Here is a 57,671-nt window from a genome sequence, read left to right as displayed (position 1 = left end):
GCGTTCGCAGGCTGAAGCGATCCTGGCGATGGAGTCGTCCACGAGTACCACCGCGTCGCTCAACCAGCACGGATGCGGTTTTCGGCACCCACAACGCCGTTCGATCGTCACGTTAAGCGATTTGGGGAAAGCGGTGTCGCGGGCGCCAATCGGCGGCCGGGCCGTTCTCTGAAGATACACATTTCCGGATCGCGCGGATTTCTGGGCCAACGGCGCACCGTCGGCGGGTGAGCAAGTCAGTCCTGTGTGGCTTCGGTGAAGAAATCCGGCCCCAGTCGCTCCGCGACCTCGTCCATCGGCGTCACTGCTCCACCGCAGCAAGGGCTCGGCTCACCCACTACACTATGCGACTGATCGGTCACGGTGGGACACCGATACCGCTGCGGTACGGGCGCATACGGGGGTGGCGGCATAGGAAACGCGACGGACTGGGTCCTTCGCTCAGGAGACCCGCGGCTGGTGACCTATGCGCGGACCGGCGACGAGCGGGAGCTGCCCTCATTTTCGGACCTTCAAAATTACGCGGTGGGGACCGTCTGGGTCGCCTTGTGGCACTGGTACCGCTATCTGCACCGACCTGGGGTCGGCGGGCTGCCGGAACTGCGCTCCGCGCTGTCGACCGCCGACCACATCGGCACGATGCTGGCGGGCCGCTCGGCGCTCGACAACGCCTCGGTCCTGGCCGGACTTCCGGTCCTGTTGCGGGAACGGGCCCAAGCTGCGGCGGCCCGCAACGGAATACTGCGACGCCTGGGGTCCACGTTTCTTCCCCGCCTGCGCAAGGCCGCACGGCCGTCCACAGCAGAGGACGGAGCTCTCGCCCCGGACGTCATCGACCAGATGGTTCGGCTTCTGGAACGGTTTGACCGGGACAGGGAAGTCGGAGTGCTGGAAACAATCCTCGAGAACCAGGGTCGGTGGCTGGATTCGGGCTTGTTGTCGGTACGGGAGACTGCTGCGGTCCTCACCGACCACGCAAAGCTGGCGCTGAGGCTGGGCGAGCTGGGACTGGGCCAGGAGTACTTCGCAGAAGCCGAGGCCATCGCCCGGAAGGCGGTGCTGAGCACCCGAACCGAGGAGCACGATCCGCATCTGGCGAACCGCCTGCGGATTGCAGCACGCAGCGCCGCGAACCAGCACGACGGGACTCCAGGCGCACCTGCCTTCATCCGGGCCGCCGACGACCTGCGCCGAGCCGTGGAGGCGGCGCGGAGCCGCACTCCCGTGCTGTTGGAACCGGCCCGTGAGCTGATCGAGGTCCTGATGCTGTTGCACGAGGCGACCGGGACGACCGGAGCTCTGTCCGAAGCTTGGACCGTCGCGCGTGACCTGGTCCGTGCCACGGTGCCCGAGCACCGGGAGCACTCGGCGCACCGCAGGCTTGAAGTTGCCTTGCGCCGGATGGCCGTCGACCAACTCGGAGACGCCTCTGCAAACGCTGTCGGCTCTTCCGCGCCAGGTTCGGCAGGCCCGGACGCGGTCAAGGAGCTGTGGAGCGTCGCTGACAACTTCGACGCGACGTCGGCAACTCGGTGGCGGGCCGCCATCGACCTGCTGGACACGGTGCCAGGCGGACACCAAGACCGGCCGCTCGCACTGGTCATGGCCGCAGAGGCGGAGCTGCGGCATTGGCAGACAGGTGCCGACGAGGTCACACCCCAGACTGCCCGCAATCGGGCGATGCGGGCAGTGGACGCGGCCCCGCCCGGCCACCCGCTGGCGGGCCGGGCGCTCGTCGCCCTCGCTGAGACGACCATCCATGCGGCGAGCCACACAGCCGCCGATGTAACGCCCGCAGCCATCGCTCAGGCGCCCGGCGGCGGGGGGCGGTGGACGGCCGAGACTCTGGGCGACGCCGCAGTCGCGACCGTGCGACAGGCCGTACCGCTGTTGCCGCGCAACGTTCCGGACACTGCCTCAGCTCTCATCCGGCTCGCGAACGTCCTGAACAACGCGGCCATCGTGCTCTCAGACAACACGCTGGTGCCCGAATCCGTGACGCTGCGCAGGGAAGCGATGGAGCTGACCCCGGCCGATGACCCGTCCCGGCCGTTCCGGCTGTCGGACCTCGCCCACGCACTGCAGACGCTGGCCGAGATGACGAACGACTTCGCTCTGTCCGACGAGTCCGTCACCTGCGCCAGGGAAGCTGCGGACACTCTGCCGGAGGACCATCCAGCGAAGCACGAACTGCTGTTCAACTTGGGTGTGCGGCTGTCATCCGATCCGATACGGGACCAGGACGCCATACGCCGGCTGACCGAAGCGGAGCACGTCTACCGGCTGGGTCTGACCCGGCTGCCGGCCGACCACCCCGACCTACCCCAATTTCTCAACGCAATCGGGCGCGTGAAGCGCCTGCAGTACGAGGAGACCGGGGACCGCCGGACACTGGAAGACGCCGTGGCGGTGTCCCGTGAAGCCGTCGCCCGGACCTCGCGCGACGACACGTTGTGGGGCGAGAGCAACGAGCGCCTGGCGCGTGCGTGCACCGCTCTCGATGAGTTGAACGACCCCGCCGACCCAGTTCTGCGTGCAGAGGCGATGGCCGCCTGGAAGGCCGCCGCCACCGACTCGGCCATGGCCCTCCACCGGCGGGTCGACGCGCAGGAGCAGCGGGCCGCCCTTGCCCTGGCCGCGGGCGACCCAGCAATCGCGTTGCAGGCCCTGGAAGCGGCGCTCGACGTGATCCCTGTCCTCTTCCGCCGCTCACTGACCGGTCCGTCGCGCAAGGGCAGTGCGATGCACTCCTCGCGGCTTGCCGCACGGGCGGCGGAGGCGGCACTCGGCTGCGGACGGCCCGACCGAGCGGTCGAACTGCTGGAGCACAGCCGTGCCGTGCTGTACGGACAGATGATCGCTACCCGCCGCTACTGGGCACCGTTGCAAGCAATCGACCCGGAGGCGGCCCAGCGACTGACGGAGATCGACTCCCAGCTCGGCTCGGCGGACGTCTGGGCCAATGTGATCAAGGTCAACGTGGTCGAGGTCGAGCAGAACGTGTTCGGCCGGAAGAACGAGAAGAACGTGGGCTCGATCGACCCGCGTCCGGACTGGGCGGCAAGGACACGGCAGCTGGCTGCGGAGCGTTGCGCGCTTGTCGAACGGCTCGCGCGGCACCCTGACTTCGACGAGCTGATGCGCCCCGAGCCGCTGCACCAGCTACGCGCCCGTCTCGCTGGCTCCCCGGTCGTCCTCGTGATGACCCATCGAGAGTGCGGCGACGCTCTGCTGGTGCCGGCCGACCCGGAAGGGCCCGTCATACGCGTCCCGTTGCCAGGGTTGACCGAGGCAGCGGTGCAGAAGCAGGTTCACCGACTGGAGACGGCGGTCGCCGACGCCGGTGACGTGACGGTCGGGTTCGACCGGCGCGAGTCCGCCCAGGCGCAGGTGCACGAAGTCCTCGAGTGGCTGTGGGACGAGGTCACCGGGCCCATCCTGGAGCGGCTTCCCCAACACAACCCAGGACTCGGTGACCTACCGCGGCTTTGGTGGTGTCCGGTCGGTCCGGTGGCACGGCTCCCACTACACGCGGCGGGCCACCATCGCGCGCCGCGCACCGGAAAGGCAGCTGGCGATCAGGCGCCGCGCTCGGTTGTCGACCGTGTGATCCCCTCGTACACGCCGACCCTCGGCGCGCTGGCACACGCACTGCGCAACACGCCGCCGGAGCCGGCTCGCCGCCGCTCCGGCGCCCTGGTCGTAGCGGTGCCCGAAACTCCAGGGCTGCCTCCGCTGCCACTGGCGGAGCGGGAAGCCGACGTCGTCATGGAGGCGGTTCACAGGTCACGGCTGCTGCTCGGTGCGGAAGCCTCCTTGTCCGCCGTGGAGGCAGCGCTACGCGACTACCAGATCATCCACTTCGCGTGCCACGGCGACAGCGACGCAAGGCTGGCGATACTGCGCGGTGGCGGTCTTCACCTCGCCTCGGGCGAGACCCTGACCGCCGTGGACATCCACCACATGCGCCTGGAACACGGGGCACTGGCTTTCCTGTCCGCCTGCGACACCGGTAAGGGGCACCCAGACCTGCCGGACGAGCCGTTGCACCTGGCCGCGGCGTTCCAACTGGCGGGCTTCCGCAGCGTGATCGGCACGTTGTGGCTTTCCCCCGACAACGCCGCCGTGGCCCGCGCGGTGTACGCCAGCCTCACCGCCCAGGGCACCCGCCCACCGGACACCACCGTCTCCGCCGAGGCACTCAACACCGCGCTGCGCATGGTCCGCGACACCTACCCGGCGGCCGCGACTCGCTGGGTGGCGTACGTGCACATCGGCGCATGACGAAGAGGCTTGTCGCGCGGATGTCCACCATCAAGCGCGTCACCACGTACGGATCAGCGAGTGCGTTCGGACGAGGTCCTCGATGTATCCCTCGACCTGCCAAGGGAAACGGACCGAGGCGCCGCGGTTGGACTCATACACGTCGTCCTTCCGGGTTGAAGGCTCGCCTGCCCTTGTTTGAGGGCGGCAGCGTTGTCAGGGGAGGTCGCCCGGGACACCGCCGAATGACGGATCCGCCCCCTACAGCATCCTCATGCTTTACCGGCCGCACATCGGCACTGCGTCAGCTCGTACTCCAGGCGCGCCCGGTACCGGGTGGTCGCCCGGATGCTCGGCTCTCCGAACACGCGAACGTGGATTGGGCAAGGTCACCCGCTCATGCCTGTTTCCGCAGCATCTCGGTCACCTGATTGCCGATCTCCGGGGTCAACTTGCCCGTCAGCTCGAACCCGAGCTGGTTGGCGACGTCGCGGGCGTGCAGGTCAGTCGAAGACTCCACGAGGTCCGCGTACACGCCCACTGCTCGGCGGATGCGGCGACGAGACAACAGCACCAGCCACAGCCCTGGCACGAGCGCGGGCCACCAGTACGCGCCGACGAGCAGACAAGCCACCCCCCAGACCGGAGTGCGGGCGGCGGAGGCGCAGCGGTCTTGGACAGCCGCTACCTCGGTCCTGACCGGCTCCGGCAGCACCAGCCACAGCCGCGGCCACAGCGTGGTCAGGTCAAGGCCGGCGCCGCGCCGGATCCGGTCGTCCACGGCACGCAACCGGTCGCCCGCCCACGTCGGGCATTCGGGTTCGAGCTGCGAGATCGCCTCGCGTCGCAGCACGGCGCGCCGTGCCTCGCGCTTGGCGCGTCGATCGGACCGATCGGCCAGTACCACCTTGATCGCGGCGTCCGCCTTCGCCGAGGCGCGACGCCAACGCCGGTGGCGCAGCGCGACGAACGGCCTGCCAACGCCCACACCTGTCGTGCCCCAGGCGGCGATCACGACGCTGCCGAGCGCGGTCACCGCCAAACCCATGGCACCGGTCGCGACCAGGAACGCCACCACGACCCACAGCAGTGCGGGCCCAGTGGACACCGCGGTGGCGCGCGAGCGCAGCAGTGCGAGGTCGAGCGCGTGCGAGTGGCCCAGCACGATCGCGGCGGCGGCGAGTGCGACGAACGCCGCCGCGGGCAGTGCCAGTGTCGCGGCCCAGCGGGGGGCCAGGCTCTTGCCGAGTTCGGTGAGAAACGCGTTCACAGTTCGACTGTGGTTTCGGCGAACGGCTGCTCGGTGAGCTGGCAGGACGGCCGCTTGTCCGTCGAGGCACGGGTGCACGCGCCCGTGGGGCACACCCACGCCCTGACAGTCACGCCTCGTGCTCCCCGCCATGGTTCGAAACCGCGGTGTGCCCGGGTCAGGCCGTCAATGCCGTGCCGGGCGAAGGTACCGTCCAGGTGGTCGAGGTCTGCCTCGGACACCTCGCCCCGTTTGGCCGCCGCGACGATCCTGGCCAGCACGTCGGCCACTCCGTAGCGGCCGGCGCGTTCCGTCAACGCCTCTCCGGCCTGCGTGCACAAGAGCTCGACCCGTGAACCGGTCTGTGATGCCATTCCGACCTCCGCTTTTCTGCGACCTGATCACGTTATCGGTAACGTAGCGCGCACAAGCGGAGGCTGTACGTGTTCAACAACGGTGTTCGGCGGGTCGTCGCGGACTTCGAACGCGGCGGCGATGTCGACGAACTTCTCGCCGCCACGCGCCGCCGCCCAGCCGGCATTGCCGGAACGCCCGGTGTGGAGCCACATCGGGCCCGAACTGACGCAGTACGAGTTCGACTCCTGCACAAACGGAGCGGCGCCGACCTACCGCGCGGGCATCGATCCGGCACCGCGGCGATGCGGCCCGACCTGGCGGGAGTTTCTAACCGCGCAGGCTGAAGGCACCATCGCGGCGGACTTCTTCCACATCGACCCGTGCTCGGCAAGCGCCTGTACGCGCTGGCGTTTCTCGAACACAGCACCAGGCGTCTGCACATCACCGGCGTCACCGCCCACCCGACAGGGGACTGGACGGTGCAGCAGGCGAGGAATCTGGTCGGCGATCTCGGAGCGCGTATGGAGTTTCTCCGCTTCCTGCTGCGTGACCGCGACGGCAAATACGGCGCCGCGTTCGACGCCGTATTCAAGGCCGAGGAACTTCGCGTGATTCAACTGCACCGCAAGCTCATCGGATGAACGCGCACTGCGAACGGATCATCGGCAGCATACGGCGCGAGGTTCTCGACCACGTCCTCATCATGAGAGAAGGTCACGCATGTCAAGTACTCGCGGCCTGCCAAGCGCACTACAACGGGCACCGGCCTCACCAGGCCCGTGCCCAGCGACCGCCAGACATGCAAGAACCCCCGCATCGGCGCATGATCTCGATGGCCGTGGCTGCCGGCCACTTCGTACGCGGATGCTCGGTAAAGTGATCAACGAGTAGCCATACGCCGTTTGAGCTGCAGCGATGACTTTTCGAGCGGCGCAGGGTCAGCCGCCCGCTTGGGCGTGGTCCGACCGAGCTCATGCTGCGTCGTTGCGATACGGTCGGTTGATGCGTTGCCTCTTGATCGCACCCATCGACGTAGATGTTCGGGTGCTGTCTGATGTGTTGACGGATCAGGGGGTGGAGGTTCTCGTTGCGTCGGAGTTGGGTGCAGGGGTCACCCTGGCCCAAGCGGTAATCGATGAAGTCGATTGCGCCGTGGCTGTCTTGCCATCACGGCCGACCCGCAGTTTAGAGGGGCTGACCGCGGTCTTCATCGAGATCGGCGTGGTCGCTGGTCGAAGGATCCCGATCTTGGTGATCGTCGAGCCCCCTGAAGTGCCTTCGCCAGCATTGGCTGGCGCGACCATCGTCAGAGCGCCGGTTACTCATGCGGACGCACTTCGGCTGCACGTCCGGATGTTCATGCTGTCGCTGACTTACGGCGGTGCTCGCCAGGAACCCCATCGCCCGCTTGTGTTGGATACAGCACTGCTCGCCGGATTCAAGACGCGCTTGGAAGTCATCCGTAATCGACCGCAGAGTCGGGGGGAATCGGGTGAGAAGAGTTCCGTAGATCGAGGCTTCCAGCTTGAGCGTCTCGTTTATGACGTCTTGTCGGGCGCTGGAGCGGCTATCACGACGAACGTGCAATGGGCGACGTCCAAAGGCCAGCGAGAAGCGGATGCGGTGGCCTTCGTGCCGGGGACGGAGAGTGTCCTCGGTGCGATCATCGTGGAGCTCAAGCTGCGACGGCTCACGGAAGACGACCTGCAGCGAGCTGAACAGCAGCTACTGACGAACATGAATGCTGGTCGCGTTGGATTTGGTCTCTTGGTCTACGACGAGCTGGCCACGGTCGCGTTCGAGGTTCGGACATCCCCGTTCATGCTGGCGCTGTCCGTCGATGAGCTGATTGCTGAGCTCGAGCACGTACCGCTGGGCGAGCTGTTGATGCGAGCCCGCAACCGGGCTGTGCACGGGGTCTGACATGACACTCGATCCTGGAGTCGTCCGTGGCCACTTGGACTCAGCCGCATCGGCGATGGATACCGATGCGCAGGGCAAAGCATACGAAAAGCTGATCGTTTACCTGTTTGAATCCACGCCAGGGTGTCTGGTGGAGCCGAATATCATAAGTCCTTTCGGTAGTGAACAGGTAGACGTCGCAGTAGGGAATTTGCGATTCACAGATGGTCCGGCTCTGCTGCCGGCGACCTTTCTTGTCGAGTGCAAGGATTGGAGCAGGCCGGTCGACAGTGGCACGCTCGGATACTTCATCAACACACTCGCAAACCGCAGCGTCGAGGTCGGATTGATGGTCGCCGCTCAGGGAATCACCGGTGATCCGCACGACCTCTCCTACGCACACTCGCTGCTCATCCAGGCCTCAGCACGCCGCATCAGGGTTCTCGTCATCACTACTGACGAGGTTGCAGCACTGACTAGCACCGCTGATTTTGTTGAGCTGTTAAACAGACGTCATCTTCGAGCCGTTGCGAGTGGAGTAGGTGTTCCTGTGTGACGCTGGTCTGCACCGCGCCGCCAGACAACGTCGTTCGTTCGGGAACGGTCTGTGAACATACGCAGCCGAACCCGCCACCCGTGAAGCGTGTTCATGCTGTCGAACTGCTCCGATGCGGCAGCCGAGGAAGAGACACCCGCACGTCGCGCAGGTGGTACTCCCATTCCTACCGAAAACCCTTCCCTGGCAGGCACATCCGGGCCGGACGACTATCGGTCACATGACCACCATCTTCATCACCGGCGCCAACAAGGGCCTCGGCCGCGAGGCCGCCCGGCGTCTCGTCGAACTCGGCCACACCGTGCTGGCCGGTGCACGTGATCCCGAGCGGGGCGAGGATGCGGCTACCGCCATCGGGGCGAGGTTCGTCCAGATCGACGTGACCGACGACGCGTCCGTCGCGGCCGCGGCGGCGAACGTCGCCGGGCACGAGGGCCACATCGACGTCCTGATCAACAATGCCGGCGTGAGCGGCACGCACGGCGCGTCCGCCGAAACCTTCACCGGAGGCGACGTGCTGGACGTCTTCGACGTCAACGTCGCCGGTGTCGTCCGCACGACCACCGCCTTCCTGCCGCTGCTGCGCAAGTCGGCGGACCCCGCCATCGTCAACGTCAGCAGCGGAATGGGTTCGTTCACCCACACGCACGACCCGGAGCGCGCGGAGGGGAAGGTCGTCGCGCCGATCTACACCGCGTCCAAGGCAGCGCTGACGATGCTCACCACCCAGTACGCCAAGGCGTTCCCGGACATCCGCATCAACGCGGCCGACCCCGGCTACACGGCGACCGACCTCAACGGTCACAGCGGCCCGCAAACGGTCTCCGAGGGAACGGACGCCATCGTCCAGCTCGCCACCGAGCAACGCGGCGCCGGAACCGGACGCGTCATCGACCGGTACGGCTCCGTCGCCTGGTGATCGCCGGGGCGGCCCTCCCGAACGGGACGGGCCGCCCCAGCCGATCATCGCGACACGTCGTGCGCCGGTCGGACCTGCCCGTTGCCCGCGACGACCGCGAGTCGCAGCCGGGTCTCGTCCTCGCTGCCCGGCGCGGCGGACAACACGACGATCTTCAGCTCCAGATCCCCGTCGGTCAGCACGTCGCAGGTCACGTCGACCGGCCCGACGGAGGGATGGTCGATCGTCTTGCTGTCCTCACGATGGGTTCCGACGGTGCCCTGCGCCCACAGCTCAGCGAACCTCCGATTCCCCTTGAGCAGGTCCGCGATCAAGGCGCTCAACCTGAGATCCGCGGGAAAGCGGCCGGTGGCACGCCTGAGGTCGGACGCGACCGCCACCTCGGTCGCGGCGGTGTCCGAAGTGGCCACAGGCCACCCGCGAAGCAGTGGAGCGTCCGGCCGCACCGGAAAGGTGTCGCGGGCGAAGTTGCGCTGCCCCACCGGTATGGGCGTCGGGTCGCCGACCAGCGCGGCCCAGCCCCGGTTCCACCAGAGCAGTTGCCAGTCTGCCGCGAACACCGCGGCGGCCGTGTGCTCCAGACCGGCTAGGACGCGCTGCACTCCTGGCGGGATGTGGTCGGAGATCGCGTTGTGCGCCGGGACGGCCAGTCGTGCCAGTCGGTACAGGTGGTCGCGTTCGGCCACGCTGAGCTGCAGCGCCCTCGCCAGTGAGGCGACCACCTGCTCCGACGGACTCGTCGACCGTCCCTGCTCCATGCGGGTCAGGTAGTCGACGGAGATTCCCGCCAGCTCGGCGAGCTCCTCGCGGCGCAGGCCGGCCGCTCGCCGCGACCGCCGGGCGGGCAGACCGGCCGCTTCCGGTCGCAGCCGGTCCCGCCACGCGCGGATCGTCGAACCCAGCGAAGCGTCGTCGTTGCTCACCACTTCAGTCTCGCGTTCCCGGCGCTCTTCAAGGTGGTACTGGTTGTCCTACTGTCGAGTGACTCCGAAGCAGTTCGCCGCAGCCTCGTGGATCCGTGAGAAGCAGGACGGTCTGAACGAGATCTCCTGCTCGCGGGGGGAATCCCAGTCGCGACGTTCGTTGGTTCATTGCTTGGCAGCCTTCGGCCCCTTCCCGGTTCCGCGCGGGTTGGGAAGGCCGACGCCCACCCGCAGAGGTGAGTCGGTGGAGGTGTCAAGTGACCGACGAGAACCACGCGACGGCTGATGACCCCGGGCGCGTGGGGGAACGACGGCCCAGCCGGAGAGTCAGATCCGAGCGGGCCGCCGTCGTCCTCAGCCTCCTGATACAGGTCGTCACATTGATCGGCAGATCAGCGACCTGTTCAGATAACCGGCAGGGTGGCGTGCCCACGTGGTGAGCGCGTCACCCGCTCCGGCAGGTTGGACAGACAGCCGTCTGTCCAACCCCTCCAGCCGTACTAACCGCACCAATTGTGCAGCCGCAAGTTCATGGGTACATCGGGTCCATGTCTCCCGGCGCCTACCCCTTGGACTTGCTCATCTAGGCGTTCTTCCAGGGCCTGCAGCCCTCCGTTTCCTCGCAGACTCGGAACCGGGTGACGCTGGAGAAGTCGTAGACGACCTCGCTGTTGCACGCGTTGCCGCTGCCGTTCCAGTCACCGACGTGGTCAGAGCCGCCGTTGCTGGTCTGGTACTCGGTCCGAACGCCGTGTCCGTCGGCTTCGTTGTCGCAGACACCGATCGTCCAGTGACTGGCGTCCACCCAGCCGCGGTCACCGCCGTGTTTGTCCTCCTGGTAGTGCGCGTGCGCAGAGGTCGCGGTGAGCACCATCGTCAGTGGAATCGCCACGAGTGCGGCGATCCGGCTCATGCGCCTGGTCTTCGTCAGCTGCTGTTTCATTTCTCCCCCTACTTCGCAAAATGGCCGGCCGAACTTGCCGGTTCTCCCTTTCGCTGTTGGTCTCGTCGGCTGATGCCAACGCATGCACACGGTGGACTCCTGATTCGCCGTGACTTCACCGCGTTCTGGCAATCGGCTGGTCAGCGGTCGTGAGTCGGTGTGCGGGCGGGGTAGGAAAGGGGCCGGGGAGGTGGGCATCGTGGGGACAGAGCTGCGTGTGCTCGGGCAGGTTGAGCTACGGGTCGATGGCCGGTTGGTGGAGGTTGGTCACGCGCGGCAGCGGTGCGTGTTGGCGGTCCTGCTGATGGAGGCGAACCGGGTCGTCACGATGGAGCAGCTACTGGACCGTGTGTGGGCGGATCGGTTGCCCTACAAGGCACGGCAGGTGGCAAGCAACTACGTGTCGCGGCTGCGGCAGGTGCTGGCGGGCGACGTCGCGATCGCGCGGCGAGGCGGCGGATACGCGTTGGAGGTGGATCCGGAGGCGGTGGACCTGCATCGGTTCCACCGGCTCGTGCAGCAGGCACGCGGGCAAGAAGACGCACAGGCGCTGGCGCTACTGGAGGAAGCGGCAGGGTTGTGGCGGGGTGAGCCGTTCGCCGGCCTGGACAGCCCGTGGCTGGCTGCGGTGCGCACCGGGCTGGAGCGGGAACGCGTCGCGGCCCGGCTCGACCGTGTCGACGTAGCGTTGCGCTGCGGTAGGCACACCGAGGTGCTGCCCGAGCTGTCCGCGCTGGCAGATCAAGATGCCTTGGACGAACGCGTCGCCGCCCAGTTCATGCTTGCCCTGCATCGCGCTGGACGCACCGCCGACGCGCTGGCCCACTACCGGCATCTGCACACCCGGCTGATCGATCAACTGGGCACCGAGCCCGGCACCGCACTGCAGGACCTGCACCAGCGCATCCTCGACACCGACCCCGCCCTCACCCCGGCCTCGGCAGCGATCACCCGCGGGACCGCCGCGAGGGCGGATCAGCCGGTGCCCCGGCAGTTGCCCGCGCCACCACGGTGCTTCACGGGCCGCGGCACCGAACTGGCCCGCCTGAGCAAGGCGCTGACCACCGAACCGGAGCAGAACCCGCCGCCGTCCGGGACCGGTTCGGCGACGCGAGCCGCCGCAGCGGTGGTGATCTCGGCGATCGGCGGGGCCGGCGGGATCGGCAAGACCTGGCTGGCCCTGGCATGGGCGCACCAGCACGCCGAGCGGTTCCCCGACGGGCAGCTGTTCGTGGACCTGCACGGGTTCAGCTCCACACAAGAGCCGATGGCCACCGAGGTGGCGGTGCGCGGGTTCCTCGACGCCCTCGGAGTCGACCCCGGCAGCATCCCGACCGACCTGGACGCGCAAGCCGCGCTGTACCGGAGCCTGGTCGCTGATCGGCGGATGCTGATAGTGCTGGACAACGCCGCCACCGCCGATCAGGTCGTCCCGCTGCTGCCGGGCAGCGCGACCTGCGCCGTGCTGGTCACCGGTCGCACCAGGCTGGCTTCGTTGATCGACCGGCACGGTGCCCGCCACCTGCAACTGGACGTGCTCTCGCGGCAGGAGGCTCACGCCCTGCTGTCCGCACGTCTGGGCGTCGGCCGCGTCGCGGCCGAGCCCGGCGCCATCGACGAGCTGGTCGAGCTGTGCGGGGGCCATCCGCTGGCGCTGTCGATCACCGCCCGAAACGCCGCCACCCGCCCCGGCCTCCCGCTGGCCGAGATCGCCGCAGAGTTGCGCGAGCTGGGGCTGGAGATGCTCGACCACGACACCGACCCAGCCGCCAGCCTGCCCGCCGTCCTGTCCTGGTCGCTGCACTGGCTCACGGACCAACAGCGCACCGTGTTCGGGTTACTGGGCATCGCGCCCGGTCCCGACACCACTCTGCCCGCCGTGGCCGCTCTCACCGATCTACCCCCGGCCGGCGCACGCAAAGCGTTGTCGGCGCTGGAGGAGGCGTCCCTTCTCGAACGGCGACCGGGCGGCCGGTACACGATGCACGACCTGGTCCGCGCCTACGCCACCACCACCGCCCACGACCTGCCCGACGACGTGCGAGAGAGAGCCCTGGTGCGGGTGATGGACTTCCACCTGCACACCGCTTTCGCCGCCGACCGCCTCCTGGACCCCCACCGTGAACTCCTGCAGCCCGACCCGCCCACGCCCGGCGTTCACCCGCACCCGCTGCCTGACATCACGGCCGCGCTGGCCTGGCTGCAGGCCGAACACGCCACCCTCCTGGCCACCCAGCACGCCGCCGTCGCTCTGGGACGCCATCACGTCGCCTGGCACCTCGCCTGGGTGCTGGGATCCTTCCACCACAGGCGGGGGCACTTGCGCGACAAGCTCGCCACATGGCGTGCCGCGCTGGACGCCGCCGAACACCTGCCCAACCCCGCCACCCGCAGCCGCACCCACCGGCACCTCGGCAACGCCTATTCCCGGCTGGGCCAGCACGAGGAGGCCACCCGTCACCTGACCCAGGCCCTCGACGTGGCCGTGCGCCACCGCGACCCCACCGAACAGGCACACACCCACCAGCAGCTCGCAATCACCTGGGCACGACGGAAGGACGACCGGCGGGCCCTGGACCACGCCCGACGCGCCCTCGATCTCTACCGCACCCTCGACCGGCCAGCGCGGGAAGCTGACGCGCTCAACCAGGTCGGCTGGTACGCCGCATGCCTGGGCGACTTCAGCATGGCCCGCGAACACTGCCACGAGGCCCTCACCCTGTGCCGACACCGCCAAGACTCCGAAGGTGAGGCAGGCGCCCTGGACAGCCTAGGATTCATCGCCCATCGCGCCGGCGAGCACCGGCAGGCCGCCGACCACTACCACCAGGCCCTCACCCTGTTCCGCACCCTCGGCCACACCTACCTGGTCGCGACCACCCTCGACAACCTCGGCCACCCCCACGCTGCCCTCGGACAACACGACCAGGCCCGGGCGGTATGGCAGGAGGCACTGGAGTTGTACCGGGAACAAGGCCGCGACGAGGACGCCGTGCGGATACAACAACAACTCGCAGACCTCGCCGTGCTAGTAGATCGTCGCTTCTGACCTTTGAGCTAGAGGTGGCGGAGTCGTGTGCGGGCGTCGGAACCTGAGGCCGCTGACCATCGCGCGTGCGGGTCTGGACTGAGCTGCAGGAGGCGGAAACCGATGCGATCGCGCGGTTGAGGGTCGCCGCGCACTGATCGTCGAAACGCATGACGGGGTGGCGGGACGAGCGCACTCGTCCTGCGCCGGTGATCGACGCGGTTGTGTCCCGCGCCGCGGGGACATAGCGTGACGCCGGGTTCGGGGAAGCACAGCAAGTCATCATGTGAGGTCGTCTCGCGGTTGGCCGATGGGAGCGGGACAGATGAGTCAGCAGTCCGGAGGATCGGCCGCCGTGCTGACCGCCCACACCGAGGTCCACGACGGGATCGAGGTCGTGGTCGTCGCCGGTGAGATCGACCGGATGACCGACGAACCCCTCGGCGTGGCGCTCGACGTGCTGGGACGTGGCCCCGCGGGCCTCGTCATCGACCTGGGAGCGGTGACCTTCTTCGGATCCGCCGGGGTCAACATGCTGGTGACCGTCCTGCGCGCGGCGAAGGCGGGCGAGGTCCCGTTCGCCGTGATCGCCCAGAAGCCGACGGTGCTGCGTCCGCTGGCCATCACCGGCGTGGACGCCGTGCTGCCCCTGCACCCGGACCTGGCCGGCGCTCTGGCCGCGCTTCGTTCGGTGCCACCGCAACGGCGGCGATGACATTCGCCGATGTCGGCCTTCTCACTGTTCGGTTCCCGCGTGTGCGGGTAGCCGGAAAGGTCGCCGCCGCCTGATGCGGCCATCGACGTGTGGACGGCTACTGTCTGCACGATCATCGACCGCCTGAGGAGGCTTTGAGTGACCGCAGACGCAGGGCACACCCACCGCTTGACCGAGTTGTTGCGGGCCAACGCGGAACCCCTGATCGACAAGTGGGTGGGAGCGGTCTCGGCGCTGCTGCGCGGACGGTCGACCAGGTCGGAACTGGAATCCGACTTCAGAGAGCTCTTCTCGACGCTGCTGCCTCTCGTCGGCAACGACGGCAGGAACGTCAGCGGGGCGGAGTTCGGCGACGTCCGGTCGTTCCTCGAGGAGTACTCGCGCTCCAGGGTGCGGGCGGGCTTCACGCCGACGGAGACCGCGTCGAGCGTGTTCTCCCTCAAGCGCGAGGTGTTCGACCTCACCGAGAACGACAACGACCCGGAGCTGTTCCGGCAGATCCTGGGATTCTCCGGGCTGCTGGACGCGCTCGGCCTGCTGACGTTCGACTTCTACGCGCGGGCCCGCGAGGAGATCATCCGGGAGCAGTCGGAGCAGCTGCTCGAGCTCACCACCCCGGTCGTGAAGATCTGGGAGGGCGTGCTGGCGGTGCCGCTGGTGGGCACGCTCGACTCCGCGCGCACCCAGGTCGTCATGGAGAAACTGCTCGAAGCACTGGTGGAGACCGGTTCCGAGCACGCGATCATCGACATCACCGGTGTCTTCGCCGTGGACACGCAGGTCGCCCAGCACCTGCTCAAGACCGTGGTCGCGGCACGGCTGATGGGCGCCGAGTGCATCGTCTCCGGCATCCGCCCGCAGATCGCGCAGACGATCGTGGCGCTCGGCATCGAGTTCGGCGACATCGTCACCAAGGCCTCCCTCGCCGACGCACTGCGGCACACGTTGCGCCGCGAAGGCGTCGACGTGGTGCGCAACGAGGTCCGCTGATGGAACGCGTCCCGATTCTGAAGATCGGTGGCGTCCTGCTCGTCTCCATCCAGATCGACCTGCAGGACCAGAGCGTGCTGGCACTGCAGGAGGACCTGGCGGAGAAGATCAGCGCGACCGGCGCCCACGGCGTGGTCATCGACATCTCGGCGGTCGAGATCGTCGACTCGTTCATCGGGCGGATGTTCGCCACGATCGCGTCGATCTCCCGGCTGTTCGACGCAGACACGGTCGTGGTGGGGATGCGTCCGGCCGTGGCCATCACGTTGGTGGAGCTGGGGCTCACGCTCGGTGGCGTGCGCACAGCGCTCGACCTCGAACGCGGGATGAAGATCCTGGGACAGCTCGGTCGCGGACGGGACGCCTGATGCCACCCCGGTCTGAAGGACCGGAAGAGGTTCCCATCAGGGGAGACGACGACGTGGTCCGCGTGCGCCAGCTCGTGCGCACGTACGCCCAGCAGACCAAGCTCTCGCTGGTCGACCAGACGAAACTGGTCACGGCGGCCAGCGAACTCGCCCGCAACACGCTGATCTACGGCGGCGGAGGCTTCGCGCGCGTCGAGGAGGTCAGCGACGGACGGCGGGCAGGGGTGCGCGCGTCGTTCCACGACGAGGGCCCCGGAATTCCGGACCTCACGCTCGCGCTCGCCGACGGCTGGAGCAGCGGGAGCGGCCTCGGTCTCGGGCTGAGCGGCGCCCGCCGCCTGGTGGACCAGTTCGACCTCGACACCGAGGTCGGCCGCGGCACCGTCGTGACGGTGGTCAAGTGGAAGAGATGACCGCGACGACCTGCCTGCCCCTGGTGCGCGACGAGGCATGGCTGCCGGTCGAAGAAGCCGCGCAGGTGGGCAGGGTCCGGCGCGCGGCCACGGCACTCGCCGAGCGCCTGGGCTTCAGTCCTACGCGCACGGCCGAGATCGGGCTTGCGGCCACCGAGATCAGCACCAACCTGTACAAGCACGCCCGGCAGGGTGTCGTCGTGGTCCGGTCGCTGCGCGGCCTGCGGGACGCGGCGGTGGAGATCGTCGCCGTGGACCGTGGTCCCGGCATCGGTGACCTGGCACTGGCGTGGGAGGACGGGCAGTCCACGACCGGCACCCTCGGCGTCGGCCTCGGCGCGGTGGCAAGGCTCGCGACCTCGTGTTCCATGACCTCGCGCCTGGACGTGGGGACCGCGCTCGTGGCTCGGTTCGAGCTCCTGCGGGACCGCGAACCCGAATGGGGCCAGGAGAGCGCGGCCGGGATCACCAGGCCGATCAACGGTGAGGACGTGTGCGGGGACGCCTACGCCGTCTGCCGGCGCGCGGATCGCCTCACACTGATGATGTGCGACGGATCCGGGCACGGACCCCTGGCAGCGGCCGCGTCCGACGCGGCCGTGCGACTGTTCCGCGACCTGCCGCCCCTGCCGCCGGACCAGGTCGTCGCGCGCCTGCACGCGGAGCTGCGCGGCACCCGTGGCGGAGCGGTGGCGGTCGCCGACATCGACCTCGTCGACAGGACCGTCCGGTACTGCGGCCTGGGCAACATCGCCGCCGCCGTCCTGGCGGACGGCCGCAAGCAGGGCATGATCTCGGTACCCGGCGTGGCAGGACATCAGGCGCGCACGATCCGTGCGTACGACTACCAGCTGCCGGACAAGGCGGTGGTCGTCATGCACTCCGACGGCCTGACCGAACGCTGGGGCGCCGATCAGGTCAGCGACCTGGTCCTCGACCCGCCGGTGCTGATCGCGACGACGTTGCTCAGGGACGCCGGAGTGCGCAACGACGACGCCTGCGTGCTCGTGGCCAGACCGGCATGACCGCCGTCGAGCTGCTGCGCCTGGTGATCAGCGACGAACGGGACGTTTTCCTGCTTCGTCAGCGCGGGCGCCAGATCGCGGTCGCGGCCGGGCTCGACGGGCAGAACCAGATCCGGGTGGCGACGGCGCTCAGCGACGTCGGCCGGGAGCTGGTGCGGCAGGACGTCAGCACGAGCGCCGTTTTCCTGCTCCGGCGCGGACCGGTTCCGGCGCTGCTCGTCGAACTGACCTGGCAGGCCCAGGCGGTGACCTGCGCCGGTCCCGGCTGGGACACCGCGCGCAGGCTGATGGACGAGCTGCTCATCACCGAGACCGGCGTGACTCTGACGAAGAAAGTGCAGAGCGTCGTCGCGCTCGACGAAGGGCTGCTTCGCGAACTGCGCGAGAGCGCGGGCGCCAACGCGCTGGACGAGCTGCGCGCGCAGAACCAGGAGCTCCTGGAGACGCTCGAGAACCTGGAGGCGAAGAGCGCGGAGCTGGAGCGTGTCAACGCCGAGCTGGAGGAGACCAACCGCGGCGTCGTCGCTCTCTACCAGGAGCTGTCCGACGAGCTGGAACAGACGAACCAGGGCGTGGTCGCCCTGTACGCGGAGCTGGAGGCGAAGTCCGCGGAGCTGCGCGCCGCGGCCGCCGCGCGCATCCGGTTCTGGTCCAACATCAGCCACGAGCTGCGCGCGCCGATCAACTCGGTGGTCGGCCTGACCCGGCTGCTCGGCGCACCGGGCGGTGACCCCATGACCGACGACCAGCGCCACCACGTGGACCTGATCAACGAGTCGGCGGCGACGTTGCTCGCGCTGGTCAACGAGCTGCTCGACACCGCCAAGGCCGAGTCCGGCAGCCTGCAGCCGCGGATGGCTCCCGTCGCGCTCGACTACGTGATCACGCAGCTGAGGTCCGTGGTGCGGCCGACGTTGCGCTCCGGCGACGTGCGGCTGGTGGTCGATCCGCTCCGGGACCTGCCGTCGTTGGTCACCGACGAGACGATGCTCGTGCGCATCCTGCGCAACGTCCTGTCGAACGCGGTGAAGTTCACCAGGCAGGGCGAGATCCACTTCACCGCCCAGCAGGGGCCGGCACCGGACGAGATCCGGTTCGTCGTCACCGACACCGGGATCGGCATCCCGCCCGGCGAGCAGGACCGGGTGTTCGAGGAGTTCTACCAGGTGCCGAACGCGCTGCAGGTCGGCGCGAGCGGCACTGGCCTGGGCCTGTCCTACGCGCGCAAGCTCGCCGAGATCCTCGGCGGCACGCTGACGCTGACCAGCACGCCCGGTACGGGCACGGAGGTCGTGCTGACCCTGCCCAGCGCCTCGGACGAGTTCGCGCGACCCGCACCGGTCGCGTGCGCGCTGATCGCCGACGGCGACGAGAAGGGCCGCAAGCAGCTGCGTGACGCGTTGGAGGGCCTCGCGGCCGAGATCATCGAGACCGCGGACGGCCGCAGCGCCCTCAACCTCGCGAAACAACGGCAGCCCGACCTCGTCCTGGTGAGCGCGAGCGCGCCCCTGATGAGCGGCAGCGCGGTCCTGTCCGTGGTCAGGCTTGATCCGGACCTGAAACGGGTACCGGTGGTCATCGTGTGCGGCGACGACCCCGGCGGTCTCGCCCGCAGCGTGCACAGCCTCGGTGCCGCGATGCTGCACGAGGCGAGGATCTCCCCGGAGACGGTGAACCGTGCGATCAGGGACGCCCAGCTCACCGCGCGCAGAACGGACGGCCGATGAACCCGACAGCCATGGGCGGCGGACCGGCCAGGGTCCTCGTGGTGGACGACCTGGACGCGAGCCGGTTCATCGCATGCAGCTGGCTGCGTCGCAGCGGCCACACGGTCGTCGAGGCGACGACGGCCGCGGAAGCGCTCATCGCCCTGGAGACCGAGTCGTTCGATCTCGTGCTGCTCGACGTGCACCTGCCCGACATGAGCGGATACGACGTCACCGAGCGGATCAAGGCTGATCCCCGCACCAGCTCCGTCCCCGTCGTGATGCTGTCCGCGACCTACATCGAGCCCGACGACAAGGTCATCGGGCTGACCAGGGGAGCGGACGCGTACCTCACCGAACCCGTCGACCCCGGTGAGCTGCTGGCCAACGTCGAGGCGGCGCTGCGCTACCACCGGGCCCGCGCCCTCGCCGAACACCTCGCCGCCAAGCTCACGCGGCTGACCACCTCGACGTTCGCCATCAACGCGGCGATGACGTTCGACGCGCTGGCCGAAGCCGCCGCGATCGGGGCCGCCGACGTGCTGGACGGGGAGGCGACCGCTGTCGTCACCAGTCCGTCCGGCGTCGTCCGCGTCGCGACGGCGGGCGCCAGGCGGCCCGATGCCCGGTTCCGCCTGGACAACGCCGACGTCGAGAACTGGATGGCGGCGCTCAACCCCGGTGTGGGCGTCACGATGATCGAGGCCGATGCCGCCCCGTGGCACCCGGAATCGCCGGTGACGGCCGCACTCGCACGCACGAAACCGCGCAGGGCGCCCATCGGCATCGCGGTCCTGCCTTCGGCCGTGGCAGGCGACGACGACCGCAACCTGCTGCGCCAGCTCGCCCAAGCGACGGCGCTGGCAGCGGAAGGGCTGCACACCTTCGCCGAGGAGCACTCGCTCGCGCTCACCCTGCAGCGCAGCCTGCTGCCCCGCACGTTGCCGCACCACCCCGAGCTGCCGATGACGGCCAGGTACGTGCCCGCGTCGAGCAACGCCGAGATCGGTGGCGACTTCTACGACGTGATCGAGCTGGACGGCCGCATGCTGATCGCCATCGGCGACGTGTGCGGCCACTCGATCGAGGCCGCGACGGTGATGGCCGAGGTGCGCCACACCCTGCGCGCCTACGCCGTCGAGGGGCATCGGCCGGCGGAGATCCTGCGCCGGACCGACCTGCTGCTGGAGCGGTTCCACCCGACCGGCGGCCTCACGACCATGTGCCTGCTGCTGGTGGATCTGCGGGCGGGCACGATGGAGGTCGCGAACGCGGGCCACGTGCCACCGCTGATCGCCGACGACCAGGGTGCCCGGTACCTCCCGGTCAAGGGACCGCTTCTCGGTATCGGGCTGGCCCGGCCGGAGGCCACCGAGCTGCCGCTGCCGCGCGGCACCACCGTGCTGCTGACGACCGACGGCCTCATCGAACGGCCCGGCATGGACCTGGACGAGGGCATGGAGAAGCTGCGCGCCGCCGTGTCGCACCTGGACGACATGGACGAGCTCGCCGACCGCCTGCTGACCGAGCTCGGCCAGGGCAAGCAGGACGACATCGCCCTGTTCCTGTTGCGGCGGCTCGCATGACGGCCCTCGCGATGGACGTGCCGGTCCGGCCCGGCACGACGATGTCCTCGCTGCGCCGGGAACTCACGACCGCGTTGCGAGACCTCGACGAGGACCACCTCTACGACGTGCAGCTCGTGGTGACCGAACTGGTGTCGAACGTCCTGGACCACACCCCGGCCGGTGCCGGCCGGCTGCGCATCATGCGCAGCCAGGAGCCGTGCCTGGTGACGGTCGAGGTGGACGACGAGTCGGCGGTCGAACCGGTGTACGGACGCTCCCGCCTGGGCGAGTACCGGGGCAGGGGAATCGTTGTGGTGGACAACATCTCGCGCGAGTGGGGCTTCCGTCAGCGCGAGGAAGGCGGCAAGACCGTGTACGCCCTGGTGGACTGCACCGGCTGAACCCGGCTCACCGCCGGGTGGTGTGGGCCTGAGGGGTGCCAGACTCCGCACTCTCCTGCTGAACTGCGGTGATGGTGTGTGGCGCAACCGGTGGGCGACACACCCGACCAAGTTCGGTCACATCTCGCACACTGGCCGCCCGGGCAATGACAGCACCCCGGCCAACGTCCGGCTCGCACTGGAGGGATCGCTGCGCCGCCTCGGCATCGACCACGTGGACCTCTTCTACCAGCATCGGGGCGACCAGGACACGCCGATCGAGGAGACCGTCGGGGCGCTGGCGGAGTTGGTGGCCGAGGGCAAGATCCGTTACATCGGACTGTCGGAGGCGGGGCCGGCGACGATCCGGCGGGCGCATGCTGTTCATCCGATCGCCGCGGTGCAGTCCGAGTACTCGTTGTGGGTCCGTGACCCCGAGGCCGAGGTGCTGCCGACCCTGCGGGAGCTGGGCGTGGGCCTCGTTCCGTACTCCCCGCTGGGCCGCGGGTTCCTCACCGGCGGCATCCGCACGCTGGACGATCTCGACGCCGACGACTGGCGCCGTACCAACCCGCGTTTCGCCGGAGGCAACCTCGAACGCAACATGCGCATCGTCGACGAGGTCCGCGCCGTCGCCGCCGAGGCCGAGGCCACGCCCGCGCAGGTCGCCCTGGCCTGGTTGCTCGCCCAGGGCGACGACATCGTCCCCATCCCCGGCACCACGCGCGTCGACCGGCTGGAGGAGAACGCCGCCGCCGACCGCGTCAGCCTCGCCGACGGCCAGATCGCCCGACTGGACAACCTGACGCCGGCCACCGGCGACCGCTACGACGAAGCCAACATGGCCGCCCTCGACCACTGAGCGGAGTGCGGACCACCCGGCATGCCAGACGCGACCGCACTGAGGCTGGCAAGAGTGCCCGACCGGCTGTCACCAGTAGGCCGTGAGTCCGGTCAGACGTAACGCCCTCGACCAGCTCCTGAAGGGGAGCCTTGCTCTCCGGGCGTGAACTTGCAGTCACGCGTCACCTCTCCCCGAGGGCACTTCCTGGCAGTCCTGGCCCACATCCCGCCAGACAGACCGCGCGGTACCTCGTCCGCCGGCAGGCCAAAGAAGCCGTCCGCTGCACGCGATTCCGGTGTGCAGCCGGATCGACAGCGATCGGCACAAGGCCGACCACGCTTGAGGAGTGAACCATGAGAAAAAGAATGACCGTCCTGATCAGGACTGCCGTCGTCATCACCGGAATCGCCGTTCTCGCAGGGACCGGACTGGTATCAGCGGACGCCGGCGTGAACCCTCGGCCGGAGCCGGCCGTCGCGCAGGGCGCCACCGCCGGGTTGTCCTACCGCCTGCCGGACGGCTTCCAGTCGAAGTACGCGCAAGTGAACGACTTCCGGATGCACTACCTCCGCGGTGGCAACGGCTCGCCGGTGGTGCTGCTGCACGGCTTCCCGCAGACCTCCGCCGAATGGGAGCCGCAGCTCAAGGCACTCGCCCAGAACCACACCGTGATCGCGGTCGACCTGCGCGGGACCGGTGACTCCTCCGTCCCGCAGAAGGGGTACGACACGGCACAACTGGCCGACGACGTGCACGAACTGCTCACCCAGCTCAACCTCGAGAAGGGTGTCCAGATCGTCGCCCACGACATCGGTGCGTGGATCGCCTACCCGTACGCCGCCATGTGGCCCAACGAGGTCAGTCGAATGGTGGTGATGGAGGGGCCCATCCCAGACCGGTCCCTCTACAGGTTCCCGGCCTTCCCCGCGGAGGGTGAGCTGTCGACGTGGCACCTCGGGTTCTTCCAGAAGGACTTCGCTCAGGACCTGGTCCGCGGACACGAGCGCGACCTGGTCAAGGGGTTCATCGAGCAGTACCTGGCAGTGGACGGCGCCTTTGACGACCGCGACTACGAGTTCTATGCCCAGTACCTTCGCGAGCCCGGCCGGTTCAAGGCGTGGATGGACATGTACCAGGCCCTTCACACGGACATCGTCCAGAACGAGAAGTTCCGCGAGGCGGGGCTGCTCCAGCTGCCCGTCCTGGCCGTCGGAGGCGAAGAAGCCCTCAGCAGTGCCGTGGGCGCTCAGTGGCAGGGCTACGCCGCCAATGTCGAGACTCAGGTCATGGCTGACACCGGTCACTGGCTCACCGAGGAACGACCGCAGGAGCTCACCTCGATGCTCCTCAAGTTCCTGCGCTGACGACGGGAAACACTCACACCCCCTGACCACCAGGACGTGCCGCACATCCTGCCGACAGAGCTGAAGACGCAGATGCTCATGGAGCACGGGAACTCGTCCGTGCGCCGGGCACTGGTCCGAAACTTGCCGGGCAACGATGTCGCGTGGTTGGAAGCCGTTCTCAGCGATGAGCTCATGGAGCCGAAGGAAGCCCTTGAGCGCAAGAACGGCCTCGACGGCCCATAACCGTCCATCGTGGACCTGGCAAAGTTGTTGGTGCCGCGTGGCGTGCCCGCAGAGTTGATTGAGTACCAAGCGTTCTTCGGTGTCCACTGGGGAGAGGAGCCGGATCGCCTGGCGACTTTGGTCGAGCAGTTCGAAAGCCTGGCCGACTCCGCCGACGTCTTGGTGGCCGCCGTCGTGCCGGCGAAAGGCGGATTGCCCGGCGGCGCTGCGGTCCTCGCGGATCAGGCTGGGGCGGACAGCTCCCGGATCAGCGCGGCGAGCGTCGGCACGGAAGGCAGCAGATAGGTGAGCTCGTTGATCCACGCGAGGCGCTCGTTCACTTCCGGCAGCGCAAGGCGGGCGTCTCCGGCGCGCACCTGTGCCACTGCCTTGTAAAGCGCGGCCATGGCGTGCGGCTCCAACGCTGTGACGGCCTGGGTGAGCGCCTGCGGTGTCGCGGCAGGGGCCAGCCGGCGCAGGACCTCCGTGGTGAGCTCGGGGTTCTCCTGTGCGTCCAGCACGAGGTCAAGGACATCGGAGTCCTTCTCGGCGAGCAGCAGCATCGCGTGCACTGCCCGGTTGTCCCGGACACTCTTGCGGACGTCTCGGTCCAGAAGTTCGTTTCGTCGCGTGGCGAGAAGCTCTCGCCTGCGTGCGGGAGTGGCGTCGATGAACTCGTCGGCGAGGCTCGCCAGCAGCCACGGCCGGTACGCCTGCTCGACGCCTTGTTGTTGAGCGGTGGTGCGCCTGGACTGGATGACCTGCGCCTCGACGAGACTTGCGCCGTACAACGCCTCGGTGACCGCCACGTCCGCAGTGGACGAGAGCAGTTCGGGATGGCTGAGGAGGAAGGCGCGTTCCTCGGCGTACGTGCGGGCGAACACCCAGGCGCGGGCGGTCCGGAGAAGTGTGCGATCGACGGTCAGCCAGTCCGGTGTGGAATCCCACGGCCACGGGCCGGAGTCGTAGTGGCGGCGCGCGATCTCGTGCACGTCGTGGAGCGCCTGACGGGACTGACCGACGTGCGTGAGCGCCCGGAGCAACCACTCGGGGGCTTGGGGATCTCCGGCTCGCGCGGAGGCCGCGCGCAGCATGAGCAGTGTGGCGAGCGTTGGACCGGTGAGCCGGGAGGTCAGTCGTTCCCAGGCCTCGTCCACGATCGCCGGCTGCCGCAGGCCTGCGGAGACCGTGTCGAGCGTGAACAGTGCCGCGGGGAGGGTGGTGGTCAGTTCTTGCGCGTTCTCCGGCAACAAGCACACCTCGACGGCGCGCAGCCCGGTGGCCAGCGCCTCCTTGGGCTTGTCGGCGTCCCGTTGGCGGCGCATGAGGTTGTGCAGCGCCTGGGCGTGGATTCGCGAGCCGTCGGCGAGGTCGGCGGCCTGCCGGGCGGCGTTGAGGGCCGCCTCCGTGCGGTCGACCATGCTGTACGCGACGCTCAGGCTCAGCGCCGCGTCCGCGAGCTGGGGACGGAACGCCGCGTGCCGGCCGAGCGTGCCGCTGATCTCCGCAGCCTGCTGCGTGGCGAGGTCGGCGTCCGCCAGCTTGCCGAGCGTCAGGTAGTCGAGGCTCAGTTCGACCAGCGCGCCGACCAGAGCCGAGAGGCTCACCGGGTTCGTCTGGGAGAGGGCGTAGTACAGCTCGACGGCCAGCTTGGAGCGTTGCATGGCCTCGTACCGCAGCCCGGTTTCGCGGCATCGCGCCGCCAGACACATCATCGCGCGCGCCTGCGGGGCGCCGTCCTCGACCGCGGCCACGGCGTCACGTGCGGTGGAGAGTGCTTCGTGGCGGCGGTTGAGCATCGCGTAGACCTCGCTGAGGTCGACCAGCGCGCCGCTGAGGTGCGAAGCGTAGGTCGGGTTGTCCCCGCCGTGCGTGGTCGTCTTGGCGATGCGTTGCGCAAGTCGTTTGTGTGTAAGAGCTTCCGCCGTCGTCGGAGTTTCGGCGACCAGTTCGCGGTATCGCACCACCGCTTCTTCCGCAGGCGCCACGGCCTGCTGTAACCGTCCGGCCTCGCGGAACCGCAGACCGAGTTGGTGCAGGACGTGCGCAAGGTCCGCCAGGTGCGTCCGGACCGTCGGCACCAGTACGCGGAAGTGCTCAGCCGCCTCCACCAAAGGCGCGATGGCTTCGTCGCCGCGGCCCCACTGCGCGAGCTCGTTCGCGACCGTCGTGGCAGCGAACGCGATGTCCGGCAGGAGCGTCCTGTTCATCATGGCCAACTCGCGCAAGCCGTCCAATGCGATCCCACCCGCATTGCCGCAGTGCCGCCACGCGTACCGCCGCAGGTAGCCCGGCACGTTCGGCGGCACTCCCGCCTCCATGCGCTGCCGGTACAGCTGGATCAGCGCGTTCGCGACCAATTCCGCACCGGGCGCGAACACCCGGTCGCGGCTTGGGGTGAACGGCATCCGCAGGTGGTCGGCGAACGTCTGGTGCGTGAGCTTGAAGACCGTGCTTCCCTCCTCGCTGTCCTGGAGAACCTGCGGTCCCAGTTCGGCGAGCACGGCGTTGATGTCGTCGCGGCTGAACTTCTGGTGGGACAACGCCTCCGCCACCGCGAGCCACTCGGCCTCGGGGAATCCCGCGCCGTAGCTCCACGTCAGCGCGGTCAGCAACGGCCGCGCGGACGGCACCTTCGCGAGCTCACGATCGAACGCGAGATCCAGCGAGAACCCCACATCGGCACCACCGTCCGCGAGCACCTGGTCGGTGACCATCCAGGCGGTCAGGAACGGGAGTTTCGCCAGTTCGTCCACAGTGGACGGGAGAACGTCAGGGCCCAGTCGAGCCAGTACGTAGGCGCGGACGTCGGCTTCGTTGTTCGAGGCGTCGAGGTCGAGCACCTCGACCGGGGACAGCTCGGTCAGCAGCGGCGCGCCACCCCCCAGCCGGTGGGCCTGCCGGGTCGACACGATCACCGTGCAGTACCGCGCGATGCGGGTGAGGAGCGTTGTCGCGATCGAGAACGACTCACCTCGCGCTTCGTCCAGCCCGTCCACCACGACGACCGGTGGCGCGCCCGTGTGCCGGGCAAGAACTCCCACCAGTTCCGCCGCGTCGCGCCCGGACTCTTCGGGAGGTGGGATCAACCCGGCGGTCACCATCTGCCGGCTGATCACGTCGGCGGCCCGGTTCGTGTCCATCGCCCGCACGTGGACGTTCGCCACGATCGAGTTCTCGCCGGGATCGGTGTGCCTCCAGGCCCGCCCGGCTGCGTACAAACGCGCACGTTCCACGGGGTTCGACAGGCTCACCACGCGGCCGACGAGCGCGGACTTGCCGGTGCCCGGTGAACCCGTGACGACCCGGAGACCGGATACACCGGATCGAACCCAGCCGACGACGCGGTCGACCTCCGCCGTGCGGCCGCTGAACCACGAACGGCCGTTGGGCGAGTCGCCGCCGCGTGCCGCGAGCAACAGGTGCTTCACGATCGACGGCGGTCTGTACAGCGGGTTCGGCAGCATCGGCTGTGCGGACCCGTACTGCATGAAGCGCGGCCGTTGGATGTCGCTGTCCCACGCGTTCAGGAGTGCGGCTCCGAAAGCCCCACCGTCGACCAGTGGCGTGCGGTCACTCCAGCGCCAGACGTCTTCGGCTGTCCTCGGCCCGAAAGTGAGCAAGTTGCGGAGCTTGCCGCCGAACAGGCCGTCACGGGCTGTCTCGACGCTCGAACACGCCACCAGCACGCCCGCCCAGTGCACCTGACCGGCCAGCAGCTCCTCCTGGACGGCCGCGACCGTGCGGACGGCCTCGTCGAGCTGGGCGCCCGAGTAGCAGGCGTCGATGATGATGAGCACCTGGTGCGCACCTGACGCGGCGCACCACAGCGCGAACTCGTGCAGCATGATGCCGTCGATCGCGCCGTCGTTGTCCCTGGCCAGGAGCCTGAGGTTGCCGGCGACGGGGATGGCGTGCCCGCTCCACAACGCCACCAGCGCGCCGCCGTCCTGCGGCTTGGTGCGCAGCGATTTCATGTGCGCGCGGATTTCGGGCTCGGTCGGATCGGCCAGCGGCTCGCCCACGAGGCCCCTGAGCAGGGCGCCGAACTCCCGCACGTCGCTCGCGGCGTGTGGCAGCGGCTGCACCAGCTCGTACGAGCTGACACCGATGCCGACGAACCTCCCCTTCATCAAGGTGTCGGCGGTCGGTACCGGCGGAGGCGCCTGTTGTTCGGGCTCGGGCTCGGGTGGCAGGACGGTGACGGGCTCGGGCTCGGGTGACGGTTCGAGCAGCTCCGCGGCTTTCCGCGCCGCGCGGGCGAAGGGCCGGAGGTGCTCGGGCACCGTCAGTTCGCCGGCCTCGTCCAGCACGACGGCGGTGACCTCGCCGAGCGCCGAAGCCTCCGACCGGGTGTAGTCGGTCAGCGCGTTGACGAGGGTCCAGGTGTCCAATGTGGACGCATAGGTCGACAGCTGCTCGCTGACCCCGTCGCGGAGCGCGACCATCAGCTCCTCCGGCGTCGACCCGGCGGCCTCGTGGAACAGGCCGCTGGTCAGCACCTCGGCGAGGTCGGCGGGCTGGGCGTCGGGCACCAGCTCGCGCTGGATGAAACGCAACACCCGCACGTGCAGGACGTCCTGGTTCGCGCAGAGGACGACGATGCGCCACGCGGGGCCGGACGCGGTGAGGCGGAACGACTCCACCAGCTCCCTTCCGTCCGGCGGGTCCTCATCGAGGTGGTCGAGGTCCTCGGAGGACAGATCGCCGACGGGGGAGAGCAGGACGCCGTCGCATCCGGTGGGGTCCTTGGCCATCGCGGTGCGAGCCCACTGGGCCAGGGAGGTGACGGACAGGCCGACTACCGGCAGCGGAAGCCAGGGGGGTTCGCCGGGTTTGCGGCGCAGGAGCGGGGACAGGCCGAACTTGAGGTCGCTGTTGGGCGCTCCCGGCCTCGACTGGCGAAGACGACTGGCCGGCTGGTCGAGCCCGGTGCGGCGCCACAGCTTCTGCGGCAGCGGGTTCAGCAGCAGGGTGTGCGTGGCGGAACCCCAGTCACGCAGCACCGACCAGATCTCCTCGCGATACCAGCCTTCCGCGACGCAGTCGGACACGACGATCACGAGCCGCCGCTGGCGCGGGTCCCGCAGCGCACGCGGCTTCAGGCTGACCTCGTGCGTCTTGTGCAACAACGGTTTGACCTGGTTCGGATCGATGTGCCACTTCTCGACGGTCCGGAACGCGCCCATGCGGCGGAGCACGCTCATCAGCTCGGTGACGGTGTCGTCCCACGCCGCCATGGACGCGGATCCGTCGACCACCACGTCGACGTTGAACCAGCGCTCCTTCGCCGGGACGAGCACCGGGGTGAGGATGTTGGTCGCCACGTAGTGCTCGATCGTGTCGTCGACGGAGAGCTCGCGGCGGGTGATGTTGAGGAACCGCTGCTTGAACGGACGAAGAGCGCGGGCGATGTCGAGGGTCTGCGCGAGCGCCCTGCCTGTGGGCAGCCCGGTTCGCGACCCCTGCCGGGCACCGGTCTCGTCGTCCTGCACCGGTGCGACGACGTCATCCTCGTGCGGCGGCTCCGGTTCCTCCAGCGGCGGCTTGTCCCATCGGGGCGAGTCGAGCTCCGGCGTGGCCGGCTGCAGGGTCGCGTCGGGTGGTGTCGCCGACGGGGGCGCGATCTCGGGTTCCGGCTGCATGGCGCGGGCGAGCCACAGCACGTCCGCGACCGACATCGCGTCGATGTCGGCCGAGAACGCCGTGAGGCCGCGGATCAGCCGGTCGAGCACGGCTCAGGCTTCCGAGAGGGCGCGCAGCAGGAGCTTCGACAGGGCTTGGCGTTGCTCGCCCTCCAGGCCGTTCACGAGGTAGATCGCGTTGAGGAGCTGGTCGGTCGCGACGGTCCGGCCGCTCGTCAGTTCCTGCATGAAACTGGTGAGCAGGTCACCCGCCTGCGCGGCCGCTTTGTCGCCCAGGTGCGCGCCCACGATCCTGGTCAGGTCGTCGACGTCCGGCTTCGGGACCTCGAAGCGGATGCAGCGCCGCAGGAACGGGGCGGGGAAGTCCCGTTCGCCGTTGCTCGTCATCACGATCACGGGGAACGTCGTGCACCGCACCTTGCCGTTGGAGATCAGGACGGTGCCCTCGCCCCCGGCCCGGCGGACCTTGATCTGCTCGGTCTTGTGCCTGGAGAGCTCGGGAATCGCGTACTCGCCGCGTTCGAGAACGTTGAGGAGGTCGCTCGGCAGGTCGATGTCGCTCTTGTCGATCTCGTCGATCAGCACGGCGCGGGGCCGGTCTCCCGGCAGCAACGCGGTGCCGAGAGGACCGAGTTCGACGAAGCGGCCGATGTCGTCGGCCTCGTCGTGCTGGGTCGCGTCGAGCCTGCCCAGTGCGTCGTAGCGGTAGAGCGCGTCGGTGAGCGTGCTGCGGGAGGTGATGTGCCAGCGCAGCACCGTGCCGAGCTTCAGCTCGGTCGCGATCGAGTCCACCACCGTGGACTTGCCGGATCCCGGTGGTCCGGTGAGCAGCAGCGGGCGGTGCAGGCACAGCGCGGCGTTGACCGCGTCGACGAGCCCGGGGGGTGGCTGGAAGGTGCTCGCCGAACGCTTCTCGGTCAGCGGGAACCTCCGCCACGGCGGCGGCACCGGCAGCGTGACGTCCCGCGCGATGTTGTCACCGCGGTAGTACGGCTCCCACGCCATGATCATCCTCTCGATCGTCCGAGGCTCGGCTGTGTCCTGAGATAGCTGCGGCAGAACGCCATCCAGTCCTGGTCGTCCCACACGGCCCTCACGACCGCGAGCGCCGGCGGCTCGTCCTGCGTCCAGCTGGCGCGGTAGGCCTTGGCGAGGGCGCTGGGCAGCGACTTCCAGTGCAGGCGCAGCTCCTGGTCGATGTCGTCCCACGCGCATTGGTCCTTGCCGGGCCACAACAGCACCGGCGAGAACGACAGCAGCGTCGCCAGCAGGTCGTCGCACTGGTCCGGCAGGAAGCGCAGCCCCATGGCGCCCTGGTGCTTGCCGCTCGCCAGCAACTCGCGGACCGTGTCGACGTCGCCGGTCTGGTGGGGCGTCAGCCAGACCAGCGCGTCCGCGCCGCGCTGGTCGATGAACTCCCACCGCTGGGGCGCCTCGGACAGCATCTTGAGCATGTGGCGCCGTGAGCCGAGGCGACCGCTCCACCGGACGACGACGTCGTGCCGCAGCCCGATCTTGCTGACCAGCGTGGTCTCCTCCGGGCGCCAGTGCGCCAACAGCGACGTCGGTACCGCGATCTCGACCTGTTTGAGCTCGTCGTTCTCGTCGGTGGCTTCGTAGATCGCCCACGCCAGCAGCACGCCCACCGCGGCCTCGGCGGAGCTCTGCGTCGGCTCGCACGGTTCCGTCTGCTCATCGATCTGCTTGTCACCGTCGAACAGCCACGCCATGACCGAGGTCGGCCACTGCCCGGTCAACGAGCCGTGCAGGCTGATCCGGAGCCGCCACTGCGTGGCGCTGCGTCGTTTGTCCGCCGCCTGGAGCGTGTCGTTCGCCCGGACCTCGTCGAGCAGGCCTACCGCCCAGGCGTAGAACCTAGGGTGCAGCACGTCCAGTCCCGCGTTGAGTGCGACGGTCGCGATGTAGTCGACCATCGCGGTCTTCCAGCTGTCGTTGCCGGGGGTGCGATGGAGGAACACGTGGGCGAGGTAGTCGGTCACCGTGATCGCGTTCATCGGCCCGGGCTTGCCGGGGAACGTCGTGGTCATCGCCGCGCCCAGTCGTTGCGACGTGAGGTGGTGCGGCATCCAGCTCTTGACGAACGCGCCCGCCTTCAGCACTTCACACAGGCCTTGGAGCACGATGCGGAGCTCGGAGACCTGGCCAGCGGCGGCCAGCATCGTGCCCAGGCCACTCACGTTCCACCGCTCGGGTTCAGGCGGCGGGGCGTCGAGCCGGGCCAGGTACGCCCGCACAACCGTGATCGCGGCCTCGCCCAGCACCACTTCCGCCGCGTCCGCGGAGGACGCTTCGTGTGCCGTCACCTCGTATGGCCGGTACCGCGACTTCTCGTGCATGAGGAAGAGGCCGACGTCGACGACCTGGGTCAGCGCGCCCTTGACCACGCTGGTCAGCTGGGACAGGCCTCGGGCGACGGAGTCGTCGAACGTGAGGCGGTGTCTCCCTGCGGCCATCCCGGTGCACTCGATGAGGACGCAACGTTCCTTCGCCACCCATTCGGCCAGCTTGGCGGCCATGTCGTGCACGTCGTGGCCGGGCGGCAGCAGCCCGCCGCTGAGCAGTTCCCAGTCGTCGGGGCCGGGATCACCGCCGAGCGACTCGACATCGTGGTCGAGCCGTACCGCGATCATCGCGTGCCGTTCCAGCAGGACCACCAGCGTGCGAAGACGCGCTCGCTGGCACAGCGCCGCGAACAGCAACGTCAGTTCGAGGCAGTTTCCGCCGCGGAGCATCTCCCACGGCTGTCGGATGACCTGCTCGTCCTGGTGGTGGTCGGCGAAGTCGACCAGCGAGGTGTCGTACGGAATGCCTTTGGCGGCGAGGAACTCGTACACCCGGCGGACGGTCGCGAGGCGATCGCGGCGCAGCTCGGCGTCGACGTGCGGTTCGTCGAACACGCGGATCGTGTCGGCCACCTGGACGTAGCAGGCAAGCCGTGCCGGCTCGTTCTTGTTCCACTTCTGCCAGTCCACACGCCCACCACTGTTTCAGCAGACTTCGACGACGTCGCTGACCGAGCACCCTGCCCAGTCGACCTTGAGCTCGTGGGTGCCGACGGAAAGCCCCCTCACGCGATATCTGCATCCTTCTTCGGTTTCCGACAGTTCGACGGGTACATCACGAGAAATCGTCAAACGGGGAGGTTCGGTTACATCGGCACCGTTCAGCACGCAGTCGATCGTGACCGGTTCGCCGCTCGGGCTGACCTCGTCGACGCGGACGTCGAGGGTGACTTCCGCCGGTCTGGCGGCCTCTTCCCATTCCCCCTGTTCAGGCCCCTGCAGATCGCTGAGGCCCCTGGAGCCCATCATCAGCGTTTTCACCAGACTGGCCAACGTGTTCGGGACCGTGTGCATGGTGGAGTGCTTTCCGTTCTCCCACCACCACGGGCCATCGTCGGAGAGCTCGATGGGCAGCGCGGAGAACTCGGGCACGGTGCCGTCGCCCGTGTGGAACGCGAGGACGTCCGGGTCGTCCGACGCGAGCTCGGTCGACGCGCTCAGCGTGGTCTCGCCGACGACAGCCGACTGCAGGGTGCGCTGTCCGTGGCCGATGATCGGCCGCATCCGCACGAGCTCGTCGAGCCGCCTTCCCTGATGCGAGGAACGCTCCGGATCCATTGCGCGGTGGAAGTCCTCGTAGGCGTCGCGGGCGCGGGCGACGTCGAGCCCCCCGACGTTCCCGGTCAGCTCGCTCACCCGCACCAGCGGCCCGCCCGGCCGCTGCGCCACCATCGGGTAGCGGGGGAGGAGCTGGTAGACGGAGGTGAAGTTCCTGAGGACCTCGGACATCGCGGTGAAGTCGATGCCGAACCGGCTCAAGCCGTTGGCCAGCATGTGCACCGCCTTGACCGAGCCGCGGAACGGGGTGCCGAAGGTGATGAACGTGCGGCAGTCCCGCCAGCCGCCGAGCACGTCGAGGTAGTACTTCGCCACCAGCCCGCCCATGCTGTGGCACACGAGAACGACCTTCGGGCCGCCGCCGATCTGGTACGCGCGCCACTTCGCCAGCTCGCGGTCGATCAGCGTCTTGAGCCCGAGCGCGGACACCCTGTTGTCCCGCCGCCAGTCGTAGGCGAACTCGAAGTAGTTCGCCGGCGCACCACCGGCGTCGGCGGGATCCCCGTGCCGCAGCTCGAAAGCCGCGTCGAGCGCCCGCCGCAGCGGCGTGTACTGGTTGAGCGTCGCGAACCCCGGCAGAGCGACCGGTGTGCTGATCAAGCCGGTCGCGACCACTCCGTCCCGGTGGTCGGGGTCATCGAGCTTCCCCCGGTCACCGGCGAGCCGGGCGAGCACGTCGTGCCGGTCGCGCAGCAGCGAACCTGCCATGCCGATCGACGGTTCCCAGACCGGCCCGTCCTGATCGCGCAGCACGCTCCCGCCGATACCGGGCAGCACCACGATCATGTCCTTGAACCGTGCCCGTTGCGCCACGTCGTCCTCCACGCGTCCAGGACCGTTGAGCGTAGGCAGCGGGGCGAAAGCAGGCGTCGCAATTCAGCGAGCAGACGAGAGCATCACCCGATCGGTGGCACGACCTGCTCACGCCCACCGACGCGCGGCCGATAGCAAGGTAGTCGCAACTCAACACGAACGAAGGGCTAGACCGTGGCCGACCGCCTGCCAGCGCTGATCGCCGTGTACCAGAGCGATCGATCCGACCGCGTCACGACGCTGACCGTCAGCCTCGCCACGATGGGCGCGGCGGTCACCTACCTCGTGGGCATGATCGCCTTCTACGACAAGCTCGAGCTGCTGGGCTGGGCGATCAGCCTGTTGCCGTTTCCACTCGTCTGCATCGCGGCCTTTCACTCCCAGTTGCTCAACCTCGCCGCGGTCCGAGCCCGGTCGATCCTCACACTGGAACGGGAGATTCTCGGCGACGCGAGGCCCGCATCCGTCGGTGCGACGGCGACTGAGCTCGCCACCAACATCCACACCGCGCCACTGCCGCACCGCCTCACCTCGCTGATCTCGTACGGCGGAGTCGCCCTGATCAACCTGACCTTCATCGTGCTGATGCTGGTGAAGGCGGCGCGTCACCTGCACGGGTGGGTGGCGGTACCGGCAGTCGTCTACGCGGTGCTGCTGGTACCCATCGCGGTTGCATGGCGGCACAGCACACGCAACCTGGATCCGCGCCAGACCTAGTGCCCTGTGCGATGTGAAACGGGTCCAGAGCTTCGCGAGCTGGGCCTGGAGATGCTTGACCACGACACCTACCCGGCCGCCAGCCTGCCCGCAGTGCTGTCCTGGTCGCTGCGCCGGCTCACCGGCTCACCGGCTCACCGGCGAGCAGCGCACGGTGTTCGCGCTGCTGGCCATCGCCCCGGCCCCGACACCACCCTGCCCGCCGCGACCGCCCTCACAGGCCTGCCCGGTGGCCGCGACCGCAAGGTGCTATCGGCGCTGGAGGAGGCGTCCCTGCCCGAACGGCGGCCGCACGGCCGTCGCGAACCGGCCGATCTACGTCGCTCTCGCGGTCACCTGCAAGGGGTCGCCGTGACATCCTCGGGTTGTGGGCCGGCGACGGCGGCGAGGGCGCCAAATACTGGCTGCATGTACTCACCGAGCTCAAGAACCGTGGTGTGGCCGACGTGCTCATGGTGGTCTGTGTCGGGCTGACCGGTCTGCCCGACACAGACCACCGTCTGGCCGCAGACGATCACCCAGACTTGCGTGGTTCACTTGCTGCGCAACAGTTTCCGCTACGCAGGCCGTCAGGACTGGGACGCGATCGCCAAGGTCCTCAAACCGATCTGCACCGCGCCAACCGAGGCCGCCTCCCGCGAGCGGTTCACCGAGTTCACCGAGACCTGGGGCGCCCGGTATCCGGCGATCGTGCGGTTGTGGCACAACGCCTGGGCCGAGTTCGTACCGTTCCTCGCGTTCGATCCGGAGATCCGGTGGGTGATCTGCTCGACCAACGCGATCGAGAGCGTCAACGCCCGCATCCGCCGCGCAGTCAAGGCACGAGGGCACTTCCCGAACGAGCAGGCCGCACTCAAGTGCGTCTACATGGCGCGTCGCCTGCCGGTCCTGCCGCGGAAGCAACGGGCTCACTTCTACTTTCGCGGGATCGGTCGGTCCGGCCGACAGGCCTCTTTCACAAGGCGTGGTCGGCACTCGTGTGGAGTGCGCCAACCGGGCGACTCGCGTCCGGTTCTCGCTTTGGCAGGGGCGTGCGTACCTAAGCTGCAGTCTCGCCGATGACACCGGAGTCGCGTTCATGCCCGGACCTGAGGAACCTCAGTCGCATAACACTGTTGACGGGACCGTCCACGGCTTAGTCGTGCAGTCTGGGGCGATCCGGGATGTTCATGTGCACTCGTCGCCCTCACCGCCTCCGTTGACGCACCCGCCGCACTCCACCGGCCCGCGTGACGGTTGGCTGATTCTCGTCGGTGTACTTGGCTTCATCAGCGTTCCGCTGTGGCCGCTGATGTATTTCGGCAGCGCAAGAGGTGCTCAGAGGATCTATCCGAGTCCGGTGTGGCTGGCGAGCGACTCGGCGATGCTGTCCGGCCTCACCAAAGTCGGCGAAGTCGTATCGCTCTCGACTCCGGCGGAACTGGTTCCGTTGCTGCTCGCAGTGCCATGCGTCGTCATTGCGATGTCACTGGCGTACGGAGTCCTGCTGATGACCAAATCCCAGGCACGCCTTGGTGCAACGGACCTGGCCGGCATGACGGCGTGGTGGGGTATCGCGGCTTACAGCGCAACATCCCTCGCGGTTACTGCCGAAGGACCGGACGCCTTTAAGGAACCAACACTGGTGTTAATCCCTTGGGTTCTGCCCGGACTGGTCAGTATCATCGCTCTTGCCAGGGTGATTCGCCATGAGTGGGCTGGGTTGTCACTACTTGGGCAGCGCGCGGTTTTCACCGCGCTCGCGGTGCCGTGCGGGTTGGTATTGTTGGTTATCAACCTGCGGGTCATCTCTCTGGAGCCAGTCGGAGTGATTGTCCACGTGGCGGTGTATATAGGTGTTCCCGTGCTGGCCACGCTCCTGCGCGGCCGGAGAGCCGCCTGTCGGCTGCTCGCGAGCTGGGCGCTGGCGGCTGCGGCGAAGCTCGTCTGCGACAGCATGGTGCTCGAACACCTCAGCGCCTACGGTTACATCTCGCGGTCTGCTTCCGGTGTAACCGAAGTATCGATGTCGATCGACACGTTGGTGGTGCCGGGCTTTGTCGCTAGCGTAACCGCGGTCGTGCTCGCAGTTGTACTCAACATCCGACTTCACGGGGAGACCGCGTCGGCAGAAGCGGGTCGATCGGGCAGGCGGGTTGGCGACGGCGCGCATGATCGGTATCTCTGACCATTGCTGCTACAACAGGTGCAGCGCAGCTGCGAACACCAACTCCGGCGGCCGGGGCGGCAGCGCCAAGCTCACCGCACGAGCGGCAGTCCGTCCACATTGGCCTCGCGCAGCTCCGGCGCAACGTCTGGGTCGAACAGCCATCCCTGGCAGTAGCCCGCCAGCAGCCGGACGTTGACGAGTTCAATCGGTGGTGGCTTTGACCACACCTCGTACCTTCAGCCGCGAGCCTCGACAGCACGCCGGTTGGACCGGAGTCGGTGAGCAGTAGGTAGTCCGGCACGTGTCGCTGGCGCCGGCCGCCGATCCTCCGTCTCCAGGAGGAACGGCTGCGCGACGATGCCGCGCACTGATCGGTCGAAGTTCGCGAAAAGCAGCCGGGCCAACTCCAACCGCGACTCGTACAGGACGAGGCCGTTCTCGGTCGCGGACCAAAAGCTGCCGGAGTAGTGGCGTTGCCCTTTGTAGGAAAGGAAAGTGCGCCACGGCGCAGCTGTCCGCAAGGTCTGCACGTCGATGTCCAGCCAGCTGACCACCAGCTCCGAGACGCGGTCAGGAAGCCGAACATGGACAGACACCGGAAGGGGCTTCGACGCGACCATCAGGGAGCTCCCGCGCAGGTGAGCCGTTAGACGCCTTCCTGTGGGGTGCCAGAACTCCGCATACGCGCTGAGCTTCGGTGATCGAGCGCTGTTGTCCTCGCGGGGCGAGGAAGGCGATCGCGGAGTGCGCGCCCGCCAAGCTCGGGCTGTTTCCGATCGGCGCTGCTCCTACATCCGCGAGTGGGTGGACAGGGCTGGGACCCGTTGGGGATGGGGGTGAAGGTGTGGTCCTCCATCGCCACGTTCGCGATCTTGGGCACGGTGCAGTCCGTGTTGGTGTGCATTGCGGTCGAGCTTTCGAGGAACCGTGATTCGTCTCCCCGAGGCGTATCCACCGACGACCTCGGTCAGGAGTCCAGGCCGAGCACGAGCTGCGGGGTCGGGATCGTGTGGTCGTCGCGGATCGGCCGCACCGCTGTCCCCAACGCGAAGAACTCCGTGACGTGGCCGGACCAGCTGTGGTTGTGCTGCAACAACTGCACGCCGACGATACCTTCCGCCTTCAGCGCCGCGGCCTCCGCCTGCATTCGCTCCATGGCGAGTTCCCTTGCCGTGTAAAGGCCTTGGGTGAACGCGGGCAGCTCCGCGTTGCGGCCCAGATTCTTCACGACTGCGCCGAGGTTCTGATGTGCGACGTGGTAGACGCACGTGCCCATCACCATGCCGGACGGTGCATATCCGGCCTGCAGCAACGTCCAGAAGTCCTGCCCGGACAGGTCCGAGGTGAACGGCTTTCCCGCGTGGTTGCGCCAGTTCCCGCCGTCCTCCGCCTTCACCGCGGTGCCGATCGCGCTGAACTCGGCGACGTGCGTTCCCCACTCCTTGAGCTCGACCTTGAGCCGCACGCCGACGATGCCGTCCGCACCGAGAACCTCCGCCTCGGCCTGCATGCGGGTCATCGCGAGCTCTCGTGCGCGGTACATCGCCTGCGAGAGCACGTCGAGCTCCTGGTTGGCGTACCAGCGCCGGAACTGCGTGCCGACGTGGTAGATCGACACGCCGAGCACCAGACCGAGCGGCCGGAAACCCGCCTGCCGCACGAGCAGGAACTCGTTGACGGACAGGTCGGAGGTGAAGATCCCCTTGCCGTCCGGGTGGAGCTGGCGGAGTCTCTTCATCGCCTCGGTGGACAGCTCGACGCTCATCCGGTTCCCCCTTCGTGCATCGGCATGATGGTCAACGGCTGCCGCGAGGCCAGCCGGAACTGCGCGATCGTGGTGCCGTGCTCACGTCCCGTGGCCGGCGGTCGCCGAGCGCGAGCCGCGGAACACCGAGGTGCCGCTCGCCTGGCCAAGCCGGACGAAGCCGACCGACCTGATCATCGCGCACTCACCGGCACGATCGTCAACGGGGCGACGACCGGCGTGCCGAACCGCACGATCGCGGTCGCCGTGAACACCGCCTCCGCGTAGAGATCACGTCCGTGCAACTCCCTCTCACCCTGCGCCGGAGGTGACCACGGCAGCTCCAGTCTCCACGTGTTGTCCTTCTGGCCCAGCCTGTTCATCCAGCAATGCGGTTCACGCATCCGCACGGTCGCCTGCCCCAGCACCAAGCCTGCGCCGTACAGCCGTTTGCAGTCGAGGCGCAGGTGTGCTCGCGCACGTTGTTGGACATCCCGTACGACTGCGCTGTGCTGCAGCAGCTCCCGGTTGGCCAGCGACGTCCCGATCGCGAACGGCTGTTCGACGTGGTGCGCGACGACCGCGGCGATCCCGAGTGCGAGACCACAGGGAACCCATCCGCTGTGCACCAACTTGGCGAAGTCGCGGCCATCGAGGTCCGTCAGGAACGGCACCTGCGGCCGCACGTCGCCGTCCGCACGCACGGCGACACCGGTCACGCTCACCTCCGTGGCACGGCCGACCGGTTGCTTCTCGGTCACCTTGATACCGATGACGCCGTCCGCGTGCAGCGACTTGCGCTTCAGCTGGCCGAGCGCGTCGTCCACCGCGGAAGTGAGCACTTCTTCCTGCGGCTGCGCGGGACTCACGGTCGCGCCGCAGTCCAGGCGACCGACCACTGCGCGACGGACGTGGTTGCCGAAAACCGGGCCGAGCGGGGTGAAACCGGCGGACCGCAACGCCTGGTGGTCCGCCGCACTCAGCTTCACGACAGGTCCGGCAACGTGATGCGGCGCAACAGCTCCGCGGCCTTGGCGTGATGCGCGGCGTACGACGCCAACGCGTCCGCGAGCTCACGGGACCATGTGTCGATCCTGACCTCCGAGGTGCTCAGCACGATGCCGCGCGATTCGTGGACGATCTGCGCGCCCACCTCGGAACCGACCGACTTCCTGCGCAACGTGAACCGGCGGTCGCCCACCCGCACGGTCACGGCGAGCACCGGGCCGTCACCCCGGCGCAGCACACCGGTCTTTCGCCGTACCTCGACCATGTCCGGCGGCAGGGCGCCGGCCAACGTGTTCACCAGGAAACCCGCGTACAGCGCCAGATCCTCGCTGTACGTCCGCAAGCTCGCGGCGAGCGTCTCCACATCCCAGTCCGGCAACCTGCCCCCAGTGCGGATCAATGTTCCCGAAGCATAATCGGTCGCCACACCAACGGATACAGCCTCTCCAGGGCAGCGGGCGATGTATTCACGACCTCTGCATCTCCTCTTGCGGGCAGCCCGGCAGCCGCAACGAGGTCTTCCTCGCCCGTTCAGACCACGCATGCTGTCCGCGGAGCGGAAGAATGGGGCGAACGCGCGCAGCGCGGTGTGGGGTGCCGGAACTCCGCACACATGCGCTGATCGGCGGTGGACGGGCTCTGTCGGTCTGACGGCATGATCGTGGGCTTGGATTGGGCTGATTGCTCATGACCCCATCAAGCCCGCGACCAGCTGCCGCCTGCGGACCAGCGACACTCTGCCGCAGTACTCGATCTCGGCACCCGCAGAGTGCTCCGCACGCGCATCCTCGGCGGACTCATCAACGAGTACGGACAAGCTGCCTGACCAGCGGCGATGACTTTTCGAGCGACACAGGTTCCAAGAACCCGTTCGCGTTCGTGGAACTGCGGGACGTGCAGGAGCTGTCGAACTTCTTCGAGCGGCGCGTGTCGGCCTACCAGGTCGGCGTGACCGGCACGGTGGCGTTCGACGAGGACTTCTGAGGCGAGGCGGGGGCGCCTGTCGGGCGGCCCCGTACGACTTCTGTGCGATGCTGTCTCGCCGACGGCATCGCACGGGAGCCACCTTTGAGTTCTGCTGAGTACAAGCCACTGTTGCCTGGCATCGGGTTCGCCGGGTACCGGTCGTTCACGACGTGGCAGCAGTTCTTGTTCCCCACCAAGGTGACTGTGCTGGCGGGGGTCAACAACTGCGGCAAGTCGAACGTGCTGCGGTTCCTGCAGCGAATTCTGCCCAGCCTGCCTTCCTCCCTGCCTCTCCATGTCGGCCACGTGTCGATAGCCGAGGCGATTACGGCCGCGGAGCAGCAGCCGGGGCTCCACCTGGATGATCTTGACCTTCCCCGTGGGTTCACCGGGACCGCGAGGTTCGAGGTCGGGGTTCCCATGGAGGCCGGCGAGCCGGTTCATCCGAGCGGCGGGCGCTGGAAATCACACGATGACGTCCACCGGCAGACCAAGGCGTTGCTTCGCGGGGCGGACGAGAAGTACTGGTCGCGGTTCGTTCTGAACAACGGGCGACTCGTGGTGGACGGCGAGCGTGCCGGCATGGCGATGTCGCGGTGGAACGACTGGCACGGTGACAGCGGTGGTGCGCGGCCCGCTCTCGGTTACGCGCCGGCCGGTGAGAAGGCCATGCACGACGTGCTGACGTCCATCGGTGGTTTCACCTCGTTTCCCGGCGTGGTCACGATCACGAGCTCGCGCAGGGTCGAGGCGACCGAGGACCTCGAGCCCGACTGGTTGTCAGGCCGGGGCATCATCAAGGCTCTGGCGGCGCTTCAGAGCCCGACTCACGACAAGTGGGACGACTCGATCGACCGGTGGAACACGATCAACCGGTTTCTGCGGACCGTGCTCGGTGATGAAGACGTCGCTCTGCGGATTCCGTATGACTGCTCGACGATCCAGGTCGAGACGCCCCAACGCGTCCTTCCACTCGCGAACCTCGGCAGTGGTGTGGAGCAGGTGATCGTTCTGGCTGCCGCAGCCACTGTCACCAGCGGTTCCCTCGTCTGCATCGAGGAACCGGAGACGAACCTTCACCCGCTGCTCCAGAAGAAGCTGGTTCGTTACCTCACGGACGAGACCGACAACCAGTACGTCATCGCGACGCACTCCTCGCATCTGCTGGACGACTCCCGGGTCACCGCTCATCACCTGCGACTCACCACGCAGGGCACGGAGGCTCGGATCGCGCTGCGTCCGCACGAACTGGTCGACATCTGCCACGACCTGGGCTACCGGCCATCCGATCTGCTACAGGCGAACTGCGTCATCTGGGTCGAGGGGCCGAGTGACCGGACCTACGTTCGCAGGTGGCTGGAGTTGATCGACCCGGAGTTGGAGGAGGGCATCGACTACGCGGTGATGTTCTACGGAGGCAAGCTTCTCGCTCACCTGACGGCGAGCGAGAAGGCGTTGGCCGACTTCATCTGTCTCCGGTATCTGAACCGGGCCAGTGCTGTGGTCATCGACTCCGACATGACCAGTGCGGCGATGACGATCGGCCAGACCAAGGAGCGGATCCGGGACGAATACCTGACTGATGACCCAGCACCGGGATTCGCCTGGGTCACGGACTGCTACACCGTCGAGAACTACGTGTCCGGCGACGTCCTGAAGGTCGCGGTGGAAGAGGTCCACAGCGGCACCTGCTATGACCCGGTCGGGCAGTGGGAGAACCCGTTGCCGAAAAGTCCTGGCGGCCCGCGGTACGACAAGGTGGGCATCGCCAACGCTGTCGTACCGAGACTGCTGCCTGAACACCTGGACGTGCTCGATCTGCGGGAGCGAGTGCAGGAACTGAGGGATTTCGTGCGGGCTGCCAACGGCCACTCGATCGCACCCCAGCCCGTCGACTAGCTACTCGTGCACCGAGTACGGCGTGAACGTGCTGTGGTTCTCGTCGATCGACAGCGTCCGCCCGACCTGGGGGAAGGCCCGCTGAGCACACCCCACCCGCGGACACGTCTTGCAGCCGGGTCCGATCGTCACCGCGGCCTCGTGGTCGTCGATGTCGAGCCCGGCCGAGTACACCAGCCGTGACGCGTGCCGCAGCTCGCAACCGAGCCCGACCGCGTAGATCTTGGTCGGCGTCCCGTGCCGGTGCGGCCGGCGGGTGACGGTGCGCGCGATCCAGAAGTACCCGCGCCCGTCCGGCATCACGGCGATCTGCCGCAGCACACGCCCAGGCGAGCTGAACGCCTCGTAGATGTTCCACAGTGGACACGTGCCGCCCGTGCGGGAGAAGTGGAACCCCGTGGCGGACTGGCGTTTCGACATGTTGCCTGCCCGGTCGATCCGGATGAACGAGAACGGCACTCCACGCCGTTGCAGCGTCCGAACTGCTACGCCGAACGTTTCGTCGGCACTGTCAGGCGCGAGCTCACCGACAGGCTGCTCGTCATCAACGAGCACCACCTCAAGTCAGTGCTGAACCGCTGCATGTCCCACTACAACCACCGTCGACCACGTCGAGCGCGACACCACACTCCTCCGCAACCTGATCACCCGACCGCAGAGCCCGGCTGTAGGTCTGCAAGTCGCCGGCAAGTACTCGGCGGCTTGATCAACGAGTACAAACCTGCGGCAGCCTGATAGCCAGGTCAGACCCACTGGACCGTGTTTTGGCACCCCGCAGGCGCGACGACATGGAGTTCGGCGCGACCGAGCTCGCGCTGGCGGCGCAACGGTTCGGAGACGACCGGGCAGCCGGCTGGTTCGCCGAGGCCGCCGACTGGGCCACGTCGTACCTCGACGGCGACGGGCGGGGCTCGCTCGGCATCGCCGACGTGAGCGCGATGGCGCACGCGGATCTCGCCCCGCACCTCGACGGGGAGATCCGCGACCGCCTGGCGGAGGACCTGCGCGGTCACCTGCGCGATGCCGTCACTTTCGCCGAGAAGGACCCGTTCGGTTCCGGCGTCGCCTACTGGAGCTGGGATTCCGTGCCGAAGACGTTCGGCCTCGTGCTCACCGAGGCGTACTACCGCAGGCTCACCGGCGACCAGGAGTTCACGGCTTTCGCCGGACGTCAGCGGGGCTGGGCCTTGGGCGCCAATCCGTGGGGCAGGTCGTTCGTCATCGGAGCCGGCACCCGCTCACTGGACTGCCCGTCCCACGCGATCGCGAACCTCACCGGGCAGTCGCCGGTCGGGGCCGTGGTCAACGGCCCCAACGCGGCCGAGCAGTTCAAGGAGCTCAACACCTTCCCGACGATGCGCGCCTGCCCCTCGGACGGGTCCAACGCCCTGGCGGAGTTCGACGGCGCCGGCGCGCGGTTCCTGGACCACGCGGGCGCATGGGCCAGTGCCGAGGTGGCGATCGACTTCACCTCCACGGCCTTGCTGGCGTTCGCGCTGTCCGCGCACTAGGCGAGGCACTTCCAGCTGTACGGGTCGGAGATGGCGGTAGACCTGGAGAAGACGGCCTGCTCGTGCGGGTTCTGGCGCTGGCAGGCGTCGTCCAGGTCCATGGCCACCTGTGCGCCGGTGCCTGTTACGCAGCGCCAGTCGTGGGCGGTGGTCCCCGCGAGGACGACCCCGTTCACGGCGCCGATGGACGTGCAGTAGCCCTGCAGGTCGAGGCCGCCTTTCTCGGTGAACGCCGGCGGCTGCGCGAGGGTCACGGTGACCGAGTTCGTACCGGCCGGCAGCCGGACGATCCCCTTGGTGCTGTCGACGGTGCCCGCGCTCGCCCTGGTGATGTTCCCGAGGAACGCGGGCACCTCGAAGCTCACGCCGCCCGCGGGGGTGGCGCCGGACAGGGTGAGGGTGACGTTCGCCCCGGAGGCGGTGACCGCCGCACCCATGCGCCTGCCGCCCGCGATGGGGAAGGTGCCGACGCTCGTGGTGGCGCCGTCACGCAGCCACTGCTTCGGCAGACCGCGACCGACGATCACCGTGCCGTCGAGCTTCTCGGCGAGCAGCGAGTCCAGCAGCACCTTGGAGGCGTTGGCCTGTCCCCACATGTGCGGACTCGAGCCGCTGCCCGAGGTGCTGTGGGTGCCGGGGGACCAGTTGCTCGTTCCCACGGCCTGGATTCCTTCCCACCACGAGAAAGGAGCGCTCTGCGCGTTCTGGATGAGGTACTGGTAGCCGTAGATGCCCTCGGAGCGGTAACGGGAGGAGGCCAGTCCTGCCGACCCGTAGCCCGCGTTGTACGAGCTGCTCACCCCGGGGTAGCCGCCGAAGGTGTGCTTGGGCAGGCCGGACAGGCGGCTGAAGCCGTTGTCGTAGGTGGAGTCGATCAGGTCGATCATCGGACCGGCCGGGCTGCTGCCCCACAGCTGGCCGTCCCACGCCCAGCGTCCGAATAGGAACATCGAGGCCCAGTTGCCGTTGTTGGTCTGGCCGCAGACGTTCGCGCTGCTGTTGGGAACGTCCATGGCACAAGGCAGATAGGACAGGCCGTTGGCCGAGATCGTGGTGTTCAGCCGTGCGTTGACCGCGCGCAGAAGCGTGTCGTAGGTGCGGTCGGCCCAGGACGCCTCGGCTGTCTCGCCGAGGGTGGTGGCGATGTACCGGTAGGTGAGGAGGGCGAGCAACGCCGACTGGTTGTCGACGGTCCAGTACCCGGTGTGGTCCACCGCGATGGTGGCCTTCATGATGCCGCCGGGGCCGGTGGCGTCGGACTCGATCCTGCGGGCGGTCTGCCTGATCGTGGCGAAGTTCGCGCGGACGAACGCGGTGTCGCCGGTCTTGCGCAGGTACACGGCCCAGGGCCAGTTGTACTTCCAGGTCCCGTCCGGGTACATCCGGGTGATGTCGTTGGGGTCGTCCTGGGCGATCAACGTGGGCAGGTAGTCCTTGGCGCGGTTCAGATCGCCCGCCTCCAGCAGCTGCACCAGCATGCCGACGAGGTCGTGGTTGAAGATCGCGTCGTAGCCGTTCTCGCCGACGTTGAGGCGGTTGCCGTCCTTGACGAGGTTCGTGGTGATGTACCCGGCCCGGTAGGCGTTGGCCAGCTGCGGATCGGGCACCTGGATCTGGGCGATCTGCGCGAGTTTGTCGTCCCAGTAGGACGTCATGTGCGCGTAGTGGGCGTCGTATCCGCCGGCCGCTGTCAGTTCGGCGGCCGTGGGCCAGGCGTACCCCTGGCCGAACCGGTCGGCCGCGATGACGTAGTCGAAGTCGGTGGTCTGTCCTGGTTGGACGGTCGTCGACGGGCGGTTGAGCGGGTGGGTCCCTCCGGTCGGCGCCGGGTCCAGCACGTGCGCGACCGTGTCGTGGTTGACGACGCGGACCCGCGAGTAGATCGCGACGAAGTCCCGGTTGCCGAGCCTCACCTGGTCACCGAAGTTGGTGATGGTGACGGTGCTGTTGTCCCGCTCGAACTGCGTCGTCAGGGCGGGGTAGTAGCCCCCGGCGTTGAACCACTGGACGCGTCCGGGGTTGTTGTAGATCCCGAACCGGACCGTGGTGTTCGGTCCTGAGTGGACGTCGAAGCTCCCGTCCTTGTGCGTGAGCACGCCGTAGTAGTCGCCCTCCCAGCCGATCGAGGCGCTGTCGTGCTGCGTCACCGCGGCTCGCGCGTCGCTGGGGTGCCACACCGGGGAGCTGCCGGCCAGGACCAGGGCGGCGGTGACGATCACGGCAGGCCACCCGCGCCGCCTTCGGCTGTGCGTCTTCATGATGGGCCTTCCCTTCCGAGCGCGCCCCGGTCATGGACATCTGCCGCCGAATTTGATCGTTAAAATTGGCGTGGACCGAACCCAACCACAGGCTCGCTCAGACTGTCAACGGGGGGAGAACTCCCCGCAACGCCTGGGCTTTCGGCCCAGGCGGGGCTGCGGATCCGTCACTCCGCCGGCGTGATCAGACCCGGCGACGCGACGAACCGCGCACGACCAGTTCCGGCGCCAGCAAGGCCGCCACGGGGAGCACCGTCCCGTCGGGCGGGCACAGGGCCTCCACGATCCGCCGCCCGATCTCGGGGATCGGCTGGCGGACGCTGGACAGGTCGAGGACCTCCGCCGAAGGCGTGTCGTCGTACCCCACCAGGGCCACGTCCTCCCCGGGAGTCCGCCCGAGATCGCGAACGGCCTGCATGGCGCCCGCCGCCAGGGTGTCGGAGGCCGCGACGAGGGCGGTCGGCGCATCGGCTCGGTCCAGGAGACCACGAGCCATCCTCGCGCCGCTGATCCAGGTGTCCTCACCACGCACGTCGAGGCGGTGGCTGCCGGCCAGCAGACCGTGCCGGTCCATGGCCGTCACCCAGCCCCCGGCCCGATCGTCACCGACCCGGTGACCCTCCGGGAAACCGAGGAACCCGATCCTCTGATGTCCGCACGCGGCCAGGTGCTCGACGACGACGGCGATGCCCGCCGCGTTGTCGACGTCCACCCAGCCGGTCGCGTCGGCCGAGTCGGAGAACCGCCCGAAGCACACGAACGGCACCCCGGCGTCCAGCAGCATCGACGGCCGCGGATCGTCGGGCACCACGTTGTACAGCACGACACCCTCGGCCGCCCCGCTGCGCACCAGCCGCACGCAGGTGACCACCTCGTTCTCCACGTCGTCCACCGCGAACAACATCAGGTGCCTGCCCACCGCCTGACCGGCCTCGGCGAGCGCGTGCAGGAACCGGTCGTGCAGGTGGGCGAGCGAGTGGGAGGAGACGGGCTCGATGCGGCAGGCGATCATGCCGGCCGAGCTGGAGCGCAACGCCCGAGCGGCCCGGTTGGGCTGGAACCCCAGGTCCGCCACGGCGGACAACACGCGTTCCCTGGTCTGCGGCCGCACCTTCTCGGGGTAGTTCATCACGTTCGAGACCGTCTGCTTGGACACCCCGGCCGCCACGGCGACATCGGCGATCGTGACCGGGCCGGACCGCGGCGCGGCAGGCCTGGCAGGCGACTTCGCCACGACGGACACCCCTGACCGAGTTGAACGTTAAAAATCCGGCTGACCGGTGACATCCTAAAGTAAGCCCTGGTTGTCGCAGGTGTCGTCAGAGCAGAGTGGCCGGACCGGCGCTGTCGCCCTCTGACAGGAACGGACAGGATCCTCGCTCCCCCAGGTGCGTGAGAGCGATTCCATGGTGCACTGCCCGCTCGGCTCCGGTCGGGTCCGGTGCCGGGAAAGGTGCCAGGAAATGAGTTCCAGGCGGCGGATCGGTCGTGTCCTTCTGGCTCTCCTGACCATGTTCGGCGTGGTCACCGGCGCCTCACCGGCGACAGCGGCCACCACGCCGACACTCAGATTCGCGAACCCGTTGAGCCAGGCGCTGTACGGCAACGCCTACTCGGCCGCGCTGGACAACCTGTTGCGCATCAACACGATGGGCTACGACGCGGGCTACAACAAGAGCGGGCTGCTGGATCCGGCCGTCGGCTTCGTCCGCGCCGGTGGTGGCTACCGCCAGCCGTGGACGCGTGACGCGTCGATCAACAGCTGGAACGCGACCAGCCTGCTGTCGCCGGCTCTGGCGGAGAACACGCTGTGGGCCGTGGTGGACAAGGACTCCGCCGGCGCGTTGCGGGTGCAGCAGGACGACCAGCAGTGGGACCAGGTCATCTGGCTCACCGCCGCGTGGCACCACTTCCTGGTGACGGGCGACCAGGAGTTCCTCGGCAACGCCTACCGCACCGCCAAGAACACCCTGGCGATCCGGGAACGCGCCGGCGCGGCAGGGTTCAACGCCACGTACGGGTTGTTCACCGGCGCGTCGTTCTTCAACGACGGCATCGCCGGCTACCCGGCGCCGCCCGCCGACGCGACCGAGTCGGTCAGCACCGGGAGCATGCCGTGGCCGGGCATCACGAGCGGGATGTACCTGAGCACCAACGAGGTCTACTACGCCGCGTACGTCAACGCGGCGAACATGGCGGACCGGCTGAGTCAGGCGCAGGACGCCGCCGCCTACCGCACGAAGGCCGCCGCGCTGAAGACCGCGATCAACCGGTACTTCTGGAACGCGCAGACGGGCCTGTACAACTACCAGCTGCTCGCCAACGGGACTCCCGGCGCCTACCAGGAAGGTACCGGTCTGGCGTTCGCGATCCTCTTCGGCATCGCGAGCCCAGCGCAGGCGCAGTCGATCATCGCGCGCACCCGCACGATGACCTGGGGCCTGCCGGACACCTACCCGCACTGGGACCGCTACTCCGACGCGCAGCCCGGCCGCCACAACGCGATCGTCTGGCCGCTCGTCCAGGGACTGTGGGCCAAAGCGCTGGCGCGGCAGGGAAACCAGAACCTCTTCGCCGCCGAGACGACGCGGCTGGCGAAGCTCGCGAACAACAACAGCGGTTTCTGGGAGATCTACAACGGCAACACCGGCGTCGTCGACGGCGGCTACCAGCGACTCGGCGACACGGTGAAGTTCCACTGGGGTTCCGAACCCGACCAGACCTGGTCCGCCACGGCGTTCCTCGACATGGTCCACACAGGACTGTTCGGGCTGCGGCACACCGAGCAGGCCCTGACGTTCGCTCCGGACCTGCCGGAGGGCTGGGGAGACGTGACCCTGCAGAACCTGCGCTACCGCGACGCCGACCTCACGATCACGCTGCGCGGGGCCGGCACGACCATCAGCTCCGTCAGGGTCGACGGCCAGCCGTCACGCGCCGAGATCCCCGCGACGCTCAAGGGGGCGCACACCGTCGAGATCACGCTGACGGGAGCGACCGGCGGCGACCGGGACGGCGACGGCGCGGCCGACGCGCAGGACCGCTGCCCCGACATCGGGGGAACGGTCTCCGGCTGCCCCGCACCCGCCCGCCTGGACGCGGAGGACGCGCGCAACACCGGCGGGGTCAAGACGAACGTCAACCACACCGGCTACTCCGGCAGGGCCTTCGTCGACGGCCTGTGGGCCCAGGGCGCCGCGTCGTCGTTCACGCTGCACCGCGCGTCGGCTGGACAAGGAACCGGCGCGATCACCCTGCGGTATGCGAACGCCAACAGCGACGCGCGCACGATGACGCTGTCGGTGGACGGACGCGCCGTGCGCCAGGTGAGCTTCCCGAAGGTCTCCGACAGCTGGGACGCTTGGGGCACGGTGACTTTCGATGGTGTTCCGGTCAGCGGCCGCGACCCGGTGGTGACGTTGTCCTACGGGCAGGGCGACAACGGCTCGATCAACCTGGACTGGCTCAGCTACAGCGGAGCGTGACCGGACGTGGCTCAAGGACGTCCGGTCACGTGCCCCATGGTCCCGCCGCCGTCCGGTCCGCGAGGGCGTACTCCTCGTCCAGGCCCGCGGGCGGCTGGACCTCCGGGATCCCGATGAGCTGGGTGACCGGAGCGGTCGCACCAGAACCGTAGAAGATCACAAGGTCGACCTCCGTGCCGCCGATCGAGTCGTGGATGGGCTGCCCGGCTTCTTCCCTCTGCAACCTTGTGCATCGGCCAGGGTCCGAGCTCGGTGTGGGTGTTGGCGTACCGCTCCAGCGGCGGCGCCGCCTCCGCGCCGTTCGTTGAGAGAGGCGGGCCAGGGCTGCGTTCCTGGGGTCATTCGCCATGTCCAAAATCCACCGACCCCCGACGTGCGGTGGACCACCCTGCAAGCCCGCACCTCATGCCCGCTGGACGCGCTTTGGGTACCTCACAGGCTCGGACAACCGGCCTGAGCACCACTTTAACGTTCGTCTCAGATTCGCTCGGTACGAAGTCGGTGTCAGACAAGCGAGGTAACCCGTCGGCAGGAGGCTGGTCATGGCGGTGGACACAGCGCCGTCAGGGAAAGCGCCGCCCGGGCGATTAAGGCTCGGGGCATCCACCAGGGCTTTGGCGGCGGTGTACTCGGTCGCCGCCTGTGGGTCGCGCCCTCACAACAATGCGGTGCCGTACGGATACCACGCCACACGAACATCTGAAGAGAGACTGACATGAAGCCATTGGGACGCCGCGGCTTCCTGACCGCAGCCACGGCACTCGGCATCGGCGCCGGAATCTCCACGCACGCCATTGTCTCGGCGGTGAGCGACGACAATGCTCCGGAGCAGAACGCGGACAAGACCGCGGAAATTTACCAGCGAGACCGGGACCTGCCCTTCATTGGTGCGGAGGAGACATTTTCGACTCCCGCGTTGTTGAAGCTGAACTCCATCAATGAGGATCACATAGCGTTCCTTGAGGAAATTGGTCTTTCGGATCTGGGTCAACGCCGCATCGGCGATATGGATGCGGGGGGACTCAACGTTCAAATCCTCTCTGCTCATACGCCGTCCGTGCAGAACGTCCCCGGGCAAGAGGGCATCGACTTTGCCCATCGCCTCAACCGGCAACTTGTAGAAGGGCCGATCGCCAAATATCCGGGCCGCTTCAAGGCTTTCGCCACCTTGCCCTTGCAGAGCCCAAAGGCGGCGGCGGACGAGCTGGAACGCTCGGTCCGGGAAGACGGCTTCCTGGGCGCACTCACCAACGGACACATCACGAAGAAGTATCTCGATCATCCCGAATTCGAGCCTGTGCTGGAACGTGCCGTTGCGCTCGATGTGCCGATCTACCTGCATCCAGGCTATCCAGCTGACGACGTCTTCAAGATTTACTACAGCACCACGCGGTCTGAATACACGGAAGAGTTCCAAGACTACATCTTCAGTGGGTCTGGATATGGCTGGCACCAAGAGGTGCTGACCCAATGCATTCGTATGATCACGTACGGGGTCTTCGACAGATTCCCCACGCTGAAAATCATCATCGGCCACATGGGCGAAGGTCTTCCCTTCTACTACAAGCGGATCATCGAAGACATGGGTGAGCCGACCAAAAACTCGCTCAAGAAGCCTGTCGCGCAATACTTCCGGGACAACTTCTGGATCACAACCAGCGCATTCCCCCAGACTGAACTTCTCGATCTCCTGCTGAAGTTCGTGAGCGTGGATCGAGTGATGTTCGCAACCGACTACCCGTTCGCGGACATAAAGGCGCAGACCGACTGGTTCCGCGGAGTCGATTTGCCACGTGAAGACAAGGAAAAGATTGCGTTCCGAAATGCTGAGGAACTGTTCAAGATGAAGGTGCCCGTGAAGTGACGCGCCGGCACCAGTAGCGATTCTCCTGAGATCCCCAGCGCGCCGGCCGCCTGGTCATCGACAGCGCGGTTCGCGAGGGTCTGCTGCAGGGCCCGCAGCAGAACCTCGCCGCGCCCACGTCACCCCGACCACGTCATCGCCTGGTCACGCCTGGGCGCCGTTAGTGGCGAGCACAGCATTGACTGATATCACGTCGTGTAACCAAAAGAGGTAGCTACATGCGAGTCATGATCATCGGGGCGGGGATCGGTGGGCTGACGCTCGCCCAGGCCCTGCACCACGGCGGTATCGAAGTGTCCGTCCACGACCGTGACCCCCAGGTGGGGGCTACCGGCGGTTACCGGCTGCATCTCGACGATCGGGCCTGTGAAGTCCTGCGTCGCCACCTCAGCCCGCAGCACTACCACGCCCTGTTGGCCAGCTCGGTCTCCCGTGCGTCGCTTCGCCGCTACACCTGGGCTGACCACCACCTGCGCCCGTTGGTCACCCGCCCCTCCGATCAGGGGACCGACACTCTCATGATCGGACGAGTTCCGCTGCGAACCCTGCTGACCCACGGCCTGGACGATCAGGTGCGGTTCGGGGCCGAATATGTGTCTCACGAGGTTCTGTCCGACGGCCGGATCACCGCCTACTTCGCCGACGGTAGTACCGACACCGCAGATGTCCTCGTCGGCGCCGACGGTACCCACTCCCGGGTAGCGGCCTCGCTCGCCGGCCGGGATCTGGCCAATCCCATCGGGTTCGGGGGCATCGCCGCCCGCACTCCGCTTACCGCACGCACCCGCGCCCTGCTGCCCGATGTCGTCAACGATGGGCCGGTGCTCGCCTTGGGCCTCAAGGGAGCGTCGGTGTTCATGCAGGTCCATGACCCGAGTGGCGGCCCGGCAATCGATCCGGCCTCCTGCACCACCGTCCCGGCCATCACGGAGGCCCCGTCCCTGGTGTGGGGATTGAGTGCCACCGAGACCGTGCTGCCCCCCGCCACCGTGCAGGGGATGACCGGGCCGGAGCTGGTCGAGTTCACGCTGTCGGCCGTTCGTGGTTGGCCGCCGGCCGTGCTCGAGCTCATCGCCGCCACCGACCCCGGCTCCGCAGCCGGGTTCCGGTTCTACGCCGCCGACCCCGATGCGGACCTGACGCCGTGGCCGGCCGGACCGGTCACCGCACTCGGCGACGCCGTGCACGCCATGCCTCCCACCGGCGGACGTGCCGCCGCCACCGCGATCATCGACGCGGACCACCTCGCCCGCGAGCTGTTCGCCGCTCGTGACGGACACAGCACCATCGCCCTGGCAACCCACCGTTTCCATCGCGAGATGGCCGGCTATGCGCCCGCCGCGATCCGCTTTTCCATGCTGCCGTTGCGTTGGCTGTCCCGTGTCGACCGTCTCGACCGGCCCGGTCTTCGCGGTCTCGCCGAACTCGGACTCAGCGCCGCCTCCGCGGTTCACCTCTTCAAATCCAGCCTGAACGGGCGGGCCGCTGCATGAGTGACCCGGCTCGGCTCCGACATCCGGGCACCCGGCATCGCCTCCGCCGCGCCCCACGTTCCCGACCCGCTCGGAGGGCAGCGAACCCCGTTGTCGGTCAAAGTCCGGCTGACCTGGAAGGCGTCGTTCGGGTTCGGCACCTGCGACGGTCGGTGCGGTTGACGTCATTCGTCGCTGTTGCAATCGCGCAGGCATCGGCTGGCTTCTGAACGTCTCAGCGACGCCATCTCTCGTATGACCCCGGACATCCGCGCCGCACGCCCCGGCCGGTGGGCGTGCGCGCGTCGATGTCCGCCATCGAGCAAGCCGCCGAAGGATCCCCATGAAGACCTCGGAGAACAATCCCGCTCCCGACTCGGCACCGTCTAGCTTCGAGAACGGCATGAGCGCTCCCGCAGTACAGGAAGCGCAACCGCTGACCGGTCACCCGAACCGGGTCCTGGCCGTTCTGCTCGCTGCCTGCGTCAGCTTCGCGCTGTCGCAGATTCTTGTGCTTCCTGCACTGCCGGCCCTTGCGCGAAACTACAACGCGAGCCCCACGACCACGTCATGGATCCTCACCGGTTTCCTTCTGTCCGCTTCCATCGCGACGCCCATCGTCGGCAAGCTGGGCGAGCGGTACGGCAAAGCCCGGGTGCTCACCGCCGTGCTGCTGACGTTTTGCGTTGGCGCAGTCGTCAACGCCCTGGCACCCAGCGTGGGAGTCTTGATTGCCGGTCGGGTGCTCCAGGGAGTGGCCGGTGGCGTGTTCCCGCTGGCTTTCGGAGTGGTCCGCGACTCCTTCCCACGACCGAAAGTGCCAGGAGCGATCAGCCTCATCAGTGCCATCTTCGGCGCCGGGTCCGGCATTGCGCTGCCGCTGTCCGGAGTGATCGTCGACCACCTCGACGTTTCCTGGCTCTTCTGGCTCGGTCTGGTGTCGCTGCCGGTCGCTGTCGCCGCCCACCGCTGGGCACCGCCGTCCCCACGCGGCGATGGCGACAGCATCGACTGGGCAGGGGCGCTTCTGCTGGCGGCGGTCCTGGCATCGCTGCTGCTCGGGGTGACGCAAGCACCGTCCTTGGGATGGGGTTCACCGGCCAACGTGGCCCTGCTGGGCGGCGGATCAGTGCTGCTGCTGCTCTGGATCCGACTGGAATCGCGCATCACGAGGCCGTTGATCCGCCTCGATGTCCTTGCTCAGCGCACCGTCGCGATGACGAACTTGACCGCCTTTTTCATTGGTGTGGCGATTTTCGCCGGATTTCTGCTCCTGCCTCAACTCGCTCAGGCCCCAGCCGGTGACGGTCCTGGACTGGGTACGACTGCGACGGCCGCGGGCCTGTTGCTGTTGCCGAGCGCCATCGGCCAACTTCTGGTCGGCACCTTCGCCGGTCGGCTCGGCGTTGCGCTGGGCTTTCGCAGCACCTTGGTACTGGGGACCGCCCTCACCAGCGGGTCGTTCGCACAGCTCACCGCAATTCACTCTTCACCCTGGCATCTCATGCTGGGTGGCTTCACCATGGGCGTCGGGGCGGCGTTCGCCTTCGGCTCGATGGCCAACCTCATCGTCCAGTCCGTGCAGGGCAACGAAGTCGGGGTTGCAACCGGCATCAACACCGTAGTCCGTACGGTCGGAGGCGCGTTCGGCTCTGCCATCGCCACCACGGTTCTGGCAGCCCACACCGGATCGACCAGTACCGCGTCGGGCGATGGCTACACCGCCGGGTTCGTCGTCGCAACCGTCGCGGCGGTATCCGCGATCCTGTCAGCTCTCTTGGTGCCGATACGACACGGTCGTTGAGAATTCCACGCCAAGTCGGGAAGGCGGATTGTTCCGCGACACCGGGGCTCGTGGCAGTCGCCCCAGCACGATGTCCTGGACACGGCTGCGTCTGCGTGTCAGCACGGCTCTGTTGTCGTCGGGCAGTGGGCCGATGATCGTGGCGAAGTTCGTGCGCGCCATCAACAGTCCCGTCGCGACCTCGGGGCTACCGCGCCGCCTGGGCCGGTGCGACCAGCATGGTCTTCACATCGGCGGTTTTCGATGGCGCTGACGTGACCGCCTCGGTCACCATCACCGCCGCTGAAACCGTTTCAGCGGCGGTTCTTCGTCGGTGACGAGACGGTGGACAGGACGGGGCCAGCCAAAAACAATGCTTTCGACGGCAGACGTCCGAGTGGTTCCGGGCCAAGGTTCACACAGCGGCGGAAGCATCCAGCTTGTCGGCGGCCCGCCGCGCGCTCGCCGTGAACGTCTGTGTCCACCCACCCGACTCGGCGAGCGCGCGCCGGGTGAGTTCCGGCCCGGCCAACGCGGGCGTGCCCACGCCGAACAGGGGTTGCGGCGCGTACTCGGCGTTCAGTTCTGTCTGGCGAGCCGCTTCGTCACCGAAGAAGACCTGGACCAGCCGCAAAGCGATCTCGATGCACCCGGTGGCCGGGCCTGCGCTGATCCGGTTCCGGTCTTCCACCACGTTGGGAGTCTCGACCGTCTTCGCACCGAACCAATCCAATTCATCGTAGAAGTGGAAGTTCGTGGTGGCCCGGTAGCCCTTCAGCAGCCCTGCCGCTCCCAGTAGCAGTGATCCGGCGCAGGATCCCGCAACCCATCCGGCGCGACTTCCCCTGTCGGCCAGGAACTCCAGGGTCTGCTCGTCCTCGAACACCTCGAGTCCGACGGCGCCCGCGTAGAGGATGTCGACGTCGGCCGGGCAGTCGGCGAACGTCGTGGTCGGCCTGGTCGGGTAGGCCGGTTCTCCCATGACCTCCCCGGCGTCCTTGCCCACGAGGTGGACGTCCACCCCTGGGAGCACTCCGAAGATGGTGTGAATGCCGACGATGTCCACCGGGGCGTAGCCGGGCGCCACCAGGATGGCCACGGTAACGGGCTTCGCATCGCCTTCCAGCATGTCCACCACGACCGGGTTGCGCGTTGTCACAAATTCTCCTTCAGGACAGTTGTTCGCTGCTGCAGGCGCAGTGAGCAATTTTTCACTATTCGGCAAATGGCGCGATGGGCGTGCCGTTCTGTGGCTCCTGCAGCCGAACGCCGATCCGCTTCCGCTGCGCAAGATCGCTGGCCTGCTGCACTGCGATCCGTCGAACGTCACGCTGTTGAGCACCAAGCTCGAGCGACAGGGCCTGGCGGAGCGCCGCCCACACCCTCGCGATGGGCGCGTACGGACGTTGGTCCTGACCGAGGCGGGTGAGGAAGTTCGAGAACGGCTGCTCAACACCGTGATGAGGCATTCGCCCCTCGGTGGTCTCACGATCGAGGAACAGCGACAGCTTCACGCGCTGCTCGCGAAGGCAATCGACAACGGGTAGCGCGATCCGCGAGGCTGATGTCGTCGTGCGTGGTGCCGGTCCAGCTGGCCGTCCACCTCGTGGACCGTGCTGACGAGCAGAATCGGCGACGTCGGCGACGATTCCGGCCGGACGTCGAAACGCCGCCCACCACCTCGCCGTTGCTGGTTCAGGTGGGCTGACAGGGGCCTGATCGTCGGCATGGCTCGCGCCGAGGATGAGCATTCGACGGAAGTCGACCCCACTGGCACCGACGACCTGTGGCCGCCCATCGCCGACTCGACCAGCACGTATCGTGCAGCTTTACGGCATGGCCGAGGGACCTGCGATCCTCACCAGCGATCCGTTGGCGGGTGACCGCCGTTAAAGGTCCGTCGGGTGGGTTCTGCCGCACGTTGAACTGTCTGTTGTGGACGATGATGACCACGCCTGCCCTGACGGCTGAGACGTTGCGTGGCGGTCGGCTGCGTACAGTGTCTTCGTCGGCTCACCGCGCGCCTGCACATTCTCGGCCGGACACTCCACTCCGGACACTCCACTCCGGACTGATCGCGTCAGGTGACGCGAAAGACCGGCCAGCCGATCTCGGTGCGCCACGCTGCGGGGTCGCTCGAGTCGCGAGGGCCGACGACGTAGACCTCCCGCACCGGCCCGGCCACCGACATCGCGTTCTCCACCACCCAGGTCCCGAGTTCGCCGTAGGTGACCTCGATGCCGTCGTGCTCGCCGATGTGGGTGGTGACGGCCAGTTCCGCGGCCGGAAGGGTTGCGGCGTGCACGCGTCCGGTGCGGGGTGGCGTGGCGGTCGGAAGGTACAGGAGGGCGTGACCGCGCTCCTGTTCGAAGAGGGCGTTGTCGTAGTTGCCGCCCAGTGGTCCGGTCGCGGCGCCGCCGACGGCCGCCTCGAGTTCGGCCACCGCGCCCGCGAACCACGCTTCGACGTCGCCATGTTCGATGACGGCCTCCACAGCCGCGACCGTGCGAGCGGGTTCCGCGCGCAGTTCGACGGCGATCGGCGCGGGGTCGGGCCGGAGCAGGCGCCGCAGCGACACGACTGCGGCCCTGGTGCGGTCGAGCACGTCCTCGAGGCGTTGCAGGTGGTCCGCGACCAGGGTCGCCCGGACGTCGTGGTCTGGGGTCCGCAGGATTCGCTGCACGTCGCTCAGGGGGACGTCGAGTTCGCGGAGCCGGTGGATGACCTGCGCGGTCGGGATCTGATCGATGCCGTAGTAGCGGTAGCCGGTGCTCTCGTCCACCACGGCGGGTTCCAGCAGGGCCGCCTCGTGATACCGGCGAAGGGTCCGCACGCTCAGGTGGGTCAGGCGGGAGAACTCCCCAATGGTCAGCACTTGTTCATTCTGGACTCTCCCCCTGGGGGAGAGTCCACGGCTTGACCCTCCCGCGCCGCGAGACTGCACGGTGTCCTCATGACACAGAACACCGACATCGCGTCCGATCTGCTTCCGGCCGTCG

Annotated in this window: 49 protein-coding genes and 2 pseudogenes (2 of these 51 cut by a window edge); 32 read left to right on the top strand and 19 right to left on the bottom strand. The window is 68.0% G+C overall.

The window, feature by feature from the left end; all coding sequences use genetic code 11:
- Together SK854_RS06010 and SK854_RS06005 are read left to right on the top strand one after the other, a co-directional pair.
- Positions 1-172, top strand: the 3' end of a protein-coding gene (locus tag SK854_RS06010) for a hypothetical protein (RefSeq protein WP_319973978.1). Its footprint begins 185 nt before the window's first position; only the last 172 of its 357 coding nucleotides appear in the window; its start codon lies beyond the left edge, outside the window; it ends in the stop codon at positions 170-172.
- A gap of 287 nt (positions 173-459) precedes the next feature.
- Positions 460-4,284, top strand: coding sequence for a CHAT domain-containing protein (locus tag SK854_RS06005; protein WP_319973977.1), 3,825 nt, complete (start codon positions 460-462; stop codon positions 4,282-4,284).
- Between the two features lie 376 nt (positions 4,285-4,660).
- Here the strand turns inward: SK854_RS06005 and SK854_RS06000 are convergent, their stop codons facing one another.
- Positions 4,661-5,533 carry a hypothetical protein gene (locus tag SK854_RS06000; protein WP_319973976.1) on the bottom strand — a complete coding sequence of 291 codons (873 nt, stop codon included), beginning with the start codon at positions 5,531-5,533 and terminating at the stop codon, positions 4,661-4,663.
- Entirely contained in the window at positions 5,530-5,886 is a 357-nt protein-coding gene (locus tag SK854_RS05995) for a hypothetical protein (RefSeq protein ID WP_319973975.1), read from the bottom strand. The genes SK854_RS06000 and SK854_RS05995 overlap by 4 nt, the downstream gene beginning before the upstream one ends.
- A 363-nt stretch (positions 5,887-6,249) precedes the next feature.
- Here SK854_RS05995 and SK854_RS05990 point away from each other — a divergent pair, with 363 nt between their 5' ends.
- From SK854_RS05990 to SK854_RS05975, 5 genes are all read left to right on the top strand, one after another.
- A complete protein-coding gene (locus SK854_RS05990; RefSeq protein ID WP_319973974.1) occupies positions 6,250-6,510 on the top strand; it encodes a hypothetical protein in 261 nt (86 codons plus the stop codon).
- On the top strand, positions 6,507-6,749 hold the full coding sequence (locus tag SK854_RS48205) for an integrase core domain-containing protein (RefSeq protein WP_406601736.1): 243 nt from the start codon (positions 6,507-6,509) through the stop codon (positions 6,747-6,749). Before SK854_RS05990 ends, SK854_RS48205 begins: the two co-directional genes overlap by 4 nt.
- A 134-nt stretch (positions 6,750-6,883) precedes the next feature.
- The gene (locus tag SK854_RS05985) at positions 6,884-7,792 is read left to right on the top strand and encodes a hypothetical protein (RefSeq protein ID WP_319973973.1); all 909 of its coding nucleotides are present in this window, start codon (positions 6,884-6,886) and stop codon (positions 7,790-7,792) included.
- Between the two features lies 1 nt (position 7,793).
- A complete protein-coding gene (locus SK854_RS05980) occupies positions 7,794-8,327 on the top strand; it encodes a hypothetical protein (protein ID WP_319973972.1) in 534 nt (177 codons plus the stop codon).
- Between the two features lie 220 nt (positions 8,328-8,547).
- Positions 8,548-9,246, top strand: coding sequence for an SDR family NAD(P)-dependent oxidoreductase (locus SK854_RS05975; RefSeq protein WP_319973971.1), 699 nt, complete (start codon positions 8,548-8,550; stop codon positions 9,244-9,246).
- 44 nt (positions 9,247-9,290) lie between these two features.
- On the opposite strand, the gene SK854_RS05970 is transcribed toward SK854_RS05975, so the two are convergent.
- The gene (locus tag SK854_RS05970; protein WP_319973970.1) at positions 9,291-10,169 is read right to left on the bottom strand and encodes a helix-turn-helix transcriptional regulator; all 879 of its coding nucleotides are present in this window, start codon (positions 10,167-10,169) and stop codon (positions 9,291-9,293) included.
- A gap of 583 nt (positions 10,170-10,752) precedes the next feature.
- Complete coding sequence (locus SK854_RS05965) at positions 10,753-11,112, bottom strand: hypothetical protein (RefSeq protein WP_319973969.1); 360 nt, start codon at positions 11,110-11,112, stop codon at positions 10,753-10,755.
- Positions 11,113-11,311: 199 nt separating this feature from the next.
- On the opposite strand from SK854_RS05965, the gene SK854_RS05960 reads away from it, so the two are divergent.
- The 13 genes from SK854_RS05960 (at position 11,312) to SK854_RS05900 (ending at position 24,023) form a co-directional block, all read left to right on the top strand.
- Positions 11,312-14,161 (top strand): AfsR/SARP family transcriptional regulator, encoded by a 2,850-nt coding sequence (locus tag SK854_RS05960; protein WP_319973968.1) that lies wholly within the window; start codon positions 11,312-11,314, stop codon positions 14,159-14,161.
- Between the two features lie 304 nt (positions 14,162-14,465).
- Complete coding sequence (locus tag SK854_RS05955; protein ID WP_319973967.1) at positions 14,466-14,855, top strand: STAS domain-containing protein; 390 nt, start codon at positions 14,466-14,468, stop codon at positions 14,853-14,855.
- Between the two features lie 138 nt (positions 14,856-14,993).
- Positions 14,994-15,845, top strand: a complete 852-nt coding sequence (locus tag SK854_RS05950; protein WP_319973966.1) for an STAS domain-containing protein — start codon at positions 14,994-14,996, stop codon at positions 15,843-15,845.
- Positions 15,845-16,213 (top strand): STAS domain-containing protein, encoded by a 369-nt coding sequence (locus SK854_RS05945; protein ID WP_319973965.1) that lies wholly within the window; start codon positions 15,845-15,847, stop codon positions 16,211-16,213. Before SK854_RS05950 ends, SK854_RS05945 begins: the two co-directional genes overlap by 1 nt.
- The gene (locus tag SK854_RS05940) at positions 16,213-16,626 is read left to right on the top strand and encodes an ATP-binding protein (RefSeq protein ID WP_319973964.1); all 414 of its coding nucleotides are present in this window, start codon (positions 16,213-16,215) and stop codon (positions 16,624-16,626) included. Before SK854_RS05945 ends, SK854_RS05940 begins: the two co-directional genes overlap by 1 nt.
- The gene (locus SK854_RS05935) at positions 16,623-17,651 is read left to right on the top strand and encodes an ATP-binding SpoIIE family protein phosphatase (RefSeq protein WP_319973963.1); all 1,029 of its coding nucleotides are present in this window, start codon (positions 16,623-16,625) and stop codon (positions 17,649-17,651) included. Before SK854_RS05940 ends, SK854_RS05935 begins: the two co-directional genes overlap by 4 nt.
- Positions 17,648-19,378 (top strand): ATP-binding response regulator, encoded by a 1,731-nt coding sequence (locus SK854_RS05930; RefSeq protein ID WP_319973962.1) that lies wholly within the window; start codon positions 17,648-17,650, stop codon positions 19,376-19,378. The genes SK854_RS05935 and SK854_RS05930 overlap by 4 nt, the downstream gene beginning before the upstream one ends.
- Positions 19,375-20,943: a fused response regulator/phosphatase gene (locus SK854_RS05925; RefSeq protein ID WP_319973961.1), complete on the top strand. Its 1,569-nt coding sequence runs from the start codon at positions 19,375-19,377 to the stop codon at positions 20,941-20,943. Before SK854_RS05930 ends, SK854_RS05925 begins: the two co-directional genes overlap by 4 nt.
- Positions 20,940-21,326, top strand: a complete 387-nt coding sequence (locus SK854_RS05920; protein WP_319973960.1) for an ATP-binding protein — start codon at positions 20,940-20,942, stop codon at positions 21,324-21,326. Before SK854_RS05925 ends, SK854_RS05920 begins: the two co-directional genes overlap by 4 nt.
- Positions 21,327-21,402: 76 nt before the next feature.
- Positions 21,403-22,167 (top strand): aldo/keto reductase, encoded by a 765-nt coding sequence (locus SK854_RS05915; protein ID WP_406601735.1) that lies wholly within the window; start codon positions 21,403-21,405, stop codon positions 22,165-22,167.
- A 335-nt stretch (positions 22,168-22,502) separates the two neighbouring features.
- Positions 22,503-23,513: an alpha/beta fold hydrolase gene (locus SK854_RS05910; RefSeq protein WP_319973959.1), complete on the top strand. Its 1,011-nt coding sequence runs from the start codon at positions 22,503-22,505 to the stop codon at positions 23,511-23,513.
- Between the two features lie 36 nt (positions 23,514-23,549).
- Positions 23,550-23,738 (top strand): hypothetical protein, encoded by a 189-nt coding sequence (locus tag SK854_RS05905; protein ID WP_319973958.1) that lies wholly within the window; start codon positions 23,550-23,552, stop codon positions 23,736-23,738.
- Positions 23,739-23,747: 9 nt separating this feature from the next.
- Positions 23,748-24,023: a hypothetical protein gene (locus tag SK854_RS05900; RefSeq protein ID WP_319973957.1), complete on the top strand. Its 276-nt coding sequence runs from the start codon at positions 23,748-23,750 to the stop codon at positions 24,021-24,023.
- On the opposite strand, the gene SK854_RS05895 is transcribed toward SK854_RS05900, so the two are convergent.
- Genes SK854_RS05895 through SK854_RS05880 form a run of 4 tightly spaced genes read right to left on the bottom strand, consistent with a single transcriptional unit; the run spans position 23,960 to position 33,828 of the window.
- Positions 23,960-29,452 carry an ATP-binding protein gene (locus SK854_RS05895; RefSeq protein WP_319973956.1) on the bottom strand — a complete coding sequence of 1,831 codons (5,493 nt, stop codon included), beginning with the start codon at positions 29,450-29,452 and terminating at the stop codon, positions 23,960-23,962. The two genes, SK854_RS05900 and SK854_RS05895, sit on opposite strands and share 64 nt — an antisense overlap.
- A 3-nt stretch (positions 29,453-29,455) precedes the next feature.
- Positions 29,456-30,373, bottom strand: a complete 918-nt coding sequence (locus SK854_RS05890) for an AAA family ATPase (protein WP_319973955.1) — start codon at positions 30,371-30,373, stop codon at positions 29,456-29,458.
- Positions 30,370-32,355, bottom strand: coding sequence for a vWA-MoxR associated conflict system protein (locus tag SK854_RS05885; RefSeq protein WP_319973954.1), 1,986 nt, complete (start codon positions 32,353-32,355; stop codon positions 30,370-30,372). Before SK854_RS05885 ends, SK854_RS05890 begins: the two co-directional genes overlap by 4 nt.
- A gap of 15 nt (positions 32,356-32,370) precedes the next feature.
- Positions 32,371-33,828 carry an esterase/lipase family protein gene (locus SK854_RS05880; protein WP_319973953.1) on the bottom strand — a complete coding sequence of 486 codons (1,458 nt, stop codon included), beginning with the start codon at positions 33,826-33,828 and terminating at the stop codon, positions 32,371-32,373.
- Positions 33,829-33,990: 162 nt separating this feature from the next.
- On the opposite strand from SK854_RS05880, the gene SK854_RS05875 reads away from it, so the two are divergent.
- The 3 genes and pseudogenes from SK854_RS05875 to SK854_RS05865 all read left to right on the top strand — a co-directional run bounded on the left by SK854_RS05875 (position 33,991) and on the right by SK854_RS05865 (position 36,700).
- Positions 33,991-34,533 (top strand): hypothetical protein, encoded by a 543-nt coding sequence (locus SK854_RS05875; RefSeq protein WP_319973952.1) that lies wholly within the window; start codon positions 33,991-33,993, stop codon positions 34,531-34,533.
- Between the two features lie 298 nt (positions 34,534-34,831).
- Positions 34,832-35,412: pseudogene (locus SK854_RS05870) on the top strand (IS256 family transposase); the annotation flags it as partial.
- A 319-nt stretch (positions 35,413-35,731) separates the two neighbouring features.
- Positions 35,732-36,700 carry a hypothetical protein gene (locus SK854_RS05865; protein ID WP_319973951.1) on the top strand — a complete coding sequence of 323 codons (969 nt, stop codon included), beginning with the start codon at positions 35,732-35,734 and terminating at the stop codon, positions 36,698-36,700.
- A 71-nt stretch (positions 36,701-36,771) separates the two neighbouring features.
- Here SK854_RS05865 and SK854_RS05860 read toward each other — a convergent pair whose 3' ends face one another.
- The 5 genes from SK854_RS05860 to SK854_RS05840 form a co-directional block, all read right to left on the bottom strand.
- Positions 36,772-36,909, bottom strand: coding sequence for a hypothetical protein (locus tag SK854_RS05860; protein WP_319973950.1), 138 nt, complete (start codon positions 36,907-36,909; stop codon positions 36,772-36,774).
- A 9-nt stretch (positions 36,910-36,918) separates the two neighbouring features.
- A complete protein-coding gene (locus tag SK854_RS05855; RefSeq protein ID WP_319973949.1) occupies positions 36,919-37,302 on the bottom strand; it encodes a hypothetical protein in 384 nt (127 codons plus the stop codon).
- 347 nt (positions 37,303-37,649) lie between these two features.
- Positions 37,650-38,447 carry a heavy metal-binding domain-containing protein gene (locus SK854_RS05850; protein ID WP_319973948.1) on the bottom strand — a complete coding sequence of 266 codons (798 nt, stop codon included), beginning with the start codon at positions 38,445-38,447 and terminating at the stop codon, positions 37,650-37,652.
- A 173-nt stretch (positions 38,448-38,620) separates the two neighbouring features.
- Complete coding sequence (locus SK854_RS05845) at positions 38,621-39,415, bottom strand: YbjQ family protein (RefSeq protein ID WP_319973947.1); 795 nt, start codon at positions 39,413-39,415, stop codon at positions 38,621-38,623.
- Positions 39,412-39,834, bottom strand: coding sequence for a hypothetical protein (locus SK854_RS05840; RefSeq protein ID WP_319973946.1), 423 nt, complete (start codon positions 39,832-39,834; stop codon positions 39,412-39,414). Before SK854_RS05840 ends, SK854_RS05845 begins: the two co-directional genes overlap by 4 nt.
- 668 nt (positions 39,835-40,502) lie before the next feature.
- Here SK854_RS05840 and SK854_RS05835 point away from each other — a divergent pair.
- The gene (locus tag SK854_RS05835; protein WP_319973945.1) at positions 40,503-42,299 is read left to right on the top strand and encodes an AAA family ATPase; all 1,797 of its coding nucleotides are present in this window, start codon (positions 40,503-40,505) and stop codon (positions 42,297-42,299) included.
- Here the strand turns inward: SK854_RS05835 and SK854_RS05830 are convergent.
- A pseudogene (locus tag SK854_RS05830) lies at positions 42,300-42,800 on the bottom strand (short-chain fatty acyl-CoA regulator family protein); the annotation flags it as partial.
- Here SK854_RS05830 and SK854_RS05825 point away from each other — a divergent pair.
- Together SK854_RS05825 and SK854_RS05820 are read left to right on the top strand one after the other, a co-directional pair.
- Positions 42,687-43,034, top strand: coding sequence for an integrase core domain-containing protein (locus SK854_RS05825; RefSeq protein WP_319974881.1), 348 nt, complete (start codon positions 42,687-42,689; stop codon positions 43,032-43,034). The pseudogene SK854_RS05830 and the gene SK854_RS05825 overlap by 114 nt on opposite strands.
- Positions 43,035-43,063: 29 nt before the next feature.
- Positions 43,064-43,810 carry a glycoside hydrolase family 9 protein gene (locus SK854_RS05820; RefSeq protein WP_319973944.1) on the top strand — a complete coding sequence of 249 codons (747 nt, stop codon included), beginning with the start codon at positions 43,064-43,066 and terminating at the stop codon, positions 43,808-43,810.
- Here the strand turns inward: SK854_RS05820 and SK854_RS05815 are convergent.
- Together SK854_RS05815 and SK854_RS05810 are read right to left on the bottom strand one after the other, a co-directional pair.
- Positions 43,807-46,068, bottom strand: coding sequence for a hypothetical protein (locus tag SK854_RS05815; protein ID WP_319973943.1), 2,262 nt, complete (start codon positions 46,066-46,068; stop codon positions 43,807-43,809). The genes SK854_RS05820 and SK854_RS05815 overlap by 4 nt on opposite strands.
- Positions 46,069-46,252: 184 nt before the next feature.
- Positions 46,253-47,302 carry a LacI family DNA-binding transcriptional regulator gene (locus SK854_RS05810; RefSeq protein WP_319973942.1) on the bottom strand — a complete coding sequence of 350 codons (1,050 nt, stop codon included), beginning with the start codon at positions 47,300-47,302 and terminating at the stop codon, positions 46,253-46,255.
- A 229-nt stretch (positions 47,303-47,531) separates the two neighbouring features.
- Between SK854_RS05810 and SK854_RS05805 the strand changes: the two genes are divergently transcribed.
- Positions 47,532-49,553, top strand: coding sequence for an MGH1-like glycoside hydrolase domain-containing protein (locus SK854_RS05805; RefSeq protein ID WP_319973941.1), 2,022 nt, complete (start codon positions 47,532-47,534; stop codon positions 49,551-49,553).
- A gap of 25 nt (positions 49,554-49,578) precedes the next feature.
- Here the strand turns inward: SK854_RS05805 and SK854_RS05800 are convergent, their stop codons facing one another.
- Positions 49,579-49,776: a hypothetical protein gene (locus SK854_RS05800; RefSeq protein ID WP_319973940.1), complete on the bottom strand. Its 198-nt coding sequence runs from the start codon at positions 49,774-49,776 to the stop codon at positions 49,579-49,581.
- A gap of 492 nt (positions 49,777-50,268) precedes the next feature.
- Here SK854_RS05800 and SK854_RS05795 point away from each other — a divergent pair, with 492 nt between their 5' ends.
- The 3 genes from SK854_RS05795 (at position 50,269) to SK854_RS05785 (ending at position 54,693) form a co-directional block, all read left to right on the top strand.
- Positions 50,269-51,417, top strand: coding sequence for an amidohydrolase family protein (locus tag SK854_RS05795; RefSeq protein WP_319973939.1), 1,149 nt, complete (start codon positions 50,269-50,271; stop codon positions 51,415-51,417).
- Between the two features lie 218 nt (positions 51,418-51,635).
- Positions 51,636-52,910 carry an FAD-dependent oxidoreductase gene (locus tag SK854_RS05790; protein ID WP_319973938.1) on the top strand — a complete coding sequence of 425 codons (1,275 nt, stop codon included), beginning with the start codon at positions 51,636-51,638 and terminating at the stop codon, positions 52,908-52,910.
- A 322-nt stretch (positions 52,911-53,232) separates the two neighbouring features.
- A complete protein-coding gene (locus SK854_RS05785) occupies positions 53,233-54,693 on the top strand; it encodes an MFS transporter (protein ID WP_319973937.1) in 1,461 nt (486 codons plus the stop codon).
- Positions 54,694-55,087: 394 nt separating this feature from the next.
- Here the strand turns inward: SK854_RS05785 and SK854_RS05780 are convergent, their stop codons facing one another.
- The gene (locus SK854_RS05780; protein ID WP_319973936.1) at positions 55,088-55,831 is read right to left on the bottom strand and encodes a DJ-1/PfpI family protein; all 744 of its coding nucleotides are present in this window, start codon (positions 55,829-55,831) and stop codon (positions 55,088-55,090) included.
- Here SK854_RS05780 and SK854_RS05775 point away from each other — a divergent pair.
- On the top strand, positions 55,800-56,219 hold the full coding sequence (locus SK854_RS05775) for a MarR family winged helix-turn-helix transcriptional regulator (protein ID WP_319973935.1): 420 nt from the start codon (positions 55,800-55,802) through the stop codon (positions 56,217-56,219). The genes SK854_RS05780 and SK854_RS05775 overlap by 32 nt on opposite strands.
- Positions 56,220-56,752: 533 nt before the next feature.
- Here SK854_RS05775 and SK854_RS05770 read toward each other — a convergent pair.
- Positions 56,753-57,547, bottom strand: a complete 795-nt coding sequence (locus SK854_RS05770; RefSeq protein ID WP_319973934.1) for a MerR family transcriptional regulator — start codon at positions 57,545-57,547, stop codon at positions 56,753-56,755.
- 78 nt (positions 57,548-57,625) lie between these two features.
- Here SK854_RS05770 and SK854_RS05765 point away from each other — a divergent pair, with 78 nt between their 5' ends.
- Positions 57,626-57,671, top strand: partial view of a nuclear transport factor 2 family protein gene (locus SK854_RS05765; RefSeq protein WP_319973933.1) — the beginning only. 317 nt of this gene lie beyond the right edge of the window; 46 of the gene's 363 nt are visible here — the first part of the coding sequence; it begins with the start codon at positions 57,626-57,628; its stop codon lies off the right edge, out of view.

The organism is Lentzea sokolovensis (assembly GCF_033949975.1).
In the GTDB taxonomy this organism is placed as follows: domain Bacteria; phylum Actinomycetota; class Actinomycetes; order Mycobacteriales; family Pseudonocardiaceae; genus Lentzea; species Lentzea sokolovensis.
The sequence above is the reverse complement of the archived record's forward strand: the minus strand, read 5'-3'. Positions and strand labels throughout refer to the sequence as shown.

What these genes read in the sequence shown, in the direction of transcription:
- SK854_RS05995 (WP_319973975.1), bottom strand. Translation starts at nt 5,886, where the DNA reads ATGGCATCACAGACCGGTTCACGGGTCGAGCTCTTGTGCACGCAGGCC.
- SK854_RS48205 (WP_406601736.1), top strand. Translation starts at nt 6,507, where the DNA reads ATGAACGCGCACTGCGAACGGATCATCGGCAGCATACGGCGCGAGGTT.
- SK854_RS05980 (WP_319973972.1), top strand. Translation starts at nt 7,794, where the DNA reads ATGACACTCGATCCTGGAGTCGTCCGTGGCCACTTGGACTCAGCCGCA.
- SK854_RS05975 (WP_319973971.1), top strand. Translation starts at nt 8,548, where the DNA reads ATGACCACCATCTTCATCACCGGCGCCAACAAGGGCCTCGGCCGCGAG.
- SK854_RS05965 (WP_319973969.1), bottom strand. Translation starts at nt 11,112, where the DNA reads ATGAAACAGCAGCTGACGAAGACCAGGCGCATGAGCCGGATCGCCGCA.
- SK854_RS05955 (WP_319973967.1), top strand. Translation starts at nt 14,466, where the DNA reads ATGAGTCAGCAGTCCGGAGGATCGGCCGCCGTGCTGACCGCCCACACC.
- SK854_RS05945 (WP_319973965.1), top strand. Translation starts at nt 15,845, where the DNA reads ATGGAACGCGTCCCGATTCTGAAGATCGGTGGCGTCCTGCTCGTCTCC.
- SK854_RS05940 (WP_319973964.1), top strand. Translation starts at nt 16,213, where the DNA reads ATGCCACCCCGGTCTGAAGGACCGGAAGAGGTTCCCATCAGGGGAGAC.
- SK854_RS05935 (WP_319973963.1), top strand. Translation starts at nt 16,623, where the DNA reads ATGACCGCGACGACCTGCCTGCCCCTGGTGCGCGACGAGGCATGGCTG.
- SK854_RS05930 (WP_319973962.1), top strand. Translation starts at nt 17,648, where the DNA reads ATGACCGCCGTCGAGCTGCTGCGCCTGGTGATCAGCGACGAACGGGAC.
- SK854_RS05925 (WP_319973961.1), top strand. Translation starts at nt 19,375, where the DNA reads ATGAACCCGACAGCCATGGGCGGCGGACCGGCCAGGGTCCTCGTGGTG.
- SK854_RS05920 (WP_319973960.1), top strand. Translation starts at nt 20,940, where the DNA reads ATGACGGCCCTCGCGATGGACGTGCCGGTCCGGCCCGGCACGACGATG.
- SK854_RS05910 (WP_319973959.1), top strand. Translation starts at nt 22,503, where the DNA reads ATGAGAAAAAGAATGACCGTCCTGATCAGGACTGCCGTCGTCATCACC.
- SK854_RS05890 (WP_319973955.1), bottom strand. Translation starts at nt 30,373, where the DNA reads ATGATCATGGCGTGGGAGCCGTACTACCGCGGTGACAACATCGCGCGG.
- SK854_RS05855 (WP_319973949.1), bottom strand. Translation starts at nt 37,302, where the DNA reads ATGGTCGCGTCGAAGCCCCTTCCGGTGTCTGTCCATGTTCGGCTTCCT.
- SK854_RS05850 (WP_319973948.1), bottom strand. Translation starts at nt 38,447, where the DNA reads ATGAGCGTCGAGCTGTCCACCGAGGCGATGAAGAGACTCCGCCAGCTC.
- SK854_RS05815 (WP_319973943.1), bottom strand. Translation starts at nt 46,068, where the DNA reads ATGAAGACGCACAGCCGAAGGCGGCGCGGGTGGCCTGCCGTGATCGTC.
- SK854_RS05805 (WP_319973941.1), top strand. Translation starts at nt 47,532, where the DNA reads ATGAGTTCCAGGCGGCGGATCGGTCGTGTCCTTCTGGCTCTCCTGACC.
- SK854_RS05795 (WP_319973939.1), top strand. Translation starts at nt 50,269, where the DNA reads ATGAAGCCATTGGGACGCCGCGGCTTCCTGACCGCAGCCACGGCACTC.
- SK854_RS05790 (WP_319973938.1), top strand. Translation starts at nt 51,636, where the DNA reads ATGCGAGTCATGATCATCGGGGCGGGGATCGGTGGGCTGACGCTCGCC.
- SK854_RS05785 (WP_319973937.1), top strand. Translation starts at nt 53,233, where the DNA reads ATGAAGACCTCGGAGAACAATCCCGCTCCCGACTCGGCACCGTCTAGC.
- SK854_RS05775 (WP_319973935.1), top strand. Translation starts at nt 55,800, where the DNA reads ATGTCCACCACGACCGGGTTGCGCGTTGTCACAAATTCTCCTTCAGGA.